56 protein-coding genes and 1 rRNA gene (1 of these 57 only partly in view) are annotated in these 56154 nt (G+C 74.2%); 33 read left to right on the forward strand and 24 right to left on the reverse strand.

Annotation, left to right across the window (positions count from 1 at the left end; translation table 11 throughout):
* From N555_RS0105760 to N555_RS0105770, 3 genes are all read right to left on the reverse strand, one after another.
* A 16S ribosomal RNA gene (locus tag N555_RS0105760) occupies nt 1–199 on the reverse strand; the annotation flags it as partial.
* 360 nt (nt 200–559) lie between these two features.
* Nucleotides 560–1189, reverse strand: a complete 630-nt coding sequence (locus N555_RS0105765; RefSeq protein WP_029430546.1) for an alpha-ketoglutarate-dependent dioxygenase AlkB — start codon at nt 1187–1189, stop codon at nt 560–562.
* A 55-nt stretch (nt 1190–1244) separates the two neighbouring features.
* The gene (locus tag N555_RS0105770) at nt 1245–3470 is read right to left on the reverse strand and encodes a RecQ family ATP-dependent DNA helicase (RefSeq protein ID WP_029430547.1); all 2226 of its coding nucleotides are present in this window, start codon (nt 3468–3470) and stop codon (nt 1245–1247) included.
* 72 nt (nt 3471–3542) lie between these two features.
* On the opposite strand from N555_RS0105770, the gene N555_RS0105775 reads away from it, so the two are divergent.
* From N555_RS0105775 to N555_RS0105785, 3 genes are all read left to right on the forward strand, one after another.
* Entirely contained in the window at nt 3543–4376 is an 834-nt protein-coding gene (locus N555_RS0105775) for a PHP domain-containing protein (RefSeq protein WP_029430548.1), read from the forward strand.
* 102 nt (nt 4377–4478) lie between these two features.
* On the forward strand, nt 4479–5444 hold the full coding sequence (locus N555_RS0105780) for a carbamate kinase (protein ID WP_029430549.1): 966 nt from the start codon (nt 4479–4481) through the stop codon (nt 5442–5444).
* Between the two features lie 13 nt (nt 5445–5457).
* Entirely contained in the window at nt 5458–6561 is a 1104-nt protein-coding gene (locus tag N555_RS0105785; RefSeq protein ID WP_029430550.1) for a barbiturase, read from the forward strand.
* Between the two features lie 88 nt (nt 6562–6649).
* On the opposite strand, the gene N555_RS0105790 is transcribed toward N555_RS0105785, so the two are convergent.
* Nucleotides 6650–7072, reverse strand: coding sequence for an organic hydroperoxide resistance protein (locus N555_RS0105790; RefSeq protein ID WP_029430551.1), 423 nt, complete (start codon nt 7070–7072; stop codon nt 6650–6652).
* Nucleotides 7073–7176: 104 nt separating this feature from the next.
* Here N555_RS0105790 and N555_RS0105795 point away from each other — a divergent pair, with 104 nt between their 5' ends.
* Nucleotides 7177–7743, forward strand: coding sequence for a TetR/AcrR family transcriptional regulator (locus N555_RS0105795; RefSeq protein WP_197028910.1), 567 nt, complete (start codon nt 7177–7179; stop codon nt 7741–7743).
* Nucleotides 7744–7815: 72 nt separating this feature from the next.
* Here N555_RS0105795 and rpsD read toward each other — a convergent pair whose 3' ends face one another.
* Complete coding sequence (gene rpsD / locus N555_RS0105800) at nt 7816–8418, reverse strand: 30S ribosomal protein S4 (protein ID WP_029430553.1); 603 nt, start codon at nt 8416–8418, stop codon at nt 7816–7818.
* Between the two features lie 58 nt (nt 8419–8476).
* Here rpsD and N555_RS27805 point away from each other — a divergent pair, with 58 nt between their 5' ends.
* Together N555_RS27805 and N555_RS0105810 are read left to right on the forward strand one after the other, a co-directional pair.
* Nucleotides 8477–9244 carry a hypothetical protein gene (locus tag N555_RS27805; protein ID WP_051683783.1) on the forward strand — a complete coding sequence of 256 codons (768 nt, stop codon included), beginning with the start codon at nt 8477–8479 and terminating at the stop codon, nt 9242–9244.
* Nucleotides 9245–9308: 64 nt separating this feature from the next.
* Nucleotides 9309–10391 (forward strand): PP2C family protein-serine/threonine phosphatase, encoded by a 1083-nt coding sequence (locus N555_RS0105810; protein WP_231502616.1) that lies wholly within the window; start codon nt 9309–9311, stop codon nt 10389–10391.
* Here N555_RS0105810 and N555_RS0105815 read toward each other — a convergent pair.
* Both N555_RS0105815 and N555_RS0105820 read right to left on the reverse strand, forming a co-directional pair.
* The gene (locus tag N555_RS0105815) at nt 10388–11782 is read right to left on the reverse strand and encodes a YlbE family protein (protein ID WP_029430556.1); all 1395 of its coding nucleotides are present in this window, start codon (nt 11780–11782) and stop codon (nt 10388–10390) included. The two genes, N555_RS0105810 and N555_RS0105815, sit on opposite strands and share 4 nt — an antisense overlap.
* Nucleotides 11779–13287: an FdrA family protein gene (locus N555_RS0105820; RefSeq protein ID WP_029430557.1), complete on the reverse strand. Its 1509-nt coding sequence runs from the start codon at nt 13285–13287 to the stop codon at nt 11779–11781. Before N555_RS0105820 ends, N555_RS0105815 begins: the two co-directional genes overlap by 4 nt.
* 142 nt (nt 13288–13429) lie before the next feature.
* On the opposite strand from N555_RS0105820, the gene N555_RS0105825 reads away from it, so the two are divergent.
* The 7 genes from N555_RS0105825 (at nt 13430) to N555_RS0105855 (ending at nt 21003) form a co-directional block, all read left to right on the forward strand.
* On the forward strand, nt 13430–14905 hold the full coding sequence (locus tag N555_RS0105825) for a uracil-xanthine permease family protein (RefSeq protein ID WP_051683784.1): 1476 nt from the start codon (nt 13430–13432) through the stop codon (nt 14903–14905).
* On the forward strand, nt 14902–15780 hold the full coding sequence (locus tag N555_RS0105830; RefSeq protein WP_029430559.1) for an FAD binding domain-containing protein: 879 nt from the start codon (nt 14902–14904) through the stop codon (nt 15778–15780). The genes N555_RS0105825 and N555_RS0105830 overlap by 4 nt, the downstream gene beginning before the upstream one ends.
* The gene (locus N555_RS0105835; protein ID WP_034509035.1) at nt 15777–16334 is read left to right on the forward strand and encodes a (2Fe-2S)-binding protein; all 558 of its coding nucleotides are present in this window, start codon (nt 15777–15779) and stop codon (nt 16332–16334) included. The genes N555_RS0105830 and N555_RS0105835 overlap by 4 nt, the downstream gene beginning before the upstream one ends.
* Nucleotides 16335–16422: 88 nt before the next feature.
* A complete protein-coding gene (gene cutA, locus N555_RS0105840; protein WP_029430561.1) occupies nt 16423–18840 on the forward strand; it encodes an aerobic carbon-monoxide dehydrogenase large subunit in 2418 nt (805 codons plus the stop codon).
* On the forward strand, nt 18837–19496 hold the full coding sequence (locus N555_RS0105845; RefSeq protein ID WP_029430562.1) for an SRPBCC family protein: 660 nt from the start codon (nt 18837–18839) through the stop codon (nt 19494–19496). The genes cutA and N555_RS0105845 overlap by 4 nt, the downstream gene beginning before the upstream one ends.
* A 130-nt stretch (nt 19497–19626) precedes the next feature.
* On the forward strand, nt 19627–20478 hold the full coding sequence (locus N555_RS0105850; protein WP_029430563.1) for an alpha/beta fold hydrolase: 852 nt from the start codon (nt 19627–19629) through the stop codon (nt 20476–20478).
* 54 nt (nt 20479–20532) lie between these two features.
* A complete protein-coding gene (locus N555_RS0105855) occupies nt 20533–21003 on the forward strand; it encodes a hypothetical protein (protein ID WP_029430564.1) in 471 nt (156 codons plus the stop codon).
* 57 nt (nt 21004–21060) lie between these two features.
* Here N555_RS0105855 and N555_RS0105860 read toward each other — a convergent pair whose 3' ends face one another.
* Both N555_RS0105860 and N555_RS0105865 read right to left on the reverse strand, forming a co-directional pair.
* Nucleotides 21061–21819, reverse strand: coding sequence for an ABC transporter permease (locus N555_RS0105860; protein ID WP_029430565.1), 759 nt, complete (start codon nt 21817–21819; stop codon nt 21061–21063).
* Nucleotides 21820–21846: 27 nt separating this feature from the next.
* A complete protein-coding gene (locus N555_RS0105865) occupies nt 21847–22719 on the reverse strand; it encodes an ABC transporter ATP-binding protein (RefSeq protein ID WP_029430566.1) in 873 nt (290 codons plus the stop codon).
* 184 nt (nt 22720–22903) lie between these two features.
* Here N555_RS0105865 and N555_RS0105870 point away from each other — a divergent pair, with 184 nt between their 5' ends.
* From N555_RS0105870 to N555_RS0105885, 4 genes are read left to right on the forward strand one after another with little or no spacing between them, the layout of a single operon-like run.
* A complete protein-coding gene (locus tag N555_RS0105870; protein ID WP_029430567.1) occupies nt 22904–24037 on the forward strand; it encodes a sensor histidine kinase in 1134 nt (377 codons plus the stop codon).
* Nucleotides 24034–24690 carry a response regulator transcription factor gene (locus tag N555_RS0105875; protein ID WP_029430568.1) on the forward strand — a complete coding sequence of 219 codons (657 nt, stop codon included), beginning with the start codon at nt 24034–24036 and terminating at the stop codon, nt 24688–24690. Before N555_RS0105870 ends, N555_RS0105875 begins: the two co-directional genes overlap by 4 nt.
* A gap of 39 nt (nt 24691–24729) precedes the next feature.
* Nucleotides 24730–25548, forward strand: coding sequence for an alpha/beta fold hydrolase (locus N555_RS0105880; protein WP_034509038.1), 819 nt, complete (start codon nt 24730–24732; stop codon nt 25546–25548).
* Nucleotides 25529–26107 carry a TetR/AcrR family transcriptional regulator gene (locus tag N555_RS0105885; protein ID WP_029430570.1) on the forward strand — a complete coding sequence of 193 codons (579 nt, stop codon included), beginning with the start codon at nt 25529–25531 and terminating at the stop codon, nt 26105–26107. Before N555_RS0105880 ends, N555_RS0105885 begins: the two co-directional genes overlap by 20 nt.
* Here the strand turns inward: N555_RS0105885 and N555_RS28585 are convergent.
* The 3 genes from N555_RS28585 to N555_RS0105900 form a co-directional block, all read right to left on the reverse strand.
* Nucleotides 26094–26300: a hypothetical protein gene (locus N555_RS28585; RefSeq protein ID WP_029430571.1), complete on the reverse strand. Its 207-nt coding sequence runs from the start codon at nt 26298–26300 to the stop codon at nt 26094–26096. The genes N555_RS0105885 and N555_RS28585 overlap by 14 nt on opposite strands.
* A 175-nt stretch (nt 26301–26475) precedes the next feature.
* Nucleotides 26476–26652, reverse strand: coding sequence for a hypothetical protein (locus N555_RS28590; protein WP_231502617.1), 177 nt, complete (start codon nt 26650–26652; stop codon nt 26476–26478).
* 85 nt (nt 26653–26737) lie between these two features.
* Nucleotides 26738–27865, reverse strand: a complete 1128-nt coding sequence (locus N555_RS0105900) for an EstA family serine hydrolase (RefSeq protein WP_029430572.1) — start codon at nt 27863–27865, stop codon at nt 26738–26740.
* A gap of 50 nt (nt 27866–27915) precedes the next feature.
* Between N555_RS0105900 and N555_RS0105905 the strand changes: the two genes are divergently transcribed.
* The 4 genes from N555_RS0105905 (at nt 27916) to N555_RS0105925 (ending at nt 31247) form a co-directional block, all read left to right on the forward strand.
* Complete coding sequence (locus N555_RS0105905; RefSeq protein ID WP_029430573.1) at nt 27916–28677, forward strand: SDR family NAD(P)-dependent oxidoreductase; 762 nt, start codon at nt 27916–27918, stop codon at nt 28675–28677.
* A gap of 75 nt (nt 28678–28752) precedes the next feature.
* Entirely contained in the window at nt 28753–29346 is a 594-nt protein-coding gene (locus N555_RS0105915; protein WP_051683785.1) for a M15 family metallopeptidase, read from the forward strand.
* A 54-nt stretch (nt 29347–29400) separates the two neighbouring features.
* A complete protein-coding gene (locus N555_RS0105920; protein ID WP_029430575.1) occupies nt 29401–30093 on the forward strand; it encodes a response regulator transcription factor in 693 nt (230 codons plus the stop codon).
* On the forward strand, nt 30090–31247 hold the full coding sequence (locus tag N555_RS0105925; RefSeq protein ID WP_034509097.1) for a sensor histidine kinase: 1158 nt from the start codon (nt 30090–30092) through the stop codon (nt 31245–31247). The genes N555_RS0105920 and N555_RS0105925 overlap by 4 nt, the downstream gene beginning before the upstream one ends.
* Here N555_RS0105925 and N555_RS26635 read toward each other — a convergent pair.
* Nucleotides 31183–31803: a TetR/AcrR family transcriptional regulator gene (locus N555_RS26635; RefSeq protein ID WP_051683786.1), complete on the reverse strand. Its 621-nt coding sequence runs from the start codon at nt 31801–31803 to the stop codon at nt 31183–31185. The genes N555_RS0105925 and N555_RS26635 overlap by 65 nt on opposite strands.
* Before the next feature lie 135 nt (nt 31804–31938).
* Here N555_RS26635 and N555_RS0105935 point away from each other — a divergent pair, with 135 nt between their 5' ends.
* From N555_RS0105935 to N555_RS0105950, 4 genes are all read left to right on the forward strand, one after another.
* Nucleotides 31939–34137: an MMPL family transporter gene (locus N555_RS0105935; protein WP_029430577.1), complete on the forward strand. Its 2199-nt coding sequence runs from the start codon at nt 31939–31941 to the stop codon at nt 34135–34137.
* A gap of 102 nt (nt 34138–34239) precedes the next feature.
* Nucleotides 34240–36918 (forward strand): hypothetical protein, encoded by a 2679-nt coding sequence (locus tag N555_RS0105940; RefSeq protein WP_029430578.1) that lies wholly within the window; start codon nt 34240–34242, stop codon nt 36916–36918.
* On the forward strand, nt 36908–37726 hold the full coding sequence (locus N555_RS25640; RefSeq protein ID WP_081866020.1) for an ABC transporter ATP-binding protein: 819 nt from the start codon (nt 36908–36910) through the stop codon (nt 37724–37726). The genes N555_RS0105940 and N555_RS25640 overlap by 11 nt, the downstream gene beginning before the upstream one ends.
* Entirely contained in the window at nt 37723–38361 is a 639-nt protein-coding gene (locus N555_RS0105950) for an ABC transporter ATP-binding protein (protein ID WP_029430580.1), read from the forward strand. Before N555_RS25640 ends, N555_RS0105950 begins: the two co-directional genes overlap by 4 nt.
* Here the strand turns inward: N555_RS0105950 and N555_RS0105955 are convergent, their stop codons facing one another.
* The 5 genes from N555_RS0105955 to N555_RS0105975 all read right to left on the reverse strand — a co-directional run bounded on the left by N555_RS0105955 (nt 38362) and on the right by N555_RS0105975 (nt 43454).
* A complete protein-coding gene (locus tag N555_RS0105955) occupies nt 38362–39438 on the reverse strand; it encodes an alkene reductase (protein ID WP_029430581.1) in 1077 nt (358 codons plus the stop codon).
* Between the two features lie 119 nt (nt 39439–39557).
* The gene (locus N555_RS0105960) at nt 39558–39896 is read right to left on the reverse strand and encodes a thioredoxin family protein (RefSeq protein WP_029430582.1); all 339 of its coding nucleotides are present in this window, start codon (nt 39894–39896) and stop codon (nt 39558–39560) included.
* Between the two features lie 29 nt (nt 39897–39925).
* The gene (locus N555_RS0105965) at nt 39926–40351 is read right to left on the reverse strand and encodes a winged helix-turn-helix transcriptional regulator (RefSeq protein ID WP_029430583.1); all 426 of its coding nucleotides are present in this window, start codon (nt 40349–40351) and stop codon (nt 39926–39928) included.
* 67 nt (nt 40352–40418) lie between these two features.
* Nucleotides 40419–41900 (reverse strand): MFS transporter, encoded by a 1482-nt coding sequence (locus N555_RS0105970; RefSeq protein WP_034509042.1) that lies wholly within the window; start codon nt 41898–41900, stop codon nt 40419–40421.
* Nucleotides 41901–42008: 108 nt separating this feature from the next.
* Nucleotides 42009–43454 carry an MFS transporter gene (locus tag N555_RS0105975; protein ID WP_029430585.1) on the reverse strand — a complete coding sequence of 482 codons (1446 nt, stop codon included), beginning with the start codon at nt 43452–43454 and terminating at the stop codon, nt 42009–42011.
* Between the two features lie 144 nt (nt 43455–43598).
* On the opposite strand from N555_RS0105975, the gene N555_RS0105980 reads away from it, so the two are divergent.
* The gene (locus tag N555_RS0105980) at nt 43599–44828 is read left to right on the forward strand and encodes an EAL domain-containing protein (protein WP_029430586.1); all 1230 of its coding nucleotides are present in this window, start codon (nt 43599–43601) and stop codon (nt 44826–44828) included.
* On the opposite strand, the gene N555_RS0105985 is transcribed toward N555_RS0105980, so the two are convergent.
* Nucleotides 44825–45373: a GNAT family N-acetyltransferase gene (locus tag N555_RS0105985; protein ID WP_029430587.1), complete on the reverse strand. Its 549-nt coding sequence runs from the start codon at nt 45371–45373 to the stop codon at nt 44825–44827. The genes N555_RS0105980 and N555_RS0105985 overlap by 4 nt on opposite strands.
* Nucleotides 45374–45438: 65 nt before the next feature.
* Here N555_RS0105985 and N555_RS0105990 point away from each other — a divergent pair, with 65 nt between their 5' ends.
* Complete coding sequence (locus N555_RS0105990) at nt 45439–46521, forward strand: winged helix DNA-binding domain-containing protein (protein WP_029430588.1); 1083 nt, start codon at nt 45439–45441, stop codon at nt 46519–46521.
* 23 nt (nt 46522–46544) lie between these two features.
* Here N555_RS0105990 and N555_RS0105995 read toward each other — a convergent pair whose 3' ends face one another.
* Nucleotides 46545–48389 (reverse strand): ABC transporter ATP-binding protein, encoded by a 1845-nt coding sequence (locus tag N555_RS0105995; RefSeq protein ID WP_304412906.1) that lies wholly within the window; start codon nt 48387–48389, stop codon nt 46545–46547.
* Nucleotides 48390–48460: 71 nt separating this feature from the next.
* Between N555_RS0105995 and N555_RS0106000 the strand changes: the two genes are divergently transcribed.
* The 4 genes from N555_RS0106000 to N555_RS28930 all read left to right on the forward strand — a co-directional run bounded on the left by N555_RS0106000 (nt 48461) and on the right by N555_RS28930 (nt 53179).
* Nucleotides 48461–48871, forward strand: a complete 411-nt coding sequence (locus N555_RS0106000; RefSeq protein WP_029430590.1) for a MarR family winged helix-turn-helix transcriptional regulator — start codon at nt 48461–48463, stop codon at nt 48869–48871.
* Between the two features lie 49 nt (nt 48872–48920).
* Nucleotides 48921–51005: a hydantoinase/oxoprolinase family protein gene (locus tag N555_RS0106005; RefSeq protein ID WP_029430591.1), complete on the forward strand. Its 2085-nt coding sequence runs from the start codon at nt 48921–48923 to the stop codon at nt 51003–51005.
* Entirely contained in the window at nt 51002–52897 is a 1896-nt protein-coding gene (locus N555_RS0106010) for a hydantoinase B/oxoprolinase family protein (protein WP_034509046.1), read from the forward strand. Before N555_RS0106005 ends, N555_RS0106010 begins: the two co-directional genes overlap by 4 nt.
* Nucleotides 52898–53044: 147 nt before the next feature.
* The gene (locus tag N555_RS28930; RefSeq protein ID WP_255347339.1) at nt 53045–53179 is read left to right on the forward strand and encodes a hypothetical protein; all 135 of its coding nucleotides are present in this window, start codon (nt 53045–53047) and stop codon (nt 53177–53179) included.
* Here the strand turns inward: N555_RS28930 and N555_RS0106020 are convergent.
* The gene (locus N555_RS0106020) at nt 53176–53952 is read right to left on the reverse strand and encodes a helix-turn-helix transcriptional regulator (protein WP_029430593.1); all 777 of its coding nucleotides are present in this window, start codon (nt 53950–53952) and stop codon (nt 53176–53178) included. The two genes, N555_RS28930 and N555_RS0106020, sit on opposite strands and share 4 nt — an antisense overlap.
* Before the next feature lie 118 nt (nt 53953–54070).
* Here N555_RS0106020 and N555_RS0106025 point away from each other — a divergent pair, with 118 nt between their 5' ends.
* Entirely contained in the window at nt 54071–54433 is a 363-nt protein-coding gene (locus tag N555_RS0106025) for a nuclear transport factor 2 family protein (RefSeq protein ID WP_029430594.1), read from the forward strand.
* A gap of 58 nt (nt 54434–54491) precedes the next feature.
* Here N555_RS0106025 and N555_RS28205 read toward each other — a convergent pair whose 3' ends face one another.
* Both N555_RS28205 and N555_RS0106035 read right to left on the reverse strand, forming a co-directional pair.
* Nucleotides 54492–54653 carry a hypothetical protein gene (locus tag N555_RS28205; RefSeq protein WP_197028911.1) on the reverse strand — a complete coding sequence of 54 codons (162 nt, stop codon included), beginning with the start codon at nt 54651–54653 and terminating at the stop codon, nt 54492–54494.
* 89 nt (nt 54654–54742) lie between these two features.
* Nucleotides 54743–55210 (reverse strand): DnaJ family domain-containing protein, encoded by a 468-nt coding sequence (locus N555_RS0106035; RefSeq protein ID WP_029430710.1) that lies wholly within the window; start codon nt 55208–55210, stop codon nt 54743–54745.
* 37 nt (nt 55211–55247) lie between these two features.
* On the opposite strand from N555_RS0106035, the gene N555_RS0106040 reads away from it, so the two are divergent.
* The gene (locus N555_RS0106040) at nt 55248–55793 is read left to right on the forward strand and encodes an NUDIX domain-containing protein (RefSeq protein WP_034509058.1); all 546 of its coding nucleotides are present in this window, start codon (nt 55248–55250) and stop codon (nt 55791–55793) included.
* Between the two features lie 22 nt (nt 55794–55815).
* On the opposite strand, the gene N555_RS0106045 is transcribed toward N555_RS0106040, so the two are convergent.
* A protein-coding gene (locus N555_RS0106045) for an NADPH-dependent FMN reductase (protein WP_029430596.1) crosses the window boundary here: on the reverse strand, nt 55816–56154 show its 3' portion. The gene runs 234 nt beyond the window's last position; only the last 339 of its 573 coding nucleotides appear in the window; its start codon lies off the right edge, out of view; it ends in the stop codon at nt 55816–55818.

Genomic DNA, 56154 nt, shown 5'->3' on the forward strand with positions numbered 1-56154 from the left:
CACCAGACCATGCGGTCAGCGGAAATATCCGGTATTAGCCCCAATTTCTTGGAGTTATCCCAGAGCTGAGGGCAGGTTGCCCACGTGTTACTCACCCGTTCGCCACTGATCCCCCACCGAAGCGGGTTCACCGTTCGACTTGCATGTGTTAAGCACGCCGCCAGCGTTCGTCCTGAGCCAGGATCAAACTCTCCGTAGATGATTTGATCACGGCTGAGAACCGCGAGCTGACACTCGCGGAATCAATCAACCAAAGGAATCCCAGCACCATCCAACCCAAAGGGACGAACAGTGCACGGGGTATTACTTGGCACTGACTTTCGGCACGCTGTTGAGTTCTCAAGGAACGGACGCGCTCGTACTCGGGCCTTTGCAGGCATTCGTTCGAGGCGGTGTTCTCAATGTACCCCACGCTCCGCAACAGTGGACCCTCGGGGGGCGCTTCCGGCGGTTGACCGGGCTGGAGGCCCGGTCCGTTCTCGCGTGGTGCAGGGAGAACCATACACGCCTCCGAGGGGGTCGTGCAGGGGGGTCCCCGGAGGGTGTCGGAGGACCCCGATCAGAGCACCCCGCGCGGCCGGAACTGGACGCTGACCCGCGGTCCGACGGGCTTCGACGTCTTGGGGATGCAGTGCTCCCACGTGCGCTGGCAGGAGCCGCCCATCACCACGAGGTCGCCGTGCCCGACCGGGAAGCGGAGGCTCTCGCCGCCACCGACGGGCCGGAGCATCAGCGGGCGCGGCGAGCCGAAGGACACGATCGCGACCATGGTGTCGGCCGACCGGGCACGGCCCAGGCGGTCCCCGTGCCACGCCACGCTGTCGCGGCCGTCGCGGTACAGGCACATGCCGGCGCTGACGAACGGCTCACCAAGTTCGGGGCCGTAGTGCTCGGTCAGGGCCGTGCGCGCCTCGGCGATCAGCGGGTGCGGGAGCGTCTCGTCGACCCCGTACCAGCGCAGCAGCCGCGGGACGGCGACCTCGCGTTCGTACATCTGCCGCCGGTCGGCCCGCCAGCCGATGTCCCCGAGCAGGACCTCGAGCACCGACTCCGACCCGGTGACCCATCCCGGCAGGTGGTCCACCCAGGCGCCGCGGCTCAGCGGATGGCGCTCCACCGCGCCGGCCAGCGGCGTGAGGGCGGCCTCCTCCGCCAGGTCCCACATCGACGGCTGGTGCGCGAGCGACATGGTGGAAGACTAGCCCGGGTTTCGCACAGCTGTTCGAAAACCTGTGGACAACCGATCAGGCGGCGAGCGCCAACGCGAAGGGCAGGACACGAGAGGCCCCGGCGAGACGGAGTTCGCGGCCGGCGACCGTCATGGTCCAGCGCGAGTCGGCCAGGTCGTCGACCAGCAGTACGGGGACCGGCCCCAGCTGGTCGAGTCGCTCCCGCAGCTCGGGCCCGACCACGATGCGCTGCCAGACCCCGGCCAGGCGGAAGGCGCTGTTGCCGCCCGCGCCTCCGCTGGGTCCGCCGGAGGCCAGGGAGAGCTCACCCAGGTACGGCAGCCGACCCAGCCGGGCGAGGCCCTCGGCCAGTCCGGTCACCAACCGGGGCCGGCGCCGGGAGGGGATCGCCACGACCGCGGCCGGCCGTTCCGCCCAGTCCCAGGCCCCCAGCACCCGCCCGCACGCGCGGAGCAGCTCGTCGTCCGGCGGGACGTCGCTGATCGACCGCTGGACGGGCACGTCGAAGGCGGCGTCCGGGTCCTCCTCGATGCCCGGCGCCTCCAGGTCCAGCACGACGGTTCCGCCCACGCCGTCGTCCCCCAGGAGCGTGCGCAGCCGCTGACCCCAGCCGAGGTCGGTGAGCCGGGCGACGGCCCGGCCCGGGTCGAGCTGCTCGGCCGGGCTGATCTTGCCCTTCACGGTCACGCCGAGCCGGTCGGCGCCGGTTGGCCACTGGGCCCTGGGCGGCAGCTCGACGCCGGGGCGGTCGAGCGCGGCGGAGGCCGCGTCCGCGGCACCGGAGGGGATGTCGGTGGGGTACCAGGGCCCGGCGCAGACGTCGCAGCGACCGCACGGCGCCGCGGTCGGGTCGTCGAGGGCCTCCTGCAGGAACGCCATCCGGCACTGCGCCTCGTCGACCGGCCGGGCGTAGGTGATCATCGACCGCTGCTCGGCCTCCCGGGTGCGCGCCACCCGGGCGTACCGGTCGGCGTCGTAGACCCACGGGACGCCGGTCGACCGCCATCCGCCCTGGACCCGCTCGACCGCGCCGTCGACGGCGAGCACCTTGAGCAGCAGCTCGAGCCGGGACCGGCGCACGTCGGCCACCGTCTCCAGCCGGGCCACGGACCAGGCCTTGCCGTCGGCCATCGCGGTGAGGACGGCGGCCGCGTGGTCCTCCCGCGGCATCGACGAGGTGGCGAACCACTGCCAGATGGCGAGGTCCTCCGGGCCGGGGAGCAGCAGCACGTCGGCGTGCTCGACGGCGCGGCCCGCGCGGCCCACCTGCTGGTAGTAGCTGACCGGCGACGAGGGCGCCCCGAGGTGGACGACGAACCCGAGGTCGGGCTTGTCGAAGCCCATGCCGAGCGCGGAGGTGGCGACCAGCGCCTTGACCCGGTTCTCCCGCAGGGCCTCCTCGGCGTCCTTGCGGTCGGCGTCGTCCAGCCGCCCGGTGTAGGACCGCACCTCGTGGCCGGCGTCGCGCAGCAGGGACGCCGTCTCCTCGGCCGCCGCCACGGTCAGCGTGTAGACGATGCCGCTGCCCGGCAGGTCGCCCAGGTGCGCGGCGAGCCAGGCCAGGCGGGCGCGGTCGGTCGGCAGCCGCAGCACGCCCAGGCGCAGCGAGTCGCGGGCCAGCGGGCCGCGGACGGTGGTGACCTCCACGCCACCGACACCCAGCTGCTCGGCGACGTCGGCCACCACCCGCTCGTTCGCCGTGGCGGTGGTGGCCAGCACCGGCGTGCCGGCGGGCAGCGTGCCCAGCAGGTCGCGGATGCGCCGGTAGTCGGGGCGGAAGTCGTGGCCCCAGTCGGAGACGCAGTGCGCCTCGTCGACGACGACCAGGCCGCAGCGGGCGACCAGGCCCGGCAGCTGCTCCTCGCGGAAGCGGGGGTTGGTGAGCCGCTCCGGGGAGACCAACAGGACGTCGACGTCGTCGGCGGCGAGCCGGGCGGCGATGTCGTCCCACTCCGTCACGTTCGAGCTGGAGATCTCCACGGCACGGATGCCGGCGCGGGAGGCGGCGGTGACCTGGTCGCGCATCAGCGCGAGCAGGGGGCTGACCAGCAGCGTGGGGCCGGCGCCGCGGCGGCGCAGGAGCGCGGTGGAGACGAAGTAGACCGCCGACTTCCCCCAGCCGGTGCGCTGCACGACCAGCGCGCGCTGGGACCGCTCGACGAGGGCGGTGACGGCGGTGTCCTGCCCGTCGCGGAACTCCGCGTCGGGGCGGCCGGTGAGCTCGCGGAGGATCTCGAGCGCCTCGGCGGCCACCTCGGACGTCGGCAGGGCGGTGGTCATGGGCCCGACAGTAGGCACCTCCGCCGACATCCCGCGGCCCCCTGTGGAGAGCGACGCGGGAGTATGGGGGCGATGCCACAGGACCAGTCACTCCCGCCGGACAACCACGTCCACACGCACTGGTCGTGGGACACCGCCTCCACCTCCACGATGGCGCGCGCCTGTGAGCGGGCGATCGCCCTCGGGCTGCCGGCGGTCGCGTTCACCGAGCACCTGGACTTCACCGTCTGGGACCCCGACGACCGCGCCACCGACGAGGGACTCGTCGAGCGGCACGCCTCCCGGCACGCAGAGATCGACGTCGAGGGCTACTTCGCCGAGCTCGCGGAGGTGCGCGCCCGCTTCCCGGAGCTGCGCATCCTGTCCGGGGTCGAGGCGGGCGAGCCGCACCTCTTCGGCGCCAGCATCGCCGCCCACCTGCGCAACGGGCCGGTCGACCGGGTGCTCGGCTCCCTGCACTCCCTGCCGGAGGGCGGGCGGCTCTACGGCGTCGGCCACCTGCTGTGGGAGGACTCCGACGGCACGATGCGCCGCTACCTCGCCGAGGTCGTCGACATGATCGAGAGCAGCGACGTCTTCCAGGTCCTCGCGCACGTGGACTTCCCGCGCCGGTACTGGCCCGGCGGCACGCACCGGTACGCGGAGAAGGACTACGAGGAGGAGTACCGGGCGGTCTTCCGGGCCCTGGCGCAGACCGGCCGCGCGCTCGAGGTGAACACCAGCAGCCCGCTGGCCTCGGTGGACCAGGTGCGCTGGTTCCACGAGGAGGGTGGCGAGGCGATCAGCTTCGGCAGCGACGGGCACCAGCCGGCCGCCGTCGGCCAGCGGTTCGACCTCGCCGTGGACGTCGTCGAGGCGGCGGGCTTCCGGCCCGGCCGGGACCCGTTCGACTTCTGGCGCCGCTGATGAAGGACCTCCCTGCCCCCCACCACTCGCAAGCTCGTGGCGGGCCCCTGCACGGTGGCCGAGTACTTCAGCGCTGAGGTATTCGGGGCTAGGGTCGCCGGGGTGACCCTCCCCCGCCGCGCCGTCGTCGCGCTCGGGGGCAACGCGATGACCGGCCCGGACGGCTCCGCCACCCCCGCCGCCCAGCAGGCTGCGCTGCGCGTCGCCGCTGGCCACGTCGCCGAGCTGGTCGCCGCCGGCGTCGAGGTCGTCGTCACCCACGGCAACGGCCCGCAGGTGGGCAACCTGCTGGTGAAGAACGAGCTGGCCGCACACGAGGTCCCGCCCGTCCCGCTGGACTGGAACGTCGCCCAGACGCAGGCGACCATCGGGTTCACGCTCGCCGACGAGCTGGACGCCGCCCTCGCGGCCCGCGGACTCCCCCAGCGGACCGCCGCCCTCGTCACCCGCACGCTCGTCGACCCCGCCGACCCGGGTCTCCGCACGCCGTCGAAGCCGGTCGGCCGCTTCCTCCCCCACGAGCACGCCCAGCGGCTCATCGCGCTCGGCCAGACCTGGGAGGACCGCGGGCCCCGCGGCTGGCGGCGGATCGTCGCCTCGCCCGAGCCGCGGGCGGTCGTGGACTACCCGGCGGTGCACGCGCTCGTCGCCGCCGGCTTCGTCGTCGTCTGCGCCGGCGGCGGCGGCATCCCGGTGGTGGCGGACGACGGCAACGACCCCACCCACCCGGCGCTGCGAGGCGTCGAGGCGGTCATCGACAAGGACCTGACCGCGGCGGTGCTCGCCCGTGACGTCGACGCGGACGTCCTGGTCCTCGCCACCGACGTCCCGAACGTCATGGTCGGCTTCGGCACGCCGTCCGCCCGTCCGCTCGGCCGCGTCACGCCCGCCGAGCTGCGCTCGCTCGCCGCGGCCGGCGAGTTCGCCGGCGGGAGCATGGGCCCCAAGGTCGAGGCGGCCCTGCGCTTCATCGGAGGAGGCGGCGGCCGCGCCGTCGTCACCACGCTCGAGTCCATCACCGACGCCGTCACCGGGGACGACGTCGGCACCGTCCTGACAGCTCACTGAGAAGAGGAACCCCGTGCCCGCACCGATCGAGGTCCGCAAGGTCCCGCTGCACAACGTCAGCGACGCCTCCGAGCTGGCGAAGCTCATCGACGAGGGCGTCATGGAGGCCGACCGGGTGGTCGCCGTCATCGGCAAGACCGAGGGCAACGGCGGCGTCAACGACTACACCCGGATCATCGCCGACCGCGCCTTCCGCGAGGTCCTGCTCGAGAAGGGCAGCCGGTCGAAGGAGGAGGTCGGGGAGATCCCGATCGTCTGGTCCGGCGGCACGGACGGCGTCATCAGCCCGCACGCGACGATCTTCGCCACCCTCCCCGAGGACGCGGTGGAGAAGACCGACGAGCCGCGGCTGACCGTCGGCTACGCGATGAGCGACGTGCTGCTGCCCGAGGACATCGGCCGCATCGCGATGGTGGAGAAGGTCGCCGCCGGCGTGCGCACGGCGATGGAGGCCGCGGGGATCACCGACCCGGCCGACGTCCACTACGTGCAGACCAAGACGCCGCTGCTGACGATCGAGACCATCCGCGAGGCGAAGTCCCGCGGTCAGGAGACGTACTACGACGAGCCGCACGGCTCGATGGACCTCTCCAACGGGACGACGGCGCTGGGCATCGCGGTCGCGCTCGGCGAGATCGAGATGCCGGAGCAGAAGCAGGTCATGCGCGACCTCTCGCTGTTCAGCGCGGTCGCCTCGTGCTCGTCGGGCGTGGAGCTGGACCGGGCGCAGATCGTCGTCGTCGGCAACGCCCGCGGGCACGGCGGCGCCTACCGGATCGGCCACTCGGTGATGACGGACGCCCTGGACCAGGACGGCATCTGGAACGCCATCCGCGAGGCCGGCCTCGACCTGCCCGAGCGGCCACGCACCAGCGACCTCGGCGACCGGCTGGTCAACGTCTTCCTCAAGTGCGAGGCCGACCCGACCGGCTACGTGCGCGGCCGGCGCAACGCGATGCTCGACGACTCCGACGTCTTCTGGCACCGGCAGATCAAGGCGACCGTCGGCGGGGTCGCGGCGTCGGTGACCGGCGACCCGGCGGTGTTCGTCTCGGTGGCCGCGGTGCACCAGGGCCCCTCGGGCGGCGGCCCGGTCGCCGCGATCGTCAAGGCCTGAGGCGGCGGCCAGCTGCCGCACGCACTGTGCGCTGAGTGCCCGTTCCCCGGCCGGACCGGGCACTCAGCGCACACTGCTCGTAGTGCGCTCAGGCGACGGTGGCCGTCAGCGTGACCGGGACGTTGCCCCGGGTGGCGTTGGAGTAGGGGCAGACCTGGTGGGCGGCCTCGACGAGCTCGTCGGCGGCGGCCTGGTCGATGCCGCCGAGCTCGACCTCGAGGGCGACGGCGAGCCCGAAGCCACCGGAGTCGTTCGCGCCGATGCCGACCTCGGCCGTGACGGCGGAGTCGGTGATCGGGAGCTTCTTCTGGCCGGCGACGAGCTTCAGCGCCGAGTGGAAGCAGGCGGCGTACCCGGCGGCGAACAGCTGCTCGGGGTTGGTCGCCCCGCCGGCGCCACCCATCTCCTTCGGGATGGCGAGGTCGACGTCGACGATCCCGTCGGAGCTGCGGGCGTGGCCGTTACGGCCGTCGCCCGAGGCGGTGGCGACGGCGGTGTAGATGGCGTCCATAAGGGCTCCTCGGCAGTAGGGAGAACGGTCGTTCTGCCTCCACTCGACCACAGGCACTGCCGCGATGCAAGACGGAACGTTCGTTCTCCCCTAGGATGGACGACGTGACCGCCCCTCCCCGCCCCTCGGCCGCCCGCGAGCGCCTGCTGCGCACGGCCGCCGAGCTCTTCTACGCGGAGGGGCTGCACACGGTCGGCGTCGACCGGATCGTCGGCGCCGCGGGGATCACGCGGGCGACCTTCTACCGGCACTTCCCCGGCAAGGAGGACCTCGTCGTCGCCTACCTGCGCGGGGTCGACGACGCCGTCCGCGAGTACGTCGGCGGCGCTCCGGACGACGCGGCGGCGGCCGTCGCCCAGCTGCGGCGGCTCACCGAGGCGATCGGCAACGAGCTGTGCCGGCCCGGCTTCCGCGGCTGCCCGTTCATCAACGCCGCCGCCGAGCACCCCGACCCGGCCGACCCGGTGCACCGCGCCGTCGCCGTCCACCGTGCGTGGCTCACCGAGACGGTCACCCGCGCCTACCGGACCGCCGGGCACGCCGACCCCGAGGAGGCGACCCGGCGGTTCGTGATGCTGCGCGACGGCGCGATGGTGGCCGGCTACCTCGGCGACGCCGAGGCGGCCCGGACCACCCTCACCGCCGGCGCCGAGGACCTGCTCCCGGCCTGATGCTGCGAGCGATGTGCGCTGGGTGACCACTCCCGCGGCGGAACGGTCCTCAGGCGCACAGCGCTCGGCACCTCACCGGGAGTAGTACTCCACGACCAGCTGCTCCTCGCAGATCACCGGGATCTCCTCGCGGGACGGCGTCCGCTCCACCCGGGCCACGAGGTCGGTGAGCCGGACCTCGAGGTAGGACGGCGGCTCGGCATGCGCACCCGACGCGGCGACGACGAACGGCTCCTTGGTCCGCGACCGCTCGGCGATCTGCAGGAAGTCCCCGGGCTTGAGCCGGTACGAGGGCCGGTCGACGCGGCGCCCGTTGACGAGGACGTGCTGGTGCGTGACGAACTGCCGCGCCTGGTAGATCGTGCGGGCGAAGCCGGCCCGCAGCACCGTGGCGTCCAGCCGCGACTCGAGGTCCTGGATCAGCGCCTCGCCGGTCTTGCCGCCGGTCCGCCTCGCCCGGTCGAAGGCCCGCCGCAGCTGCGTCTCGCTGACGTCGTACTGCGCGCGCAGCCGCTGCTTCTCCAGCAACCGGGTCGAGTAGTCGCTCGGCGTCTTCCGCTTGCGGCCGTGCTCGCCCGGCGGATACGGACGGCGCTCGAAGTAGGCCACGGCCTTCGGGGTCAGCGGCATCCCCAGCCGGCGGCTCAGCCGGATCTTGGGACGAGGTGTGTTCACGGAGCCTCCAGTTTGGTTAGGCTCACCTTACTACCGGACGACAGTCGCGAGGGCAGCCATGACCGCACGTCGATCGACCCGTACCTCCCCGCGGCTGGGCGCCGAGGCCCCGACCGACGCCGAGCGCGCCCGGACCGTCGCCACCTGCTCGGCGGCCTGGGTGCACACCCTCGGCCAGGGCACCGCGCCGCTGCTGGCCGCGACCACCACCGCGGCCGGCGACGTGCTGCTCGTCGTCCCGCGCTCCGGTGGCCTCGCCGCCGCCGTCCGCCGCTCGCCGCTCGGTGACCTGCCGGCCCGGCTGACCGTCACCCGCCGCACCGCCCTCCCGCTGCGCGACCCGGTGCGCGGTCAGCTGGAGCTGGTCGGCTGGCTGTCGCCGGTGCCCCCGGCCGAGGAAGCGCGGCTGGTGCTCGACTTCGCCGACGCGTGCTCCGCCGACGTCCTCCTCGACGTGGGCCTGACCGCCTGCCTGCTGCGACTGGAGGTGGCCGAGGTGCTGCTGGAGGAGGGTGGGACCTGCACCTCGATCGAGCCGGAGGAGTTCGCCGCGGCCCGCCCCGACCCGCTGGCGGCCGACGAGGTGGACCTCCTCGGCGAGCACGCCCACCCCCTGGCCGAGCTGTGCGCCCGCGTGCGGCTCTGGGCCGGGGAGGACGACGGCGTGCACCTGCTGGGCGTCGACCGGTTCGGCGTCCTCTTCCGCGTGGAGTGCCCCCGCTCCCACTACGACCTGCGCGTCCCGTTCCCGGCCGCGGCCGCCGACCGGACGGCGTTCGGGTCGGCGCTGGGCGAGCTGCTGGACTGCGCTCGCGCCCAGGCGTGAGTCCGCCGCCCGGCTAGGGTCGAGCGGGACAGGACCGCACGGTCGGCCGGACGAGGGGCGCCCAGTGAACCGACCTGCCGTGACGGCCCACGCGCTGCCCCTGGCGACGCTGGCCGCCGTGGTCGTGACGGACCTCCTCATCGGCCGCGAGCAGGTGCTGATCAGCCTGGTGGCCATCGCGCCGATGGTCGCGGCGACCGCGCTCGGCCGCCGGGCGACCGCCGGCTACGGCGTCGCCGCCGTGGTCACCGCGGCCGTGCTGGGCGTGTACGACCAGCAGTACACCGAGACCACCGTGGTGGCGCAGATCGCCCGCATCGTCGGCGTGACCGCTGGTGGGGTCGCGGCCGTCGCCGCCTGCACGCTCCGCCAGCGCCGCGAGGCGCAGACCAGGCGGCTCGTGGCGGAGCAGGCCGCCGACCGCGCCGTCCTGGAGCTGGCCGAGACGCTGCAGCGGAGCCTCCTCACCGAGCCGCCGACGCTGGAGCGGCTGACGACGGCGGTGCGCTACCGGCCGGCCACGGTCGGCGCGCACGTCGGCGGCGACTGGTACGACGCCTTCGCCGTTCCCGACGGGACGACGATGCTGGTCATCGGCGACGTCGAGGGTCACGACGCCCGCGCCGCGGCGACGATGGCGCAGGCCCGGGGGATGCTCCGCGGGCTGGCGCAGTCGGTGGTCGGATCGCCCGCCGCCGTGCTGTCGGCCCTGGACCGGGCGCTGCTCGACCTCGACGTCGAGGCGCTGGTGACGATCACCGTCGCCACGCTGGACGAGCGCGCCCCGGCCGGAGCCGTGGAGCTGCGCTGGTCCAACGCCGGCCACCCCCCACCGGTGCTGGTCGGTGCCGACGGCAGCGCCGGCCTGCTGGCCCGGCCGGTCGACCGGCTGTTGGGACTGGACGAGGCCGGGCCCCGGTACGACCACGAGCTGCTGCTCACGCCCGGCGACACCCTGCTTCTCTACACCGACGGCCTGGTCGAGCGCCGGGACGCACCCCTGGACGACGGTCTCGCGTCGCTCGTCGACCGCCTGCGCGGCTCGAGCGCCCGACCGCTGGAGGACGTCTGCGACTCCCTCGTCGCAGAGCTCGGCGGGCAGGCCGACGACGACGTCGCCGTGATGGCGCTGCGGGTACGGGTTTAGCGAACCTCGGCGGCGAGCGCGGTCAGTGCCTGCTCGAAGCACTCCCGCGGCGGCTGCACCAGCCCGGCGCCCACCTGGCCGGTGCCGGCGACCCGGCCCGCCATGCCGGTGTTGATCTGCGGCAGCCACCCGGTGCGCGCCACGGAGACGACGTCGATGCCGGTCGGCGACCCGCGGAAGCCGAGGATCGGGATCGCCATGGCCGGGTTCTCGGCGAGCGTGAGCTGGTACATCCGCTCGGTCGTGGCCAGGGCGTCGGGCACCGTGCCGCCGACGAACCGGACGATCGCCGGCGCCGCGGCCATGGAGAACCCGCCGACGCCGTAGGTCTCCATGATGGCGGAGTCGCCGATGTCGGGGTTCGCGTCGTCGGGCCCGTAGTCGCCGAGGTACAGCCCGACCGGGGTCTGCGCGGGGCCGGTGAACCAGCGGTCGCCGGTGCCGGCGGTCTGGATGCCGAACTCGGTGCCGTTGCGGGCCATGACCGTGACCATGGTCGAGCCGGGGACGTCGCGGGCGGCATCCATCGCCAGCTTCGCCGTCGGCATGCCGAGGTTGAGGAAGAAGTGCTCGTTGCCGCCGATGAAGCGCAGCACCGCGGCGATGTCGGACGACGCCGCGTCCACCTCCACGACCGCGGGCGAGAGCTCGCGCAGCGCCATCAGGGACCCGGCGCGGTTGCGGTTGTGCCCCTCGTCGCCCATCTGCAGCATCTGCGCGAGCACGGCCTTGACGTCGAGCGGGTCGCTCATCGACCGCACGGCCGCGGCGAGCACCGGCCCCAGCACCTCGCGCATCCAGGCCAGCCGGGTGAGCACCTCGTCGTTGAAAGCGCCCATCCGCAGCACCTTGCCCAGGCCCTCGTTGAGGTTGCAGTAGGCCTTCCCGCCCTGGACCGGGTCCTCGAGGCACCACATCCACATGGACGGCGACGTGACCCCGGCCATCGGGCCGACCGCGGAGTGGTGGTGGCACGGGTCGAGGGCGATCTCGCCGGCGGCCAGCAGCCGCTCGGCCTCCGCCACCGTGGACGCCCAGCCCTCGAACAGGGTGGCCCCGATCAGCCCGCCGCGGAGGGGGCCGCTGGCGTCGGCCCAGGTGATCGGCGGTCCGGCGTGCAGGATCGTGCGGTCGGTCAGTCCGAGGACCTCGCGCGCCGGGCGGACGTCGGTGAGCACCGAGCCCGCGGCCAGCACCCGCTCGACCGCCGTCCGGTTGGCCGTGCCCCGGCGCGGGTCCAGGACCAGCGCGGCGAGGTCGGCCGCGTCGCCGAAGCCCGGCGGCCGCCAGTCGACGTCGTGCACCTCGGCGCCCTGGGCGCGCAGCGCGTCGGAGAAGACGTCGACGCCGGCGGCGACGACGGCGGGCGGTCCGGAGAGCAGCGGGTTCACCGCGCGCCTCCCAGCAGGTCGAGGGCGAACCGGGTGGCCTGCGCGTTGGAGGCGAAGACGTGCGCGCCGGCCGCGGCGAGGGCATCGGCCTGGCGGCTCCAGCCCTGCGGATCGGCCTCGGTGCCGATCAGCGCGACGACCACCGGCAGCGGACCGGCCCGCCGGGCGGCGGTCAGCGTCGGCACGAGGGCGTGGGTCGGGTCCGGGTCGGCGCCGTACCCGAGGACGACGTCGAGCAGCAGGACGGCGGGCTCGCGACGGGCGGCGAGGTTGCTGATCGCCTCGAGCCGCAGGGTCGGGTCGATCATCGGGTGCGCGCGGCCGACGGTGAGCGCGTCGTCGCCGAAGTCCACGACCACGTGGCCAGAGGCGGCAAGGTTGGGGGCCGAACCAGAAGAGTCGAAACGGTCCGTCCCGAGGTCGAGGTCGGGGCGCAGTGGCGTGTTCGAGCGGACGTCGCCGAGCACCGGGGCGGCCAGGAGCATCGCCTCGTCGGCCAGCGTGCCGCCGGAGTAGAAGCCCTTGAGGACGGCGCCCGGGGCGGCCTGCACCTCGGACCCGCTCCGCGACGGCCACGCCGGCACCGCGACGCCGAGGTCGCCGAGCAGCGCCTCGACCGCGGCGGTGAGGTCGGGCGACTCGGCGCTCAGCGCGGCGGACCGGACCGGGGTGGAGAGGCCGGCCGCCACCTCGGCGACGCGCGCGGCGACCGAGGGCGCGGGGGGCTTGGACACCAGCAGCACCCGCTCGGTCGCCGGGTCGTCGTCCAGCATCGCCAGCGCGTCCAGGGTCGCGAGCCCGCCGACGGCCTCGGAGAGGTCCCGGCCACCGACGCCGAGGACGTGCGAGACGCCGACCCGGGCGATGTCGAGCAGACAGGAGACCTGCTGCGCGCCGGTGCCGCTCGCTGCGACCAGGCCCACCGGCCCCGGGCGGACGACGTTGGCGAAGCCGAGGGCGAGGCCCGAGACGATCGCCGTTCCGCAGTCGGGCCCCATGACGAGGACGCCGGCGTCGTGCGCGGCGCGCTTGAGCGCGACCTCGTGCTCGACGGGCACGCCGTCGGAGAAGACGAGCACGCTCTGGCCGGCGGCGATGGCGTCGGCTGCCTCGGCGACGGCGTACTGGCCGGGCACGCTGACGATGGCCAGGGCCGGGCCGTCGAGCGCGTCGAGGCCCGCGCCGACGGTGCGCACGGGCACGGTCTGTGCCGACGCCGTACTCCGCTGCCGCTCGGCCAGGGCGGTGTCGACGGCGGCGACCGCGGCGGCCAGCGCGTCGTCGTCGTCCGCCCGGATCGCGACGAGGAGCTGCTCCGGGGTGGCCGGCTCCTCGGGTGCCAGACCCATCCCCTGGGCCAGCTCCACGTTGAGCGGCGTGGCCATCGCGACGAGCACCGCGGTGACGCCGTCACGGGTGCCGATGTCGCGGCTGACCTGCATCAGCCGGACCGAGTCGGCATACACGCCGCTGCGTAGTGAGACGTGCCGGGACGGGGCGTTCACGGTTCCGGACGCTACCGCCGGAACTTCCTCAGCGGTGAGACATCCGGGGAATAACGATTTAGCGGTGAGGCACTTCCGCAGCCCCGCCATGCGGTGTCAGATGGGGCACCCCCATGGGATCGAGTGCCTCGAGGAGCCCCGCATGGCCTTCACCTGGAAGCTCTACGGAGACGGGAAAACGCCCCCGCTGGGCGAGGCGGTGGCACCCGACGAGCGCCTGACGTGGCCCCGCACGATCGGCATCGGCGCGCAGCACGTCGTCGCGATGTTCGGCGCCACGTTCGTCTTCCCGCTGATCATGGGGCTGGACGCCAACCTCGCGATCATGATGAGCGGGGTCGCGACGATCCTGTTCCTGCTCATCGTCCGGAACCGCGTCCCCAGCTATCTCGGCACCAGTGCGGCGTTCGTCGGCGGTGTCGCGGCGATCCGGACCAACGGCGGGGACTCGTCCGACGTGGTCGGGGCGATCCTGGTCGCCGGCGTCGTCCTCGCCCTGGTCGGCGTGCTGATCCACTTCGCCGGCCTCGGGGTGATCAACAAGGTCCTGCCACCGGCGGTCACCGGCGCGGTCGTCATGCTCATCGGCTTCAACCTCGCCCCGGTCGCGGCCAAGACCTACTGGCCGCAGGACCAGTGGGTGGCGCTGGCGACGATGACCTTCGTCATCGTCGCCTCCCTGGCGCTGCGCGGCTTCATCGCCCGCATCGCGATCCTGCTCGGCCTCGTGTTCGGCTACCTGCTCTCGGTGCTGCTGGACGCCACGGCCGGACAGATCACGTCGTTCGACCCGAACACCGGCGGGGACACCACCCGCGACCGGATCAACTTCGACAGCGTCGGCGACGCCGACTGGATCGGGACGCCGGACTTCACCGCGCCGCACTTCTCGGTGAAGTTCAGCCTCCTGGTGCTGCCCGCCGTCATCGCGCTGGTCGCGGAGAACGTCGGTCACGTGAAGGCCGTCGCGGAGATGACCAAGCGCGACCTCGACCCGATGATGGGCCGCGCCGTCGCCGCAGACGGGATCGCGACCGTCATCGCCTCCTCGGTCGGCGGCTCCCCCACGACGACCTACGCCGAGAACATCGGCGTCATGGCCGCGACGCGCGTCTACTCGACCGCGGCGTACTACGTGGCCGCGATCGTGGCGATCCTGCTCGGCCTGTGCCCGAAGTTCGGCGCGCTGATCAACATCGTCCCGGGTGGAGTGCTCGGCGGCATCACCGTCGTCCTCTACGGGATGATCGGCCTGCTGGGCGCCAAGATCTGGAAGGAGAACCGGGTCGACTTCGCCAACCCGATCAACCTCGTGCCGCTCGCGGCCGGGATCATCATCGGGATCGGTGACGTCACCCTGGAGTTCTCCGACGACTTCTCCCTGAGCGGGATCGCGCTCGGCTCGATCGTCGCCGTCGCCTTCTGGCACCTGGCCAAGGCGCTGGCACCCGCGGACATGCGGGAGGCGCTGACCCGGGAGGGCACGCACCCGGCCGCCGCCTCGACGCTCGGCCACGGCGCGGATCTCGGCGGGTCGGACCCGTCCTCGCTCGACGAGCTGGAGGCCGGGCGTGCGAGCACCCGGCGCGACGGCACGACGGGCACGCGCGAGAGGTGAAGCCCGCCCCCTTCCGGTACGCCGACCCCGGCTCCCTCGACGAGGCACTCGACGTCCTCGTCGCCGAGGGAGCGGGCGCCAAGGTGCTCGCCGGTGGCCAGTCGCTGATCCCGCTGCTCTCGATGCGGCTCGCGGCGCCGGCCACGCTGGTGGACATCAACCGGGTGCCCGACCTCGACACCGTCGAGGCCACCGGGGACGGCGTCCGGGTGGGGGCACTGGTCCGGCACGTGGGGCTCCTGCACGACGCCGCCGCCGCCCGGGTGCAGCCGCTGCTGGCCCGGGCGACGGCGAACGTCGCGCACCCCGCGATCCGGAACCGCGGGACGACGGTCGGCTCGATCGCGCACGCCGATCCGTCCGGCGAGATGACCGCGGTGCTGGCGCTGACCGGCGGCTCGGTGACGGTGGCGACGCCCTCCGGCCGCTCGACGGTGGGCTGGCGGGACCTCTTCGTGGGGCCGCTGGAGACCTCGGTGCACGGCCCGGCGATCGTGGTCGACGCCTTCTTCCCCGCGCTGCCGCCACGCTCGGGGACGGCGTTCGCGGAGATCTCGCGGCGCAAGGGCGACTATGCGGTCTGCGGCGCGGGCGTCGTCGTCACGCTGTCCGAGAACGGGACCGTCTCCGCCGTGCGCGCCTCCTACCTGTCCGTCGGGCTGGTGCCCGAGGTGTACGACCTGACCGACGCGGTGAACGGCCAGGCTGCCGACTCCGCGGACTGGGCCGCGGCCGGCGAGCTGGCCCGCACGCTCGTGGACCCGGACGGCGACCTGCACGCCAGCGCCGACTACCGGCGGCTGCTCGTCGGGGTGCTGACCGAGCGGACACTCGCAGAGGCCGCCGCCGAAGCCGTTCTGAGGAGTGCCGCATGACGTCGGTCGACACCGAGCGCTCGATCACCGTCACGGTCAACGGGGTTCCACGTGAAGCAACGCTGCCGGTGCGGCGGCTGCTGTCGGACGCGCTGCGGCACGACCTCGGGCTGACCGGCACCCACGTGGGCTGCGAGCACGGGGTCTGCGGGGCGTGCACGGTGCTGGTCGACGGGCAGCCGATGCGGTCGTGCCTCGTGCTCGCGGTCCAGGTCGACGGCGCCTCCGTCACCACGGTGGAGGGCCTCGCGCGCGACGACCACCAGGGCGGGCAGGTGCTGCACCCGGTCCAGGAGACGTTCCGCGAGTGCCACGCGCTGCAGTGCGGCTTCTGCACGCCGGGCTTCCTGGTCACGATCGCGGCCGGGCTCGAGGCGCGGGACAAGGCTGCGGAGATCACGGAGGAGGAGGTCGACGAGATCGTCGGCGGCAACCTCTGCCGGTGCACGGGCTACGCCAACATCAAGAAGGCCGTCCGGCACGCGGCCGCGGCGATGCGCCCCACGGGAGCCGACCACACCGGCCACTTCGGCGGCGGGGACGGCGCCTGGTGACCGCTCCCCTGCGCGGCATGGGATCCCATACCCCCGTATCCGCGCCTCTGACGTGGGCATGGGATCCGATGCCGCGGGAGTCCAGGCCATGACCACCAAGCTGTTCGGCGAGCCGGTCCGCCGGCGCGAGGACGCCCGGCTCATCGTCGGCAGGGGCCGCTACCTCGACGACATCGGCGCGCACGCCCTCGCCGCCGCCTTCGTGCGCAGCCCGCATGCGCACGCCCGGATCACCGACATCGACGTCGAGGGGGCGCTGGACGTCGATGGCCTGGTCGCGATCTACACCTACGAGGACCTCACCGGCCCGATGGCCGAGCCGCTGCCGGTGCTCATCCCCCATCCGCAACTGCACGCGCCGCGCACCGGCTACCCGCTGGCCAACGGCGAGGTGAACCACGTCGGCGAGCCGGTGGTCATGGTCGTGGCCACGGACCGCTACGTCGCCGAGGACGCCGCCGAGCGGATCGTCGTCCGCTACGAGGAGCTGCCGGTGGTCGTGGGGGTGGACGCCGCGCGCTCCGGCGAGCACGCCGTCCACGAGGAGATCCCGGACAACGTCGCCGCCCGGCACCACCAGGAGACCGGGGACGTCGAGGCGGCGCTCGCCGCCTCCGCCCGCACGCTCTCCTTCACGCAGTACATCGAGCGCAGCGCGTGCATGCCGCTGGAGGGCAAGGGCGTGCACGCGCGCTGGGACCCGGCCGATGCCTCGCTGCGGGTCTACTCGAGCACCCAGGCGTCGACGTCGGTGCGGGCGGCGATCGCGGCGAAGCTGGAGCTGTCGCTGGAGGACGTCGAGGTGATCGCGCCGGACGTCGGCGGCGGCTTCGGCGTGAAGATCGTGCACCCGTGGCCCGAGGAGCTGCTGGTGCCGATGGCCGCGATCAAGCTCGGCCAGGAGGTGAAGTGGGCCGAGGACCGGCGCGAGCACTTCATCGGCAGCGCCCACGAGCGCCAGCAGCGGCAGGAGATCACCGTCGGGTTCGACGACGACGGCCGGATCACCGCCCTCGACGTGCACGCCTGGCACGACAACGGCGCCTACACGCCCTACGGGATCATCGTGCCGATCGTGACGGCGACCCAGCTGGTCGGCCCGTACGCGATCCCCGTCTACCGGGTGGTCGTGGAGAGCGTCTACACGAACACGGTGATCGTGACGCCGTACCGCGGCGCCGGGCGGCCGCAGGGCTGCTACGCGATGGAACGGACGATGGACCGCATCGCCGACCTCCTCGACCTGGACCGCGCGGAGGTCCGGCGGCGGAACCTGATCCAGGCCGACCAGTTCCCCTACGACCACCACCTGACGTTCCAGGACGGCCGGCCGGTCATCTACGACTCCGGCGACTATCCGGGGCTGCTCGCCAAGCTCGAGGCGCTGGTCGACTGGCCGGGCATCGAGGCCCGGCGGGCCGAGGCGGCGTCGCGCGGGAAGCTGCTGGGCGCCGGGATGGCGATGTACGTCGAGGGCACCGGCCCCGGCCCGTACGAGGGCGGGCACGTGCAGGTGCTGGGCAGCGGCAAGGTGCTGGTCGCCACCGGCCTGACGTCGCAGGGACAGGGCCACGAGACGTCGTTCGCGCAGATCGTGGCGTCGGAGCTCGGCGTCCCGATCGAGGACGTCGAGGTGACCACCGGCGACACCCGCCGCTTCCCGTACGCGGTCGGCACGTTCGCCTCGCGGGCCGCGGTGATGAGCGGCAACGCCATCGCGCTGGCCGCCCGCGGGGTGCGGGAGAAGGCGCTCCGGATCGCGGCGGAGGTGCTGGAGGCCTCGCCCGACGACCTGGAGATCGAGGACGGCGTGATCGGTGTCCGCGGGACGCCGGGGGCTTCCATCCCGCTGCGCACGGTCGCCGTCCTGTCGAACCCGCTGCGGTACGCGTTCGACGAGGCGGCGAAGCAGGCGACGCAGTTCGCGCGGGGCTCGGACGACTCCAAGCCGCCGGTCACCCCCGGCGACGCGCCGGGGCTGGAGCACCGCGACTACTACTCGCCGATCCGGTCGACTTTCGCGTCCGGTGCCCACGCGGCGGTGGTGGAGATCGACCCTGCTACGTGGGAGATCGACGTGGTCTCGTACGCCGTGGTGCACGACTGCGGGAACGTGGTGAACCCGATGATCGTCGAGGGCCAGGTGCACGGCGGGGTCGCACAGGGTGTGGCCGGGGCGCTGTACGAGCGGATGGCCTACGACGCGGACGGGCAGCTGCAGAACGCCTCGTTCATGGACTTCCTGATGCCGTACGCGTCGGAGATCCCGGACGTCGTGATCGACCACCAGCAGACGCCGTCGCCGCTGAACCCGCTGGGCATCAAGGGCGCCGGCGAGGCCGGCGTCATCCCGGGGACGGCGGCGATCGCCTCGGCGATCGAGGACGCGACGGGGCGGCGGATCGCGGCGATGCCCATCTCGCCGACGGAGCTGTACGACGTGATGCGGTCCCCGGACCACGAGCGGACGGCGGCCGCGGGCCGCAGAGCGGGAGTTGGCGCGTGAACCTCGAGGGCTCGGCTGTTCTGCAGGGGACGCCGGAGCAGGTGTGGTCGGTGATCACCGACCCCGCGGTGCTGGCGCGGACGATCCCGGGCTGTGAGTCGCTGCGGCTGACCGGGCCGGACGAGTACGAGATGAACGTGTCGGTGGGCGTCGGCGCGATCCGCGGGACCTATGCGGGTGAGGTACGGCTGACCGACCAGCAGCGGCCGACGTCGTACGTGATGCACGCGTCCGGTGCCGGTGCGCCGGGGAACGCGCGGGCGAAGGTCCTGATCTCGCTTGCCTCCGACGGCGATGGGGCGACGACGCTGACCTACTCGGCGGACGCCGTGATCGGCGGTCCGGTGGCCGGTGTGGGTCAGCGGATGATCACCGGCGTCGCGAAGCGGATGGCCGGTCAGTTCTTCTCAGCGATCGACACCGAGCTGACGGGTGCGGGCGAGGCTCGGCCGACGGCTGCTGCTGTGAGTTCGACAACGGCGGACGTTCCCGCGGGAACGTCTCAGGCCCCGGCACCGCAGGTCTTCACCGGCAGGGCCGCGGCGTCGGCCGGCGCCCAGGTCGACCTGCGCTCCTTCATGCTCGGCGCCGCTTCCGGCGGCATCCTCACCGCCTGGGGCGTAGCCCTCGGCTACCTCCTCGGCCGCCGCCGCTGAGGACTCGGACGCCGCTGTGCAGTAGTCCACCTCATGCGTGGTCCATGAGGTGGACTACTGCACGATCGTGGTGGTGAGGGACCGCTGGGTTCAGTAGCTTCGCGGGACCGCCCACCCCGGAGGCCTCCCCGTGATCGACGCTGCCCACGGACACCACCGCACCATCGGCCGGCCGCTCCTCGCGGTACTGCTGGCCGCGCTCGCCTTCCTCACCGCCTGCTCGTCGGACTCGGACGACAGCGGTGACGCGTCGGAGGAGACCGTTGAGTCGAGCGCGCCGACGGGGACGGACAACCTCCCGCCGCTGCCGGACGACGTCGCGCTGCCGATCGTCTTCGTGCACGGGTTCGCGGGGTCGGCCCAGCAGATCGAGTCCAACGCCATGCGGTTCGCGGCCAACGGCTACCCCGAGGACCGGATCGTCGCCTACGACCACGACGGCGCCGGTCTGGAGATCGAGGCCTACGCCGCCGGCCTGAGCCAGGTCATCGACGACACCCTGGCCGAGTTCGACGTCGATCAGGTCTACGTCATCGGCCACTCCCGCGGGACCGCTGTCTCCAACCTCTATCTCAGCGACCCGGCACACGCCGCGCACGTCGCCAAGTACGTCGCCATCGACGGGCGTCCCTGCCCGGAGCCGGCCGTCGTCCCGTGCCTCGCCCCGACCCAGGCGCTGTTCCCCGGCCAGACGCACGTCGAGGTCGCCACCTCGAAGGAGTCCTTCGCCGCCCAGTACGAGTTCCTCGTCGGCGAGGCGCCCGAGGTGGTCGACATCGTCCCGCAGAACGACCCGGTCGAGATCGCGGGCCGGGCGGTCAACTTCCCCGCGAACACCGGCCGCGAGGCCACCCTCGACATCTGGGCCATCGACCCCGACACCGGCGCCCGCACCGGCGACGAGCCGCACGCCAGCGAGGTGCTCGGCCCCGACGGCGAGTTCGGCCCGATCGAGCTCGAGAACGGCGCGCACTACGAGTAGGCGCTGAGCAGCGACGCCTCCGAGATCGTCCATCACCTCTACCTGCAGCCCTACGTGCGCAGCAGCACCTTCGTCCGGCTGCTCTCCTCCGAGCCCGACGGCCCGGTGCGCAGCAACACCAACGTCGGCGACGACCACAGCGCGCTCGTCATCACCCGCATGCGCGAGTGGCACGCCGAGGGCGACGCCGACGTCCTCCAGCTCAGCGTCGACGGCGGCGAGCCCGTCGACGTCGTCACCGACTTCGTGGGCAACGGCGCCATCGGCCTCCACGTCCACGACGACGTCGCCACCCCCGGCGAGACCACTCTCGCGCCGCTGCCCTACTTCAGCGAGCAGCCCTTCCAGAGCGGCATCGACGTCTACCTGCCCGCCTCGCCCGACGCCGACGGCACCATCACCGCCACCAACCTGCCCCGCGGCGACACCAGCCGGCCGCAGACGCTCAACGTGCCCAACTGGCCGTCCAGCGGGCACACGGTGAGCCTCGTCTTCACCGACTGGCCGGTGGACGGCGCCGCCTGACGCACGCGGAACGGCCCCTCCCCGGGTGAGGGGAGGGGCCTTTCGCGCGATAAGTGCTCAGGAGACCTGGCGGCGGCGGGTCATCACCGTGCCGGCGATCAGGGCCACCCCGACCCACACGGTCAGGATCACGACCGACTGCACCTGCTGGTCACCCTGCGCCAACTCGAGGATCGCGTTGCCCGGGTCGATCTTGTCGGCCAGCTCCGGCTTCGTCGTCTGCAGGATGGGGAGCACGCCGAGGTTCAGCAGGTAGATCCCGGTCAGGGCGCCGGCGGTGTTGCCCACGGCCGCCCCGAAGCCGGCGCCGATCAGCGCGAACGCCGCACCGGCCACCGCCACCATGAGGATCGCCCGGCCCACGCCGTCCCACGGCCACGACGGCTGCACGGCCAGGAGCACCAGCACCGACAGCCCGCTCGCCACGACCGCGATCACGGCGCCCATCAGCGCCACGGCCGCGGCCTTCGCCGCCATCACCCGGCCACGCCTCGGCTCGAGCAGGAACGTCGTCTGGATCGAGCCGTGGGTCCACTCCCCCGCGGTCGACAGCGCCCCCAGGGAGAGGAGCACCAGCGCGCCGAGCAGCCCGGTGACGACCAGCGGGCCCAGCGCGTCGTCCAGGTCCTCGCTCGCGGTCCCGGCGGCGAGCGCCATGGCGGCCGGCCCGATGAGGAGGGCCGCGGCGGCGACGGCCATGCCCGACCGGGTGGAGAGCGACTTCCGGACCTCGAGCCAGACGGCCGACGGGAGGGACGGACCGGTCCGGCGTGCGGCGGGGCGGACGGCGACAGGAGTGGCAAGTGCAGTGGTCATGTCAGGAACCTCCAGAGGGGTCGCGGCTCAGGCCGCGGTGAGGGAGAAGAAGACGTCTTCCAGCCCGCGCTGCAGCGGCCGGAGTTCGGAGAGCACGTGACCACCGGCTGCCGCGACGGCGCCGACGTCCGAGGGAGAGGCGCCCGACACGACGAGCGCACCGTCGTCGCCAGGGGCGACGGCGAATCCGCGGGCCGTCAGGTCCGCGGCCAGCGACACGGGATCGGCCGAGGTGACCGAGACACCGTCGGAACTCAGCAGCGACGCCACGGGGCCGTCGGCGACGATCCGGCCGCCACCGATCACCAGCAGCCGGTCGACGGTGTGCTCGACCTCGCCGAGCAGGTGTGACGACAGCAGCACCGTGCCGCCGCGGGCCGCGTGGTCGCGCAGCAGCCCGCGCATCCAGCGGATGCCCTCCGGGTCCAGCCCGTTCGCCGGCTCGTCGAACATGATCACCGGCGGATCGGCGAGCAGCGCCCCGGCGATGCCCAGCCGCTGCCGCATGCCGAGCGAGTAGCCGCGGATCCGCCGTCCCGCGGCGTCGGAGAGCCCGACCAGCTCGAGCACCTCGTCCACCCGCGGGGCCGGCACGCCGATCGCGTCGGCCAGGAGCCGCAGGTGCATCCGCCCGGTCCGCCCCGGGTGCACGGCGGCGGCGTCGAGCAGCGTGCCCATCACCGAGCCCGGGTTCGGCAGCGCCGAGTAGGGCCGCCCGTCGACGAGCGCCGAGCCGGCCGACGCCGGCACCAGGCCGGTGATCATCCGCATCGTCGTCGTCTTGCCGGCGCCGTTCGGCCCGAGGAAGCCGGTCACCGTGCCGGGCTCCAGGGTGAAGGACACGTCGTCGACGACGGTCCGTGGGCCGTAGTGCTTGGTCAGTCCGCTGACCGTGATCATCGCGTCCTCCAGGGGGTCGTCTGCTGGCGACGACCAATCTGGCGACGACGAGCCCCTCCCCGCGTCGGCCGCAGGGTCAGACCCGGGGTCCCCGGACGGCGCTGCGCCGTCATCCGAAAGTCGACGCGGACGGCCCTCTTCCGGGCGACCCGGCGACGACGACCGGGCACCTACGCTCCGCTGCATGAGGCTTCGGGAGCGCGTCTGGCCCGGCCTCCGCACGCGCAGCATCTGGCTGGAGTTCACCCTCGCGCTGCTCAGCACGATCGCCATCAGCGCCGGCGGGGCGACCGGCGACCGCGGCCCGGTGTCGGTGGCGGTGTTCGCCGTCCTGACCGCGGCGACCTTCGTCCTGATCCTCACCACGCGCCGTCGCGCGCCGCTCATCCCCTTCCTGCTCAGCGCCCTGGTGTCGGTGCTGTCGCCGGCCATCAACGGCGCGCTGATCGTGCTCGGCTACGCGGTAGGCCGGTACGACGGCCGGTGGCCCGCCCGGATCGCCGCCGCGGCCACCGGGGTCCTCGTGGTGGCCGAGCCGTGGAGTGGCGGCCCGGCCGGCGAGCAGGTCAGCCGCTGGCTCGGCGGCGCCGTCCTGGTGCTCTTCCCCGGCGGGATCGGTGTCTACGTGCGCACCCGCGCGCAGCTGCTGGCCGCGCTGCGCGAGCGGGCCGAGCGCGCGGAGGCCGAGCAGGAGCTCCTGGCCCGCGACGCCGTCGTCACCGAGCGGACCCGCATCGCGCGCGAGATGCACGACGCGGTGGGCCACCGGGTCAGCCTCATGGTGCTGCAGGCCGGCGCCATCGAGATGGCGGCCCGGGACCCGGAGCGGGTCGAGCAGCTGGCCGGCCACGTGCAGACCGCGGGGCGCCAGGCGCTCGACGAGCTCCGCCAGATGGTCGGCGTCCTCCGGGCCGGCGAGACCGAGGACGCGCCGCTGGCCCCGCAGCCCGGCCTCTCCGCGCTGCGGCAGCTGGTCGAGGAGTCGCGGGAGGCCGGCATGGACGTCGACCTCGGCGACGTCCCGGTCGCGCCGATCGCCCCGGCCACCAGCCGTGCGGCGTACCGCATCGTGCAGGAGGCACTGACCAACGCGGGCAAGCACGCTCCCGGGGCGCACGTCGAGGTGACGCTGCACCGGAGCACCGACGAGCTGGCCGTCCGGGTGGTCAACGGGCCGGGACGCGCGGCCGCACCGGTCCCCGGCGGCGGCTACGGGCTCGTGGGGTTGGGTGAGCGGGTGCGCACCCTCGGCGGCCGGCTGACCGCCCAGCCCCGGCTGGACGGCGGCTTCTGCGTCGAGGCGGTGCTGCCCGCGTGATCCGGGTCCTGCTGGTGGACGACGAGGAGCTCGTCCGGTTCGGGCTGCGGACCGTGCTCGAGTCGGCGGGCGACTTCACCGTCATCGGGGAGGCCGGCACCGGGGCGGACGGCGTCGCGGCGGCCCGCGAGCTGAAGCCGGACGTCGTCCTCATGGACATCCGCATGCCGGTCATGGACGGCCTCACCGCGACCCAGCAGATCCTCGCGTTGCCGGACCCCCCGCAGGTCGCCGTCCTCACGACCTTCCACGTCGACGAGTACGTGTACGCGGCACTGGCTGCCGGCGCCGCCGGCTTCCTGCTCAAGGACACCCCGCCCCGCGAGATCGCCGCCGCCGTCCGGGCGGTCGCCGACGGCACGGCGTCGCTGTCCCCGGCGGTGACGGCGACCCTCATCGAGTCCTACGTCGACCGGAAGGCCGTTCCGCGCCGGGTGGCGGCGCTGCGCCGGATCGACGGTCTGTCGGACCGCGAGCGCGAGGTGCTCGTCCTGCTCGGCAGCGGCGAGTCCAACGCCGATCTCGCCAAGCGGCTGTTCGTCAGCGAGGCGACGGTGAAGACCTACGTCTCGCGGCTGCTGACCAAGCTCGACCTGACGAATCGAACCCAGGCCGCGATCCTCGCCCACGAGGCCGGCCTGCTCGACGGTTGATCCTTGACATCGTCGGCTAAGGGTCTTAGCTTTTTGGCTATGGACATTAGCTACTTGACCGTCGACGGCTCCCGCATCGCCGCCGAGATCCGCGGCTCCGGGCCGCTCGTCGTCTGCTCGCCCGCCATGGGCGACACCCGCGACGCGTACGGACCGCTCGCCGACCGGCTCGTCGCCGCCGGCTTCCGCGTCGCCCTCCTCGACCTCCGGGGCCACGGCGACAGCGACGCCGGCTTCGACCGGTACGGCGACGAGGCGACCGCCGGCGACCTGCTCGCCGCGATCGACGCGTTCGGCGACGGCGGCCCCGCCTACCTGGCCGGCGCCTCCATGAGCGCAGCCGCCGCCGTCATCGCCGCCGGCCGCCGGCCCGACGCCGTGGCCGGCCTCCTCCTCTTCGGCCCCTTCCTGCGCAACGGCGCCGGGGGCGCGGCCGCCCGCATCGGCCTGCGCGCGCTGCTGCTCCGCCCCTGGGGCCCGCTGGCCTGGCGGATGTACGCGACGAAGCTCTGGCCGGGGCTCGGCGACGGGGCCCGCACCCGCGCGGCGTCGACGACGAAGCTGCTCACCCGTCCCGGACGGTGGAAGGCCTTCCAGGCCACGACCCGGCTGAACCACGACGTCGTCGCCCCGTGGATCCCGAAGGTCACCGCGCCGTCCCTGGTGGTCATGGGCGAGGCCGACCCGGACTGGAAGGACCCGCGCGCCGAGGCCGACTGGATCCGCCAGCAGCTCGGCAGCGAGGTGCTCACGGTGCCCGGCGTCGGGCACGCGCCGATGCTCGAGGCCCCCGACGTCGTAGCGCCCCGGGTCCTCGCGTTCCTGGAGGAGGCGACCGATGCCCCGCGCCGGTCTTGATCCCGACGTCGTCGTGCGGCGGGCGAGCGCGCTGATCGACGAGCACGGCCTCGACGCCCTCACCCTCGCCCGCGTCGCCGGCGAGCTCGGGGTCGCGACGCCCAGCCTCTACAAGCACGTCGGCGGGCTCGACGACCTGATCGGCCGGGTGGCCGTCGCCGTCACGGCGGAGTTCGCCGCCCGGCTCGGCGCCGCCTCCCGCGGCCGCTCCGGCCGGGATGCCCTGGAGGCGATCGCCGACGCGTACCGGCGCTTCGCCCGCGAGCACCCGGGGACGTATCCGCTGACCCAGCGTGCCCGGGACACCGACGCGTGGACGGCGGCCGCGGCCGACGGCGTCTCGGCGGTCGTGGCCGCCCTGTCGGGATACGGCGTCGGGGAGGGCGACGTGCACCAGATCCGGTTCGCCCGCTCGGCGCTGCACGGGTTCGTCGACCTCGAGCTCCGCGGCGGGTTCGGCCTGCCCGAGTCGGTCGACGAGAGCTTCGCCGTCCTCGTCGACGCGCTCGACACGAGCCTGCGCGCGGTCGGCGGCCAGGAAGCCGTCAGCCGACGGTGAGCGCGACGCCGGTCTCGCGCTCGGAGACCGCCCACAGCTCGTCGATCCGCCGCTGCAGGTCCCAGCGGCGCAGCACCGGGTGCCGCACCGGCGGGCCGTTGGAGACGAACCGCGGCGCGTACAGCCCGCCACCCCGCGCCCGCGGGTCCGTCGCCGCCCGCAGCTGAGGTCGTGCGCCCTCCAGGGGCGTCATCCCCGACCGCGCCGTGATCGCCTCGAAGAAGGCCCCCGCCCAGCCCGCGCCGCCCTCGCCTTGTAGCGCCGCTCCATGTGCGGGTCCTCGGAGTCCAGCGGCCGGCCCAGTGCCCGAGGTTCGACGCCGAGCTGGGTCTCGAACCCGTCGACCGTGCGCCCCCGCGGCATCGCCATCACGCCGGCGTTGTCCACCAGCAGGTCGACGACGGGATGACCGGCCAGGACGGCGTCCGCGGCGGCCCGCACGCCCGCCAGGTCCCCGAGGTCTGGAAGCCGAGCCCGCCGTTGGCGCCGGTCACCACCGCCGTCCGGCCGCTGAGGTCGGGGATGTCCTTCTCGGTCCAGGCCACGCAGTCCCTCTCGAGGAGCGTCGTGCTCTGCCCAGCCCCACGGGGCAGAGCACGAGCAACCGGGGAGTACCTCTGCCGCCGCCCGTCAGAGCGCGGCGTAGACCGACCGGACGTAGGCCTCGGCCCGGTCGGAGCCGAGGATCCCCGGCGCCATGCGGTTCATCATGTAGCTGATCGTCAGCCGGCGGTCGAGGTCCATCACGACCAGCGAGCCGCCCCAGCCACCCCAGTAGAAGGTCCGGCCGGCCGGCACGTACGGCACGACGGGTGAGCCCAGGCAGTAGCCGATGCCGAACCGGAACGGCGCCTCCAGCACCAGGTCCAGGCCGTCGGACTGCTGCCGGAACACCAGCTCGATCGTCTCCGGCGACAGCAGCGTCACGCCGCCCGCGGTCCCGCCCAGCGACAGCACCCGCATCACGTCCAGCACACCGCGGGCGTTCGAGTGCCCGTTGAGCGCGCCGAGGTCGGCCGCCTGCCACTCGGGCGAGGTGGTCGCCTTCACCGACATCGTCGGCGCGGTGAACGTGCGGACGGCGATCGAGTCCGGGTCGATCTCCCCGGTCACCTCACCTCGCGGCGGCGCCACCAGCGGCGCGATCCGGTCCCGGTCCCACTCCTTCGCGCCCACCTGGAAGTCCGCGCCCAGCGGCCCGGCGATCTCCACCCGCACGAAGCGCCGGAAGGTCTCGTTGGTGATCCGCCGGATCACCTCGCCGACGAGGAAGCCCTGGTTGGCCGCGTGATAGCCCGAGGCCGTCCCCGGCTCCCACCACGGCCGCTGCGCCGCCAGCCGCTCGGTCGCCGTCGGCCAGTCGTACATGTCCTTGACGGAGAACGGCTGCTCCCAGCCCGAGACGCCCGAGGTGTGCGACATCAGGTGCCGGACCAGCACGTCCTTCTTGCCGTTGGCGCAGAACTCGGGCCAGTAGTCACCGACCGGCGCGTCGACGTCGAGCTCGCCGCGGTCCACCAGCATCAGCGCCGCCAGGTTGAGCACGCACTTCGTCGTCGACCAGACGTTGACGATGGTGTCCCGGGTCCACGGCGTCGTCCGCTCCTCGTCGCGGTACCCGCCCCAGAGGTCGACGACGGTCTCGCCGTCCAGGTCGACCGCGACCGACGCCCCCAGCTCGTCGCCGTCCAGTTGCCGCTCGAGCGCCTCGCGCACCCCGGAGAACCTGTCGTCGCACGTGCCCTGCACCTCAGCCATCTCCGCTCCCTACCCGGATCGCGCCGCTCAACCGTCACTAGCCTGCTCGGATGCCCACTGCTCTGATCACCGGCGCCAGCTCCGGCATCGGTCTCGCCTTTGCCGAGCGGCTCGCCGCCGACGGTTCCGACGTCGTCCTCGTCGCCCGCGACCGCGAGCGGCTCGAGGACCTCGCCGCGCGGCTGCGCACCGGGCACGGGGTGCAGGCCGACGTCCTCGTCGCCGACCTGGCCGACCCCGGGCAGCGCCGCCGGGTCGAGGAGCGGCTCCACGAGGGGGTCGACCTGCTGGTCAACAACGCCGGCTACGCGACGCCCGGCGAGTTCGCCGACACCCCGCCCGAGGTGCTCGCCGCCAACCTCGAGGTCAACGTGGGCGCCGTCCTGGCGCTGAGCCGCGCGGCGCTCCCGGTCATGCAGGCGCGGGGCAGCGGCGCGATCGTCAACGTGTCGAGCATCGCCGGCTTCCTGCCCGGCCGGGGCTCGGTCTACGGCGCGGGCAAGGCGTACGTCACCACCCTGTCCGAGAGCCTGGCGCTGTCCGCCGCGCCGCACGGGGTGCGCGTCATGGCCCTGTGCCCCGGCTACACGAAGACGGAGTTCCACCAGCGGATCGGGCAGGAGCGCTCGGGTCCCGCGTTCCTCTGGATGGACGCCGACCGCGTCGTGGACGACGCCCTCGCCGACCTCGCCCGCGGACGGGTGGTGTCGATCCCGGGTGCGGTCTACAAGGCCGTCTACCTCGCCACCCGGATCGTGCCCCCGAGCCTGGTGCGTCGGCTCGCCGCACGGTCGGCCGCCGGCCGCGGCTGACGTCCCTCCCGCATATCGGCGGGATAAGCGGAATCGCGAACGCTCTCGCAACGGGCCGCTGGCTGGACTGCCCGCATGCCGATCCGCTCCCGCGCCGCCCTGCTCCTCGTCCCGCTGCTGCTCGGCGGCCTGACCGCCTGTGCCGACGCCGCCGGGGGCACCGCCCTCGACCGGGCCCAGAACGGCTTCGCCTCCTCCACGACGGTCGGCACGACCGACGACGGCCTCCTGACCGCCGCGGACGGCTACCTGCCGGACGGCGCCGGCGTCTCCGCCACCGACGACGTCCCCGCCGTCACCGACCTCGACCCGGAGTTGCGGGCCGCCGTGCAGGAGGCCGCCCGCGCCGCCGCGGCCGACGGCGTCGTCCTGCGGATCACCAGCGGCTGGCGCAGCGCGGAGCTCCAGCAGGCGCTCTTCGACGCCGCGGTCGCCGAGCACGGCAGCGTCGACGCGGCCCGGGCCTACGTCCTGCAGCCGGACGAGTCCGAGCACGTCACGGGCGACGCCGTCGACGTCGGCCCGACCGAGGCCATGTACTGGCTGGCCCGGCACGGCTCCGACTGGGGCCTCTGCCAGACCTACGGCAACGAGGCCTGGCACTACGAGCTGGCCACCGAGCCCGGTACGGCGTGCCCGCCGCCGCTCACCGACGCTCGCGCCGGCTGATCGGCACCCGCGCTGCATACGCCGAGCACATCCCCGTCTCCCTACCCTGGGCCCGTGCGGGTGCTGATCGCGGAGGACGAGCCCTACCTGGCCGACGCCGTCCGCGACGGGCTGCGGCTGGAGGCGATCGCGTCCGACGTGGTCCACGACGGGGACAGCGCCCTCGAGAACCTGGCCGTGAACACCTACGACGTCGTCGTCCTCGACCGCGACCTGCCGGGCACCTCCGGCGACGAGGTCGCCCGCCGGATCGTCGCCGACGGCCTGACCTGCCGGATCCTCATGCTCACCGCGGCCGACCGGCTGGAGGAGAAGGTGGCCGGCTTCGAGCTCGGCGCCGACGACTACCTCACCAAGCCCTTCGCGATGCGGGAGCTCGTGGTGCGACTGCGCGCCCTGGCCCGCCGGCCGGCCGACGGCACCCCGCCGGTCGTCGAGTTCGCCGGCCTCAGCCTCGACCCGTTCCGCCGCGAGGTCTTCCGCGACGGGCGGTACGTCGGTCTCACCCGCAAGCAGTTCGCCGTCCTCGAGGTCCTGCTCGCCGCCCGCGGCGGGGTCGTCAGCGCCGAGTCGCTGCTGGAACGGGCGTGGGACGAGAACGCCGACCCCTTCACCAACGCCGTCCGCATCACGATCTCCTCGCTGCGCAAGCGGCTGGGCGAGCCGTGGCTGATCGCCACCGTGCCCGGCTCGGGCTACCGGATCGCCCGGCCCGAGGACGCCGCGGCCGGCACGGCCCCGCGGTGAGCGCACGGCTGCGGCTGACCCTCAGCTACGCCGCCTTCCTCTTCCTCGCCGGCGTCGCCTTCCTCGCCCTGCTCCTCTACGTCCTCCACTTCATCCCCTCCGGCGAGCTGGGGTTCGCGCCGGGCAACGGCTCGCCGCCCGGCTTCGTCCCGGACCGCGACGACCTGGTCGAGGCGCTGTGGCCCAAGGCCTGGACCGTGCTGGCCGGTCTCTCGGTGATCGGCCTCGTCGGCGGGTGGCTGCTCGCCGGCCACATGCTGCGGCCACTGCGTCGGATCCACCGCGTCACCCAGCAGGTCGCCGCCGGGTCATTGGACCACCGGGTGCGCATGACCGGGCCGCGCGACGAGTTCCGCGAGCTCGCCGACACCCTCGACACGATGCTCGACCGCCTGCAGGCCTCCCTCGACGAGCACCGCCGCTTCGCCGCCAACGCCTCCCACGAGCTGCGCACCCCCTACGCCGTCGAGCGCTCGATGCTCGACGTCGCCCTCGCCGATCCCGCCGGTGTCGACGTGCCGCAGCTGCTGCACCGGCTCGACCGCACCAACCGGCGCGGGACCGAGACCGTCGAGGCCCTGCTCGCGCTGGCCGCCCTCGACCAGGGCCGCCCCCCGGCGCGCACCCCGGTCGACCTGGCCGAGGTCACCGCCGCCGTGGTCGCCGACCTGGCACCCGTCGCCGTCGAGGCGGGGGTGCACCTCCGCACCGAGCTGGGCGAGGGCGACCTCGACGGCGCGGAGCCGCTGGTCCGGCAGCTGGTCACGAACCTCGTGCTCAACGGGATCCGGCACAACACCGGGCCCGGCGGGGACGTCTGCGTCACCACCGGGACGACGGACGACGGCCGGGCGCACCTGCGGGTGACCAACACCGGCCCGGTCGTCCCGCCGCACCTGGTCGGCACGCTGACCGAGCCGTTCGTCCGCGGTGTCGGGCGGGTGTCGGCCGGAGCGGAGCCGACCGGCAGCGGGCTGGGCCTGGCCATCGTCTCCCGGGTCTGCCGCGACGCCGGTGCCGACCTGCACCTCTCCGCCCCCCCGGCCGGCGGCCTCGACGTGCGGGTCGTCTTCGCACCCCCGGGGGCACTCACGCCTCCCGCCGCCGGACCGCCTTCCGGTAGCCGGCCAGCAGGTGGGCCCCGAGCTCGGTGAGCTCCTCGCGCAGCCACTCGTCCGACGCGTCGGCCGGAGCGGCCAGCAGCGCCCCGGGGAGTGCCTGCATCAGCGCCGATCCCCAGACCGCGCCCAGGGCGTCGGTGTGCCGGCCGACCAGCATCGCCTCGGTCCGCTCGCGCACCTGGGTCGCCTGCTCCAGCACCGCCGCCCGCGTCATCGCCGTGGCGTCGCGGGTCAGCCACGCGGTGACCCGGCGGTGGCGCAGCAGCACCTCGACGTAGCCGCCGAGGTCGACCGTCCGGCCGGCCCGCGAGCCCGCCTGCCGGTTCTCCGCCTCGGCCACCAGGGCGAGGAAGTCGTCGAAGGCCGGCTGGATCAGCGCCAGCAGCAGCTCGTCCTTGGTGTGGAAGTGGTAGTAGACGGCGGCCTTGGTGACGCCGAGCCGGTCGGCGATGTCCTGCAGGCTCGTGCCCTCGAAGCCGTGCTCGCTGAACAGGTCGAGCGTCGCGTCGAGCACCCGCTGCGCGCCCGCCGAACGCCCGCCGGACGACGGCGGCGCGGCGGCGGAGAGCGCGGGAGGCGAGCTGGTCACCGGCGCAGCGTAGACGCATCCGGACGTGATGCGAGTCATCCGATCCCTAGCCGTTCGGCTAGTAGAGTCCTTGCCGATCGGCTAGGCGCCGTCGCTGTCGCCTCCCACGACTTCCCGAGCACCTGGAGCACTCCCGTGGCCGTCTTCCTGCACCGTCTCGGCCGCTGGGCCTTTCACCGCCGCAGGACCGTCCTCTTGGCCTGGGTCCTCGCCCTCGTCGCGCTCGGCGGCCTGGCCGGAGCGTTCGGCCGCGACGCCGACGCCCAGCTGAGCATCCCCGGCGTCGAGTCGGTCACCGCCCTCGAGACGCTCGACCAGCGCTTCCCGGAGAGCGGCGCGGCCGGCGCCTCGGCCCGCATCGTCTTCGCCGCACCCGAGGGCAGCGCGGTCACCGACCCGCCGTACGCGGCCGCGATCACCGACGCGCTGGCCCGGGCGGCCGACGCCGACCAGGTCGCCGCCGTCAGCGACCCCTTCCAGCGGCAGGGCGTCTCGCCCGACGGCTCGATTGCCTACGCCACCGTCAGCTACCACGCTCAGGTCGACGAGATCACCGACGACGCCCGCGCCCAGCTCCTCGCGGTCGCCGACGACGCCGAGGACGCCGGCCTGCAGGTGGAGTTCGGCGGCGAGGCCACCCAGGCCGTCGCGGCACAGGGAGCGGCCGAGGCCATCGGCGTCCTCGTCGCGCTGGTCGTCCTCGCGATCACCTTCGGCTCGCTGCTCGCCGCCGGACTCCCCCTGCTGACCGCGCTCATGGGCGTCGCCGCCGGCATGGCGGGCGTCACCGCGCTCTCGGCCGTCGTCGACCTGACCAGCACCGCGCCCACGCTCGGGCTGATGATCGGGCTGGCCGTCGGCATCGACTACGCCCTCTTCATCACCGTCCGGCACAAGGAGCAGCTGCGCGCCGGCATGGACCCCCGGGAGTCCGCCGGGCGCGCGGTCGGCACCGCCGGCAGCGCGGTGGTCTTCGCCGGGCTGACGGTCATGATCGCGCTGGCCGGGCTCACCGTCGTCGGCATCCCGTTCCTGACCACCATGGGCCTGGTCGCCGCCGGGATGGTCGGCGTCGCCGTGCTGGTCGCGCTCACGCTCGTCCCGGCCATGCTCGGCTTCGCCGGGAACCGGTTCGACCGGTGGAAGGTCCCCGGACTCCGCCGCCGCCAGGCCGCGCTGGCCAGCGGGGACTCGGCCGGCACCCGCTGGGCCCGCTGGGTGACCCGCCGTCCGGTCGCCGTACTGGTCGCCGGCGTGGTCGGCCTGGGCGTCATCGCCCTGCCCGCGCTCGACCTGCGCCTGGGCCTGCCCACCGAGGGCGACCTCGGCGCGGAGACCACCCAGCGGCAGGCCTACGACCTCCTCGCCGGCGCCTTCGGCCCCGGGTTCAACGGGCCGCTGACCGTCCTCGTCGACGCCACCGACGCCCCCGACCCGCAGGCCGCCTTCGCCGCCACCGCCACCGCCATCGGGGAGCTGGACGGCGTCGCGACCGTCGCCCCGCCGCAGCCCAACGAGGCCGGCGACACCGCGATCGTCTCCGTCATCCCGGCGGACGGTCCCGCGGCGGCCGGCACCGAGTCCCTCGTGCACGACATCCGCGATCTGCGCCAGGGCCTGACCGGGGACACCGGCTCCGAGCTCGCCGTCACCGGCAACACCGCGCTCGGCATCGACATCTCCGAGAAGCTCGGCGCCGCGCTGCCGGTGTTCCTCGTCGTCGTCGTCGGCCTGGCGTTCCTGCTGCTGATGCTCGCCTTCCGGTCGATCCTCGTGCCGATCAAGGCGACCCTCGGCTTCCTGCTCAGCCTCGCCGCCACCTTCGGCGCGCTGGTCGCCGTCTTCCAGTGGGGCTGGCTGGCCGACCTGCTCGGGGTCGAGTCCACCGGGCCGGTGCTGAGCTTCCTGCCGATCCTGCTCATCGGGCTGCTCTTCGGCCTGGCGATGGACTACGAGGTGTTCCTCGTCAGCCGGATGCGCGAGGAGCACGTGCACGGCGCGGCGCCCACGGAGGCGGTGGTCGGCGGTTTCCGCTCCGGCGCCCGGGTGGTGACGGCGGCGGCGCTGATCATGGGCTCGGTGTTCGGCGGGTTCATCCTCGGCCACGACGCGACCGTCAAGAGCATCGGCTTCGCGCTGGCGTTCGGTGTGCTGGTCGACGCCTTCGTCGTGCGGATGGCGATCGTGCCGGCGGTCATGACGCTGCTCGGCGACCGCGCCTGGTGGCTCCCGCGCTGGCTGGACCGCGCCCTGCCCGACGTCGACATCGAGGGTGCGGCCCTCGAGCGGCGCGACGCCGATGCCGAGCGCGAGCTCGCCACCGCGCACAGCTGACCGGCGGACGCTCCGGCAGTGCCCCTCCCCAGGGGGCACTGCCGGAGCGTCCGAGACCTGTTCGTGCTGGATCCCGCGGACCGGCCCGGCTAGGTTCCGCGGATGCGCGCCTCCGGCTCTCGGCCGCGGCGCGCCCTGCGCCGGCTGCGGATCGCGCTCGTCCCCCACCGCGACCAGGCACTCGCCCTCGCCGTGCTGGCCGCCGTGCTCGCCGCCGTCGCCGTCTCCGTCCCGCTGCTCACCGGCACCGCCGAGGAGGGCAGCTGGGAGCGCGAGCGGGCCCGGACCGCGGCGGTCGACGTGGGCACCACGTACGCGACGACGACGATCACCGATCCCACCGACCCCGAGCCGCCCTCGGCCACCCGCGCCGCGCTCGTCGACGACGCGGTCACCGCGACCGTCGTCGAGCTCGGCCTGGACGCGCCGCGTGCGCTGCTCCGCGTCCGCGACACCTTCTTCGTGCCGACGCCGGAGGGGGCCAACCGGGTCCTGCTGTTCTCCCGCACCGACGCGGAGGACAACGTCGACCTGGTCGCGGGCGAGGCCCGCGCCGACGCCGTCCTGGTCCCGCAGCGCTTCGCCGAGCTCACCGGACTGGGCCCCGGCGACGTCCTGGTCACCGAGATCCCCGGCGGGGCACCGCTGGAGCTGCCGATCGGGGGCGTGTACGCCGAGCTCCCGGCGGAGCTGCCGGACTACTGGACCGGGCAGGACGCGCTCCTGACCCAGCCCCGCTACCGCGGCCTCGACGACCCCGTCTACCCGACCGTCGCGGTGATCGCCCCCCGGTCCCTCGTCCTCGAGGCCGCCGACCAGCTCGAGAGCAGCGTGTTCCTCGAGTGGTTCCTGCCGCTGCCCGACGGCCTGGACGTCGACGAGGCCCGCGCCGCCACCGCCCAGCTCGACCGGCTCCGGTCGCGGCTGGCCTCCGCGTCAGGAACGGTCGGCCGGCTCGCCGCGGCCGCCGGCATCGGGCCGCCCGCGCCACGGTCCCGGCTGCCCGAGGCCCTGCAGACCGCCGAGCGCACCGTCGAGCTGCTCGTCCCGCCCGTGACCGCCGTCGGCGCCGGCGGGTCGCTGGCGGCCCTGGTCCTGGTCGGCGCCTGGGCCGGGCAGCGCGTCCGCCGGCGCGAGGGCGAGCTGCGGGCGCTGCTCGTGCGCGGGCTCTCCCCCACCCGTGCGGCCGGCTCCGCCCTGCGCGAGGCGGTGCTGCCGGTGGTCGTCGGCACGGCCGCCGGCGGCGCGGCGGGGTGGCTCCTGGTCCGCGCGTTCGGCCCCTCCCCGCACCTCCCGGACGGCGTCGCGGTACGGGCCGTCGCCGTGCTGGCCGGCGGCGCGCTGCTCGCGGTCGCCACCGTCGGCGTCGTCACCGCCGCGGCCGTCGGCCGGATGGACGTCGTCGGCCGCCGGCCCCGCCGCGCCGTGCCGTGGGTGGCGGTCAGCGCGGGCATCACCGTCGCCGTCACCGCGCTGGTGCTGACCGGGGACACCGACGGCGACGGCGACCTGCACCTGCTCCCGCTGGTCCTCCCGCTCCTGGCCACCGTGGTCGCGGCCGGCGCGCTCACCGCCCTGCTGCCCCGGCTGGGCCGCCGCGGCCGCGCCCGCCTGGGCCGGCTGACCCCCGCCCCCTTCCTGGCGCTCTCCCGCGTCGCGGCCGGCCGCGGCGCCGTCCGGCTCGTCGTCGTCACCACGGCCCTGGCGCTCGGGCTCGTCGTCCAGGCCGGCACCCTCGCCGACTCCGCGGCCCGCACCGTCGACGCGAAGGCCGCGGTCGCCGCGGCCAGCGACGTCGTCGTGCCGTTGCTGCGCCGGGTCCCCGAGGCGGGACCGGCGCCGGAGGGGACGACGGTCGTGGAGCGCACGACCGGACCCCTCACCCTGGTGCCGGGCGGGCGCGAGGTCGACGTGCTGGCCGTGCGGCCCGACGACCTGACCGGTGTGGTCCGCTGGGACCCGCAGCTGGCCGACCGCTCGCTGGAGGAGCTCGCCGCCGCGCTGGGCGACTTCCGGGGCGACCGGGTACCGGTCCTGCTCGCCGGGCCGTTCCCCGAGGACCTCGGCGACGAGCTCGTGGCCGAGTTCGCCCGTGTCTACGCCGTGCCGGTCGAGGTGGTGGGTCGGGTGTCGGCCTTCCCGGGGCAGACCGACGGCCCGCTCCTCGTCGCCGACCAGGACGGTTTCGCGGCCGCCATCCGCGCCACCGGCCGCGACCCGGAGACCTTCCTGGACCAGGAGCTGTGGGCCCGCGGGGAGGCCGCTCCGCTGCTCGGCGCGCTCACCGCCGCCGGCTGGGCGTTCGACCCCGACCAGGTCGTCACCGCCGGGGACTTCGCCGTCCGGCCCGAGCTCAGCGCCCGCGCGTGGTCCTTCGGTCACCTCCGCGCGGTCGCGGCCCTCGCCGGGCTGCTCGGCCTCACCGGCCTGGCGCTGCAGGCAGCCGCCCAGCAGCGCCGCCGGGCCGCCGCCTCCGTGCTGCTCACCCGGATGGGCGTCGGGACGGCGTCCCAGCGCACCGCAGCGGCGCTGGAGACCGGTCTGCTCGCCGGCCTCGGCGCGCTCCTCGCGATCGCCGTGGCCCTGCCGGTCTCGGTGCTGCTGGTGGACCTGCTCGACCCGGTGCCCGACGTGCTGCCCGGTCCCGTGGTCGCGGTGCCCTGGGGGAGCCTGGTCGCCGTCGTCGCGGGCGCCGTCCTCGCCACCGTCGCGGGGGCGCTCCTGACCGGCCGCGCCGCGCGGCAGGCCGACGGCGGGCGGGTGATGCGCGATGCCACATGAGGCCCCGGCGGCCGTCTGTGAGGGACTGGTCCGCATCTACTCCTCGCCCAGCGGTGAGGTGCACGCGCTCAAGGGCGTGGACGTCGTCGTCCCGGCCGGCCGGGTCACCGCGATCACCGGCCCGTCCGGCTCGGGGAAGAGCTCCCTGCTGCGCATCCTGGCCGCGCAGGACCGGCCGACCGCGGGCCTCGCCGAGGTCGCCGGGCAGTCGCTCACCGGCCTGTCCACCCGCCGCCTGCGGGCGCTGCGCCGCCGGTCGATCGGCTACGTCTTCGCCCGCCCGGCGCAGAACCTGGCCCCGCACCTGACCGCCCGGGAGCACCTGGCCGCCGCCGCACGGCTGCGCGGCACGAACGGGGACGACGCCGCCGAGCTGCTGGAGCGCCTCGGCCTCGCCGACCGCGCCGACCACCTGCCCGCGCAGCTCTCCGGCGGGGAGCAGCAGCGGCTGGCGTTCGCCCAGGCGGTGACCGGCCGGCCCGCGCTCCTGGTCGCCGACGAGCCGACCAGCGAGCTGGACAGCCGGACGACCACCGACCTGATGGCGGCCGTGCGCGGCCTGGCCGACGCCGGGACGACGGTCGTGCTGGCCACCCACGACGCGCTCGCCGCCGCCGCGGCCGACCGGGTGGTGCACCTGCGCTCGGGGACGGTCGCGCACGAGGAGGTGGCCGGCCGCCGGCTGGCGGTGATCGACGGCGACGGCCGGGTGCAGCTGCCGGCGGACGCGCTCGCCCTCTTCCCCGAGCGGCGCGCGCTGCTGGAGATCACCGAGGACGGCGTCGTGCTGCGGGAGCCCGGGTCGTGAGCGCACTGCAGGGCGTGGGCCTGGTGAAGTCCTACCGCCGTGGCCGCGAGGACGTGCACGCCCTGCGCGGGGTGTCGCTCGAGGTGGCGCCGGGCGAGCTGGTGGCGCTGCTGGGCCGCTCGGGATCCGGCAAGTCGACGCTGCTCAACTGCCTGCTCGGCTGGGAGCGGCCCGACGCCGGCACCGTCGACGTGCCCGGGGTGCTCGTTCCGCAGGACGCGCCGTGGACGACCGTCGCCGTCGTCCCCCAGCAGTTCGGCCTGCTGGAGGAGCTGACCGTCGAGGGCAACGTGGTCCTGCCCGCCCGGCTGGCCGGCCACGAGGACCCGGCCGCGGCCGCGACGGCCGTCCTCGAGGCGCTCCGGCTGGACTCCCTCGCCGACCGGCTGCCCGCCGAGGTGTCGCTCGGCGAGCAGCAGCGGACGGCGCTGGCCCGCGCCCTCGTCGTCCGCCCGGCCTTCGTGCTGGCCGACGAGCCGACCGGCCACCTCGACGAGGAGCTCACCGGCACGGTGCTCGGCGTGCTCCGGTCCGCCTGCGCGGCCGGCACCGGGGTGCTCGTGGCCAGCCACGACCCGGCGGTGGTGGCGTCGGCCGACCGGGTGCTGCGGCTCGAGGACGGCCTGCTGAGCTGATCAGCCGGCCTGCAGCGTCGGGTAGTCGGTGTAGCCCTCGGCGCCGTCGGCGTAGTAGAGGTGCGGCCGCTGCTCGTTCTCCGGGTGCTGCCCGGCCCAGCGCTCGACGAGGTCGGGGTTGGCGATCACGGCCCGCCCGACGGCGACGACGTCGGCGTGGGCGCTGTCGACGAGCGCCGTCGCCTCCTCGCGCGTGGTGATCGACCCGAAGCCGCTGTTGGCCATGAGCGGTCCGTCGAAGCGACGGCGCAGCTCCTGCACCAGGTCGCCGGCCGGCTCGCGGTGCAGCACCGAGAGGTAGGCCAGGCCCAGCGGGCGCAGCTGGTCCATCAGGTACCCGTAGGTGGCGAGGACGTCGTCGCGGTCGGGCTCGAGCGCGTCCTGGATGCCGTGCTCCGGGGAGATCCGCAGGCCCACCCGGCCCGCGCCGACCGCCTCGGCGACGGCGGTCGCGACCTCGACGACGAAGCGCGCCCGGTTCTCCGGGGAGCCCCCGTACTCGTCCTCGCGCCGATTCGAGGCCGGGGAGAGGAACTCGTGCAGCAGGTAGCCGTTGGCACCGTGCAGCTCGACGCCGTCCAGGCCGGCCTCGATCGCGCGGCGGGAGGCGTCGACGAAGGTCTGCACCCGCTCGCGCACCTCGGCGGTGGTGAGGGCGTGCGGCACCGGGTAGGCGTGCTTGCCGGCGGCGGTCCGCGCCTCGCCGTCGATGGCGATCGCGCTCGGCGCCTCGACCCGGCGGCCGCCGTTGATCTCGGGGTGGGTGACCCGCCCGCCGTGCATGACCTGCAGGACGATGCGGCCGCCGCGGGCGTGCACGGCGTCGGCGACGCGGCGCCAGCCGGCGACCTGCTCGTCGGTGACGATCCCCGGCTGGCCGACGAAGGCCTGCGACTCGTGCACCGGGTAGGTCCCCTCGGTGACGATCAGGCCCAGGCCGGCGCGCTGGGCGTAGTGCTCGACGACGACGTCGCCGGGGATGCCGAGCGGGCCGGAACGCATCCGGGTCAGCGGGGCCATCGCCACGCGGTTCGTCAGCTCGAGGTCGCCCAGGGTCACGGGGGAGAAGAGGTCCACGCCTGGTTCCGACGCACCCACCGGCTCCGGCATTCCGGGAGGCGACGGGAGTCACTCCGGCGATGCTCGTGCTCTGCCCAGCATGCTGGGCAGAGCACAAGCGTCCGGAGGTGGGGACCTCAGGCCGCGGTGGCGGCCAGGTACGGCTCGAGTGCCTGCATGATCATCGCCTGCGGCCGGGCGCCGACGACGGTCGTGACCAGCTCGCCGCCGACGAACAGGCCCAGGGTCGGCATCCCCATCACGCCGTAGCGGCGGGTGGTCTCGGGGTTCTCGTCGACGTCGAGGGCGAGCACGCCCATCCGGCCGGCCTGCTCCTCCGCGATGCGCCCCAGCACCGGCGCGATCATCCGGCAGGGCCCGCACCAGGCCGCGGTGAACTCGACGAGCACCGGCGTGGTGCTGGCGAGCACGTCGGCGGCGAAGGTGGCGTCGGTGGTGGTGGCCAGGTCGGCCATGGCGATCTCCCTGTTCGACGAGGGCCCGGTCAGCGGTTGACCTGGGCGACGAGCCGTTCCCGCGGGGCGATCTGCGCCCCGCACTCGCAGGTCAGCCGGGCCGTGACCCGCCCGCCGCAGCCGCCGTGCCGGTAGACGACGTCGGCCTGCGTGGTGGCGCCCAGGTGCCGTTCGCCCCAGTCCGACATCGCCGCGAGCAGCGGCAGCAGGTCGTACCCGGCGTCGGTGAGCACGTACTCCGACCGCACCCGGCTGCCGGGCAGCTGGTACGGCCGCGTGGCGAGCACCCCGGCCTCGGTGAGCCGGCGGAGGCGGTCGGAGAGCACCGTGCGCGAGGCCCCGGTGGCCGCCTCGAGCTCGTCGAAGCGCCGCAGCCCGAGGGACACCTCGCGCACGACGAGCAGCGCCCAGCGCTCTCCAACCAGCATCAGCACCTCGGCCACTCTCTCGCGCACAGTGCTGAGTCTGGATCCAGCATCCAGCTACGTCAAGCAGTACGGGCCCTGGGCGAGCCGCCGGGCGCTACTCCCGGCCGTCGCCCACCAGGGTCGCCCCGGCGACGACCGCGGCCTGGGGGTGCCGCTCGGGGACCGCGGGCTCCTCGTGGGTGACCGGGTCCCTCCGGACCGCCGGGATGAGCAGGCCGGCGACCGCGGCGAGCAGGAGCCCGCCGGAGGCCAGCAGGAACGCAGCCTGGTAACCGGACTCCTGCGGGAGCCCGGACGCGGTGGCGCCGGCGGTGACGACCCCGGCGAGGACCGCCGTCCCGATCGACCCGCCGATGGTCCGGATGTTGGTGTTCATGCCGCTGGCCACGCCGGTCTGGGTCGGCGGCACGGCCGCCACCACGAGGTTGGCCATGGCCGAGAAGGCCAGGCCGAACCCGATGCCCATGAGGACGCAGATGAGGCTGACCTCCCAGAGCGAGTCGTTGACGAACGCGATCAGCGCGAAGCCGACCGCGGTCGACAGCGCGCCGGCCATGAGCAGGTTCTTCGAGCCGAAGCGCCGCGCCAGCCGGCCCGACGCGAGGCCCGTGGAGAAGGACGCGGCGGACTGCGGCAGGAGCACCAGCCCGGACACGGTGATGGACGCGCCGAGCCCGTAGCCGCTGATCACCGGGGTCTGGAGGAACTGCGGGATGAAGGCGAACCCGGAGTACATGGCCGCCCCGAACAGGAACCCGACCACGTTCGCCGTCCAGACGCCCCGGACCCGCATCATCCGCATGTCGACCAGCGGCTGCCGGGCCCGCGACTCGACCGTCACCCAGAGGGCCAGCAGGACGACGGCGGCGACCAGCAACCCGACCACCGTGGGCGAACTCCACCCCCACTTCGGGGCCTGGCTGATCGCCAGCAGCAGGCAGACCAGCCACGCGGAGAGGAGCACCGCCGCCAGGGGGTTCAGGGTGCCACCGGGCCGCGACCGGGACTCCGGGATCACGAAGTGCGCGGCCACGGCGGCGATCACCACGAGGACCAGGGGGACCCAGAACAGCCCGTGGTAGCCCAGGGTGTCGACGATCGGGCCGGCGAGGACGACGCCCAGCGCGCTGCCGACCGCCATCAGGGACGAGATGGTGCCCACCGCCCCGGGCACGCGGTGCGACGGGAACTCGTCGCGGATCATGCCGAAGGCCAGCGGCAGCACACCGCCGCCGCAGCCCTGCAGCAAGCGTGCCGCGATCATCAGCGGCAGTGCCGTCGCCAGCGCCGCGAGCAGGCTGCCGAGCGCGACCAGACCCAGCGCGAGGACGAAGATGCGCTTCTTGCCGACCATGTCCCCGAGCCGGCCGAGGATCGGCGTGGCCACCGCGGTGGCCAGGAAGTTGGCGGTCAACACCCACGCGATGTCGGCCTGCGTGGTGCCGAGCTCCCGCTGGAGCGTGGACAGCACCGGCGCCACCAGGCCCTGCTGGAGGACGAAGGCGACCACGCCGAGGGCCAGGACCGCGTAGGTCACCTGGTAACGAGCGCGCGGCGGCGCGAGATCGGCGGTCACGATGCTGGCAGCCCTCCGTTCTCGTTGCTGAACGCAACCGAAGATACGGGACGCCTTTCGATACGGCGCACTGCCGACGGTGTGACGTACGCCCGTGCGGCGCGGTCCCTAGGAGTCGGACGGCAGCGGGGCCAACGGCGTCGCGGCACCCGCCACGGCGGCCCGGCGGGCGGCCCGCCGGGGGTCGGGCATGACCCGGGTGGCCAGGGTGGCCCCGACCATGGCGACGGTGAGCAGCAGGAAGCCGGTGGTGTACCCGGCCTCCGTCGGCAGGCCGCCGGGCGGCGCGGTCGAGGTGACGACGGTGGCCATGACGGCCGAGCCGATGGAGCCGCCGATGGTGCGGATGTTGGCGTTCATCCCGCTCGCCGCGCCGGTCTGCTCGCGGGGCACGGAGGTCACGACCACGTTGGCCAGCGCCGCCTGGGTCGTGCCGGTGCCGAAGCCCAGCAGCACGAAGGCGATCGCCAGCTGCCAGTGCTCGTCGTGCGCCACGGTGACCACCGCGTAGGCCAGGGCGGTCAGCAGCGTGCCGGCGGTGACGATGTTGCGGGAGCTGAACCGGCGTCCCAGCCGGCCGGCGGCCAGGCCCGCGCAGAAGCCGGCCGCGGTCTGCGGCAGCAGCGCGAGCCCGACCTGGCTGATCGTCGAGCCGAAGCCGTAGCCGGCCGAGGGCGGCGTCTGCATGAACTGGGGGATGAACGCGAACGCGGCGAAGATCGTCAGCCCGACGAGGAAGGCGATGAGGTTCGCCGTCCAGACCGCGCGCAGCCGCATCATCCGCATGTCGATGAGCGGCTGCGCCGACCGGGTCTCCACGGCGATCCAGCCGCCGAGCATCAGCGCTCCGGCCGCCAGGAGGCCCAGCACCCGCGGCGACCCCCACCCCCACGCGGTGGCCCGGCTCACCCCGAGCAGCACGCAGACCAGCCAGCCCGACAGCAGCAGCGCGGCCGGGACGTTGACCCGGCCCGGGGTGCGCACCCGCGACTCGGGGATGACCCGGTGGGCGATGGTCGCCGCGACCACGCCAACGCCCATGGGCAGCCAGAACAGCCAGTCCAGGCCGAGCGCGGAGTCGATGGGGCCGGCGATCACCAGGCCGGAGCCCGAGCCGACCGCGATGAGGGACGACAGCGCACCGATGGCGGTGGCCACGCTCGCGTCGGGGAACTCGTCGCGCAGGATGCTGTAGCCGAGCGGGATGACACCACCGCCGATCCCCTGCAGCGCGCGGCCGACGATCATCAGGGGCATCGCGCCGGCCAGCGCGGACAGCAGGCAGCCGAGGCTCAGCACCAGGAGCACGGTGACGAACAGCCGGCGCTTGCCGAACATGTCGCCGAGCCGCCCCACGATGGGCGTGGCCACGGCGGCGGCCAGCAGGTTGGCCGTCAGCACCCAGGTGACGTCGGCCTGGGTCGTGTTCAGCTCGGCCTGGATCGCCGGCAGCACCGGGATCACCATCGACTGCAGCAGCGAGTAGGTGCACAGCCCCGCCGCCAGGACGAGGAAGGTCACCCGGTGCGACGTGCGACCGTCCCGCTCGTCCACGCTGCTCACCCCGCCCGACTGGTTGCTGCCGCCAACTGAGCACTGTGACAGGCGGCCGCCGGGGTGGCCCATCCGGGTGAGCACCGCTCAGTAGCCGGCCGGGGGCTGCCGATGGAGGGGGACCACCTCCGGAAGGGACACCCCGTGCGTCGTCAGCGTTCGGCCGCAGACCAGCAGATCGCCGAGCTGCTCGGCACGGCCCGCAGCGCGCTCGGCATGAGCGTCGCCTTCCTCAGCCGGTTGGACGGGACCACCCAGCACCTGGAGGTCGTGGAGGCTTCCCGCCCGGCGTCGGTGCTCGTCCACGAGGGCGCCCGCGTGGTCCAGGAGACCTCGTTCTGCCAGGCGATCCTCGACGGCCGGCTGCCCGCGGTGATCCCGGACGTGAAGGACTCCCCGCTGGCGATGTCGCTGCCCTCGGCGCGCATCCCCCGCATCCGCAGCTACGTCTCCGCTCCCGTCCGGCTCAGCGACGGCAGCCTGTACGGCACCTTCTGCGCGTTCGGCTTCACGTCCGACCCCGAGCTCGGCAAGCGCGACCGCGCGCTCATGGACGTCCTCGCCGGGGCCGCGGCCGTGATCGTCGAGCCCGAGCTGCGCGACCAGGAGCGGCGCAGCGAGATCGACGCCCGCCTCGACCCGATCGTGGCCGACGGCGGGCCGACCGTCGTCCTGCAGCCGATCGTCGACCTCGCCACCGGCGCCCGCGTCGGCGCCGAGGCCCTCAGCCGCTTCCCCGCCCAGTGGGAGAAGGCCCCCGACGTCGTCTTCGCCGAGGCGCACAGCGTCGGCCGCGGCCACGAGCTGGAGATCCTGGCGCTGCAGGGCGCCGCGGCGCACCTGGACCGGGTCGGCGGCTACGTCGCCATGAACGTCTCCCCCGCCACCCTGCTGACCCGGCCGTTCGCCGACCTGCTGGCGACCCTGCCGCTGTCGCGCGTGCTGCTCGAGCTCTCCGAGCACGACCAGGTGGAGAGCTACGACGACCTGACGTCGGCCCTGCTGCCGTTCCGGGCCGCGGGCCTGCGGCTGGCGATCGACGACGTCGGCGCCGGGTTCTCGTCCCTGCGGCACATCGTCCTGACCTCCCCCGACGTGCTGAAGCTCGACCGGAGCATCGTCGCCGGCGTGGGCACCGACCCCGTGCTGCGCACCCTCGTCTCGTCGCTGGTCACCTTCGGCCACGGGTGCGGCGCGACGCTCGTCGCCGAGGGGATCGAGACCGCGGACGACGCCGGCACGCTGCTCGCCCTCGGGGTGGACCTCGGACAGGGCTGGCACTTCGGCCGTCCCGGCCCGGTGGAGGCCCTGGCGCCGGCCGGGGTGTCCACCCCCGGGCTGTTCTCGCCCGTCGGTTCGCCCGCCTCCGTCTAGGCCGGCCGGCCGATGCGGTAGACGACGTGGTCGGGCGGGTCGACCGGGTTGTCCGGCGTCAGAGGCCCCTCGGCGAGACGGGTGAAGCCGGCCCGTTCCAGGGCCCGCCACGAGGCGACGTTGCCCAGCGCCACGGGGACGACGACGTCGGCCGCGGCCGGGTACCGCGCCCAGCCCTCCGCCACGAACGCCGCGATCGCCGCGGCACCGGCACCCCGGCCGCGCATCGAGGGCTCACCGATCAGGTAGTCGATGCTCAGCGCCCCCTCGGGCACCCCGAACACCGGCGCGAGCTCCACCCCGTACTCCGGGTTGTCCGCGAAGGTGTAGCGCTGCAGCAGGCCGAAGGGCCGCCCGCCGGCGCAGGCCAGCTCGATCTCGGTGGGATCGGCGCCATCCAGCACCGGCCCGAAGTCGGCCTCCACCGCCTCGGGCGAGGGGTCGTGGGCCCACCACCGCGCGACCAGCGGCTCGGCCAGCCACCGGCCCAGCAGCGGCAGGTCGGCACGCTCCAGCGGGCGGAACGCGATCCGGAGCTCCGGCACCCGGCTGAGGGTAGGGGCCCGAACCCGGCCACGACCTGACACCGTTCCCCCCTACCGTCTCCGGCATGACGCTCTCCGCGACCGCCGGCCAGGTCCTCGGCGCCCGCGTCCGCGCCCAGCAGCTGGACCGGGACGCCGGGACGGCCGGCGACACCGCCGTCCTCGACATCGGCGTCCAGGACACCGGCACCGACGGCGGGCTGTGGGCGCTCGCCCTGCGCGGGGTGCACCCGGAGCCCGGTGAGCTGGCGACCGTCTGGACGGTCCGCGGCGCCCCGCACCTCTACCGGCGGGCCGACCTTCCGGCGGTGGCCGCCGCGACGGCGCCCCTGTCGGAGGCCGACGCCGCCAAGCGGGTGTTCGACGCGGCCAAGCAGCTCAAGGCCGCGGGCATCCCGGTGCTGACCGGTCTGGACACGGTGGCCGCGGCGATGCGCTCGATCGTCGACGGGCCGATGGTCAAGGGCGAGATGTCCGGCCGCCTCCGCGAGGTGCTCCCGGAGCCCTACCTGCGCTACTGCCGGCCCTGCGACGCGATCCACGCCTACGAGCAGACCTTCCGGCTGGCGGCGCTGCGGGCCGGGCTGGAGCTGCAGCCGGGCACCTCCCCGCCGGTGCTCCAGCCGGTGCCCGGTCTGGTCCCGGCCGCGGAGGTCCCCGAGCGGTTCGACGTCGTCCGCGCCTACCTGCGGCTCCTCGGCCCGGCGACGCCGCAGCACGTCGCCGGCTACCTCGACGGACCGGTCAAGGAGGTCAAGGCGCACTGGCCCACCGACGCCGTCGAGGTGGACGTCGACGGCGAGCGCCGCTGGACGCTCGCCCCGGACACCCTGGACGGCGGACCGCCCGCGGTCACCCGCCTGCTCGGGCCGTTCGACCTCCTCCTCCAGGGCCGCGACCGCGAGCTGATCGCCCCCGACCCGGAGCACCGGAAGGCGCTGTTCCCGGTGCTGGGCCGGCCCGGGGCGGTGCTGTCCGGCGGTGCGATCGCCGGGGTGTGGCGCCCGCGCAAGGCCGGGTCGTCGCTGACCGTCGCGGTCGAGCTGTGGATACCTGCGACGGCGTCCCTGCGCAGCGCCGTCGAGGAGCAGGCCGAACGCCTGGCCGCCTTCCGCGGCGTCCGGCTGAAGGCCGTCGAGCTGACCTAGGGGCGTTTCGCGCGCGAAAGTCCTCAGGCCGCCAGCACCGCCTCGCGCTCGCCGACGGCGACGAGGTCGGCGTACCTCCCGCCACGGGCGACCAGTTCGGCGTGCGTGCCGGTCTCGGCCACCCGCCCGCCGTCGAGGACGACGATCCGGTCGGCGTCCCGCACGGTGGACAGGCGGTGGGCGATGGTGATCGTCGTCCGGCCGCGGCGGGCCTCGTCGAGCGCCACCTGCACCGCGCGCTCCGTCCGGGTGTCGAGCGCGCTCGTGGCCTCGTCGAGCACCAGCACCCGCGGGTCCCGGAGCAGGGTGCGGGCGATGGCGAGCCGCTGCTTCTCCCCGCCGGAGAACCGGTACCCGCGGGCACCGACCACGGTGTCGTAGCCGGCCGGGAGCGCGGCGATCACGTCGTGCACCTGGGCCCGCCGGGCCGCGGTCTCGATCTCGGCGTCGGTGGCCTCCGGCTTCGCGTGCCGCAGGTTCTCGCGGACGGTCGTGTGCAGCAGGTAGGTCTCCTGAGCCACGACGCCCACCACCTCGGCGAGGGTGGCCAGCCGCAGGTCGCGCAGGTCGACGCCGTCGAGGGTCACCCGGCCGCTGGTCGGGTCGGCCAGCCGGGCGACCAGGGAGGCCAGGGTGCTCTTGCCGGAGCCGGTCTCGCCCACCAGTGCGAGGGTGCTGCCGGCCGGCACGGTCAGGTCGACGTCGTCGAGGGCCGGCCGGGCGCCGTCGGGGTAGGTGAAGCCGACGTGCTCGAAGCGCAGCTCCCCACGGACGACGGCGGGGTCGAGCTCGACGGGCCGCGCCGGGTCGTCGATCTCCACGGGCAGGTCCAGGTACTCGAAGACGCGACTGAACAGCGCCATCGAACTGGTCACCGACACCCCGACGTCGAGCAGCTGCATCAGCGGGCGGAACAGCGCGCCCTGCAGGGTGGTGAAGGCGACCAGGGTGCCGATCGTCATCCCGCCCGAGGTCGCCGGGAGGCCGGCGAACAGGTAGATCAGCGCCGGGATGCCGGCGAAGACGATGCTCATCGTCGCCATCCGCCAGCGGCCGGCCAGCTGGGAGCGGACCTCCAACGCGACGAGGTCCTCCGACGTGGTGGCGAACCGCCGCGACTGGGCCGGGCCCGCGCCGAGCGTCTTGCCCAGCAGCACGCCGCTGACCGACAGCCCCTCCTCCACCTGCCCGTGCAGGTCGGCCAGCGACCGCTGCCGCTGCGCCGTGACGGCGCGCCGCATGCGGGCGACCCGGCGGGTCAGCACGATCGCCGGCGGGAGGACGACGAGGGAGAGCAGCGACAGCCGCCAGGACAGCGCCACCATCGCGACGACGGTGCCGACGACGGTCGTGGCGTTCGACGCCAGCGAGGTCGCCGTCGACGTCACGACCGACTGCATGCCGCCGATGTCGTTCATCAGCCGCGACTGGACCTCGCCGCCGCGCGTGCGGGTGAAGAACCCGAGCGACTGGCGCTGCAGGTGGCCGAAGACCGCCGTCCGCAGGCCGTGCATGACGCGCTGGCCGACGGTGGTCGACAGCCAGGTCTGGACGACGCCGAGGACGGCGGTGAGCACGGTGACCGAGACCATGCCGGCGACGGCCCAGGCCAGCAGCCGGACGTCCTGGTCGGGGAGCGCCTCGTCGATCACCAGCCGGACGAGGAACGGTGTCGCCAGGGCCACGGTGGACGAGGCGACGATCAGCGCCACCACCGTCGCGACCTGCGCGCGGTAGGGGCGGAACAGCGCCGTCACGCGGCGCAGCGGGACCGGGGAGCGTTCGAGCTGCGCCCGGTCGGCGGGATCCCGGGTGCGACCTCCGCGGCCGCCCCCTCCCTGCATCTGGATGTCGTCGACGACGACCACCTCCTGGAACCGAAGAATGCTGAGGCTACCTCACGTTCCGGTAACCGCTGCGTTCTCGCTACCATTCCCCGGTGTCCGACTCCGCCGCCCTGGGCGAGCTCCTCATGCGGGCCGCGCGCGCCCAGCGCCGGCGCTGGCGGGAGTCGCTGGCCCCCTGGGACCTGTCGCCGCACCACGCACGGGCGCTGCGGGTGGTCGGCGGCCGTGAGGGCATCCGGCTGTCGGAGCTCGCCGAGGAGCTGCACATCGCGCCCCGGTCGGCGACCGAGGTGGCCGACGCGCTGCAGGCACGGGGACTGGTCGAACGGACCGCCGACCCCGCCGACCGCCGCGCCGTCGTCCTCCGGGTGACCGAGCAGGGCCGGTCGGTGCAGCGGGAGGTGGCCGCCGCGCGCGACGCCGACAACCGCGAGCTCTTCGGCCGGCTCTCGGAGTCCGACCGCGCGGAGCTGGCCCGCCTGCTGACCGCGCTGGGCGACTGAGGCTCGGCGACAGCTTCCCGGCGCGATTCCTCAGCCCTAAGGTTTCGGCATGAGCGTCCCGACCGCCGCGCGGCGGATCCGCATCGGCATCGACACGGGGGGCACCTTCACCGACGTCGTCGCGGTGGACGAGGAGACCGGGCGGACGGCGACCACCAAGACGCCGTCGACGCCGGCCGACCCCGCCGAGGGCTTCCTGGCCGGCGTCCGCAAGGTGCTCGACCTGATGGACCTCACCGGGGAGTCGGTGACCGCGGTCAGCCACGGGACGACGGTCGCGACCAACCAGCTCCTCGAGGGCAAGCTCGACCGGATCGGGTTCATCACCACCGAGGGCTACGAGTCGGTGCTGGAGATCGCCCGCCAGTCGGTGCCCGACGGCTACGGCAACAGCTACTTCTGGGTCAAGCCGCCGCGGATCGTGCCGGCCGACCTGGTCCGCACCGTGGGCGGCCGGCTCGCGGTGACCGGCGAGGAGGTGCGCCCCTTCGACCGGGACGACGCCGTGGCCGCCGCCCGCTTCTTCCGCGACGCCGGCATCACCACCCTCGGCGTCTGCTTCCTGCACTCCTACGCCGACGACGCGCACGAGCGGGCGATGCTGGCGGTGCTCCGGGAGGAGCTGCCCGGCGCGGTGGTGTCGCTGTCGAGCGAGGTGCTGCGCGAGTACCGCGAGTACGAGCGGTCGGTGACCACGCTGGTCGATGCCGCGGTCAAGCCCCGGGTCGGCGCCTACGTGACCAACATCCGCACCCGGCTCGACGAGATCGCGCCCGGCGTGCCGTTCTACGTGATGAAGAGCAACGGCGGCGTGCTCTCGGCCGAGGAGGTCGTGCACCAGCCGATCACCACGATGCTGTCCGGTCCCGCTGCCGGGGCGCTCGGCGCGGCGCTGATCGCCGGAGCAGCCGGGTTCGACCGGGTGCTGACCTGTGACGGCGGGGGCACCTCCACCGACGTGACGGTGGTCGTGGACGGGGAACCGACCCTGACCACCGAGGGCTCGGTCGGCGCCTATCCCTCGAAGATCCCGATGATCGACGTCGTCACCGTGGGCGCCGGAGGGGGCTCGATCGCCTGGCTCTCCCCGGAGGGCACGCTCAAGGTGGGACCGCAGTCGGCCGGCGCGGACCCCGGCCCGATCTGCTACCCCTCCGGCGGCGATCGGCCCACCGTCACCGACGCGCACGTGGTGCTCGGCCGGATCCCGCCACACCTGCTGGGCGGGGAGATCCCGCTGTCGGTGGACGCGGCGCGGGCCGGGCTGCAGCGCCTCGGCGAGTCGCTGGACATGGACCTGGAGCGCACCGCCACCGGCATCCTCGAGATCTCCGCGTGGAACCAGGCCAACGCGCTGCGCCAGGTGACCGTCGCCCGCGGCCTCGACGTCCGGGACTTCACCCTCACCACGTTCGGCGGCTCGGGCTCGCTGCTGGCCTGCCGGCTGATGGACGTGCTCGGCCTCCCGCGCACCCTCGTCCCGCCGAACCCGGGCAACGTGAGCGCCTTCGGGCTGCTCACCGTCGACGTCCGCAACGACTACGTGCAGACCGTGGTCAGCAAGCACGCCGACCTGGACCTCTCCCGGGTGCGGTCGGTCTACGCCGGGCTGGAGGACCGCGCCCGCGGGGCGCTGGACGGCGAGGGCTTCGCCCGCGACGAGCAGCGCATGCAGCGGACGGCGGACCTGCGCTACGTCGGCCAGGCCTTCGAGGTCCGGGTGCCCGTGGCGGACGGCGACCTCGACACGGCCGCCGCCGACGACGTCGCCCAGGCCTTCCACGCCGCACACCGCCAGCTGTACGGCTACGACTTCGCGACCGATCCCCGCCAGGCCGTCGAGTGGGTCAACCTCCGGGTGAGCGGGATCGGGCCGATCCGCCGTCCCGACCTGGTCGAGCTGCCACCGGCCGCGGGTGGGGCGGACCGGGCCGTCACGGGCTCGCGCCGGGTGTTCTTCGACGACTGGGTCGACACGCCGACCTACGACCGGATCCGGCTCGCACCGGGCGACGTGGTGGCCGGACCGGCCATCATCGAGGAGTTCGGGTCGACCGTGCCGGTGCACCCCGGCTTCGCGGCGACCGTCGACGCCCACGGGAACCTGCTGCTCACGAGGGAGTCCGACCGATGAGCACGTCGCGCGGGAAAGTCCCCTCCGAGACCAAGGTGGACGCCGACCCCGTCCTCGTCGAGATCGTCGCCGGGACCCTCGCGGCGATCGAGCGCGAGGTCGAGACGGCGATCGGGCGCACCTCGCGGTCGCCGATGATCCGGGACGCGCACGACTTCCGGGCCGGCATCCACGACCGGCAGCTGCGCAAGCTCACCGGCCGCTCGTACTCGGCGCTGGTGCACCCGGTGGTGCGCGACTACCCGATCGAGACGATGAACGTCGGTGACGTCTTCTTCCACAACGACGTCTACCTCTCCGAGGGCGGGATCGGCCACCTGCCCGACCTCTGCGTGACGGTGCCGGTCTTCGCGGGGAACGCGGAGACGGGGGAACCCGAGGTCGTCGCCTTCGTGCAGGCCTTCGGGCACCACGACGACATCGGCGGCGCGGTGCCGGGGTCCATGCCCTCGGCGGCCACCTCGGTGTTCGAGGAGGGCCTGATGGTCCCGCCGATCAAGCTGTGGGACCGCGGCGTGCCCAACGAGAGCGCGCTGAAGATCATGACGCGCAACTCGCGGATGCCCGACTCGCTGGCCGCCGACCTCGACGCCGAGTGCTCGGCCTGCCTGGCCGGCGCGCGGCGGCTGGGTGAGCTGTTCGACCGGTACGGCGTCGCCGCGGTGCAGGCCTGCTTCGAGGCGATCCTCGCCAACTCCACCGAGGTCTACCGGCGGGAGATCCTGAGCCAGATCCCCGACGGCACCTACGTGTGGGAGGACTACGCCGAGCACGACGGCGTCGAGGAGCCCCAGCTCCACCGCCAGCGGATCACGCTCACGATGGACTCGACGGCACCGGTGCCCCTGGTCATCGACTTCACCGGCACCGGCCCGCAGGCCAAGGGACCGATCAACCACTGCGGGGACTACGCCGACGGCAACTTCCTCAAGAAGTGGCTGGCCCCGATCCTGCGCAACCTCGCCGCGACGCCCGAGCGGATGGCGCAGCTCGACGTCAACGAGGGCGTCGTCCCGCTGATCGAGATGCGCTTCCCGGAGAAGGGCACGCTGCTGACGCCGGTCTTCCCGGCGCCGACCAACGCCCGGACCTTCGTGATCCTGCGACTGCTCGGCGTGCTGGCCGGCGTGCTCGCCAAGGCCACCGGCGGCCGGATGCCCGCCGACCAGGAGACGATCCGCTACACCGGCGTCTACGGCACCGACGCCGACGGCCAGCCCTACCTCATGCGCGAGGTGCTCGGCGGCGGCTCGGGCGGGCGGTACTACGCCGACGGCGAGGACACCATCCACGTCGTCCCGGACTCGCGGAACCTGCCGACCGAGTTCACCGAGTCGCGGTTCCCGCTGCGGGTCGAGCGGCTCGGGCTGGCCGTCGACTCGGGCGGGCCGGGCCGGTACCGCGGCGGCTGCGGGTACGAGAAGGACATCCGGGTGCTGCGGGACGCGCACTTCATGTCGATCGCCGACCGCTCGATCCTCGCCTGCTGGGGCGTGAAGGGCGGCAAGGCGGGACGGCCGTTCTCGATCACCGTCGACCCCGGCGGACCCGGCGAGCACGAGGTCGACGCGCTCGCCGACGCCGAGCCGCTGCCCGCGGGCACCGTCGTCCGGATCCGGACCACGGGCGGCGGCGGCTGGGGCGACCCGCTGGACCGGCCGGTCGCCGACGTCCTGCGCGACATCGCCTGGCGCAAGGTCTCGGTGGCCGGCGCGCGGGCGGACTACGGCGTCGTGGTGCTCGACTCCGGAGAGGCCGACGAGGTGGCGACGGCGGCGCTGCGCGACGAGCTCCGGGCGGCCCGGACCGGCGAGGAGCCGTTCTTCGACCGCGGACCCGGCTACGCGACGCTGTCCGGCGGGGCCGCGTTCAACGAGTTCGACGTCCTCTGACACCTCCTCCCCGCACGGTCGTGCTCTGCCCCGCCCCCATGGGCAGGGCACGGTGATTCCCCGTGCTCTGCCCACGGAGGGTGGGCAGAGCACGAGCGAGCCGGAGGACACCCGGCGGGCGCGTCCCGGAGAGGGCAGGCTGGGCGCATGAGCGAGCCGCGCGAGGAGAACGAGACCGGCGGCAACAACCTGCGCCCCGGCCAGCACGACGAGGGTGGGCACGGCGGCATGGCCACCCGTGAGCTGGAGGCGGAGCAGGCCGAGGAGGACGGCGAGGACTAACCCGCCCGACGCAGCGCCTCGGCCGTCGCGGTGTCGGCCGGCAGGAACGCCTCGACGCTGAGCTCGGCGGCGGTGACGTCGACGGCGGTGCCGAACGTCGTCACCGTGCTGACGAACGAGAGCAGCCCCCGGTCGGTGCGCAGCCGCAGCGGGACGACGATGCCGTCGGGCGTCGTCCGGTCCGTTCCGCCCGGCATCGCGGCGAGCTCGCGGTGCAACGCGGCCAGCGCCGGGTCGCCGGTGAGGTGGGCCTCGCGGTCGAGCCGGTGCAGCACGTGCCCCCGCCACTGGGGCAGGTTGGCGATCCGGGGCGCCAGGCCGTCCGGGTGCAGGCTCAGCCGCAGCACGTTGACCGGCGGCTCCAGCAGGTGGGCGGCGGCGCCCTCGGTCAGCAGAGCGACCGTCCGGTTCGCCGTCACCAGCTCCCACGAGCGGTCGACCACGAGCGCGGGATAGGGCTCGTAGGCGGTCAGCACGAGGTCCAGGGCCCGGCTGACCGCGGCCATGTCGGGGTGGTCCAACCCGCGGGAGCCGTAGGCCGGCGCGAAACCGGCGGCCAGCAGGAGCACGTTCCGCTCCCGCAGCGGCACCTCGAGCCGGTCGGCGAGGTGCAGCACCATCTCCCGGCTGGGCCGCGCCCGCCCGGTCTCGACGAAGCTCAGGTGCCGCGTCGAGACACCCGCCTCGCTGGCCAGGTCGAGCTGGGACAGCCGGCGGCGCCGGCGCCAGTCGCGCAGCAGGTCCCCGACGGGTGGGCGGACGGCGGTGGTCACGCCGCGGACGCTAGCGACGACCCGGCGTCGCGTCGCTTACCCGCGAGGTAATCGACACCGTTCCCCCGGGCGGCAACCGTCGTCCTCGGCAGGACCACCCCGACGAACGGAGAACGACATGACCGCCACCCCCGACCACGCCGAGCGCTACCTCGCCGCCTGGAACGCGACCGACCCCGCGGCCCGCCGCGCGGCCGTGGCCGAGGTGTTCGCCGCCGACGCCCGCTACACCGACCCGCTGGCCGACGCCCAGGGCCGGGAGGCCATCGAGGCGACCATCGCCGCCGTCCAGGCGCAGTTCCCCGGCTTCGTCTTCACGCTCGCCGGGCCGGCCGACGCCCACCACGACCAGATGCGCTTCACATGGCACCTCGGCCCGGCCGGGCAGGAGGCGCCCATCGTCGGGTCCGACGTCGCGGTCGTCGACGCCGACGGGCGGATCCGCACCGTCCTGGGCTTCCTGGACCGGGTCCCGACTTGAACGGCACAGCCCGAGGAACGCCCGGCTGGTCCTCCGCGGAGGGCCGGCCGGGTCCCGCTCAGCCGAGGGGCTCGGTGGGACCGGGCGTGGGCTTGGCCTCGTCGCCCGTCGTGCCCTCGCCCGCGTCGGGAGCGTCCTCGACGTCCTCCGGCGCGGTCGGCGTCTGCTCCTTGACGTTCTCCCGGGCCTGGTCGCGGTCGGTGCCTGGTACCTCGGACATGACGGTCCTCTCGTCGGTGACGGACCCTCAGGACCTACCCCGCCCGGCGACGACGACCCCGGCGTTCGCCCGCGGCGCAACGGCAGCTGTCAGCCGCGGCGCCACCACCGGCGACGCCGCGGCTCGGGCGGTGGCTCGGCGGCCGGGGGCGGGGGCCGGGTCGCCGTCCAGTGGCCGACGAGCGCCTCGACGTCGGCCAGGCCCGGGACCGGCGCCCAGCGGCTCTCCTGCGGCCGCCGCCAGAAGGCCTCCACCCGCGCGTTGTAGTCCTCCGCGAGCGCGCGGACGGCGTCCTCGCTCGCCAGGCGCAGCACCCGCTCCGGCAGCTCGTCGCGCTCGCGGCGCAGCCGCAGCCCCGGCGGCAGCATGTCCGCCGTCTGCACGCCCTCGCGGCGGGCCTTGGCCAGCGCCCAGTCGTAGGCGGTCTGCTCGGGGTCGATCTGCAGCGGCTTCCCCGAGCTCGGCAGGCCCGAGAACGCGCCGCGCTCCTGGGCCTGCCTGATCTGCTGCTCCACCCAGGTCTCGAAGGAGACCCCGGTGGGTTTCCGGTCGGTCATCGCTCCCCATGGTCCCCGGTCTGAGAGGGTCGGGCACGTGCGGACGACCAGCAGCCGGGAGGTGTACCGCAACCCGTGGATCCGGGTGCGGGAGGACGCGATCGAACTCGCCGACGGCTCCAGCAGCGTCTACGGCGTCGTCGAGAAGCCGGACTTCGCCCTCGTGCTGCCCGCGGAACGCGACGGGTTCTGGCTGGTCGAGCAGTTCCGGTACCCCATCGGCCGTCGGGCGTGGGAGTTCCCGCAGGGCGGCTGGCCGCACGGCGCCGGCGGGACAGCGGAGGAGCTGGCCCGCGCCGAGCTCGCCGAGGAGACCGGCTTCCGCGCCGGCGCGCTGCGCCACCTCGGCCACCTGGACCTCTCCTCCGGGCTGTCCACCCAGGAGTTCGACGTCTGGCTGGCGACCGACCTGACGCCGGGGCCCACCGCGCGGGAGGCGAGCGAGGCGGACATGCAGCAGGCGTTCGTGACCGAGGCCGAGCTGCGCGAGATGGTGCGCACCGGCCGGTTCACCGACGCCCCGTCGCTCGCGGCGTACTCGCTGCTCCTCCTCGATCGCACCGGAGGAGATCCGTCGGCGTGACGCCGACGGATCTCCTCCGCGGTCAGGCGGCGCGGAGGGTGCTCAGGGCGCCGGTCACCCGCAGCAGCTCGTCCAGCATCGCCTTGCCACCGGCCTCGAGCTCGGCGTTGGCGACGAAGACCTCGTCCTCGTCGAGGAACTGGGGGAAGAACGGGATCGAGACCGCCTCGGGCACCGTGTGCAGCCGGAGCGCCGCAAGGACGGGCTTGAGCGCGGTCGCGGCGCGCAGACCCGCGGAGACACCGCCGTAGGAGACCAGGCCCGCGGCCTTGTCGGCCCACTCGCCGTGCAGGTGGTCCAGCGCGTTCTTCAGCGAGGCCGGGAAGGAGTGGTTGTACTCCGGCGTCACGAACACGAACGC

This window comes from Blastococcus sp. URHD0036, from assembly GCF_000701365.1.
GTDB lineage: Bacteria > Actinomycetota > Actinomycetes > Mycobacteriales > Geodermatophilaceae > Trujillonella.

Excerpts from the sequence above, each read along its gene's own strand:
- N555_RS28930 (WP_255347339.1), top strand. The coding sequence starts at position 53,045 with ATGAGCGAGCCGCGCGAGGAGAACGAGACCGGCGGCAACAACCTGCGC.
- N555_RS28585 (WP_029430571.1), bottom strand. The coding sequence starts at position 26,300 with ATGACGCCCCTGGAGGGCGCACGACCTCAGCTGCGGGCGGCGACGGAC.
- N555_RS0105770 (WP_029430547.1), bottom strand. The coding sequence starts at position 3,470 with ATGACCACCGCCCTGCCGACGTCCGAGGTGGCCGCCGAGGCGCTCGAG.
- N555_RS0105900 (WP_029430572.1), bottom strand. The coding sequence starts at position 27,865 with ATGGCTGAGGTGCAGGGCACGTGCGACGACAGGTTCTCCGGGGTGCGC.
- N555_RS0105915 (WP_051683785.1), top strand. The coding sequence starts at position 28,753 with ATGCCGATCCGCTCCCGCGCCGCCCTGCTCCTCGTCCCGCTGCTGCTC.
- N555_RS0106025 (WP_029430594.1), top strand. The coding sequence starts at position 54,071 with ATGACCGCCACCCCCGACCACGCCGAGCGCTACCTCGCCGCCTGGAAC.
- N555_RS0105860 (WP_029430565.1), bottom strand. The coding sequence starts at position 21,819 with ATGACCACTGCACTTGCCACTCCTGTCGCCGTCCGCCCCGCCGCACGC.
- N555_RS0105905 (WP_029430573.1), top strand. The coding sequence starts at position 27,916 with ATGCCCACTGCTCTGATCACCGGCGCCAGCTCCGGCATCGGTCTCGCC.
- N555_RS0106005 (WP_029430591.1), top strand. The coding sequence starts at position 48,921 with ATGAGCGTCCCGACCGCCGCGCGGCGGATCCGCATCGGCATCGACACG.
- N555_RS25640 (WP_081866020.1), top strand. The coding sequence starts at position 36,908 with ATGCCACATGAGGCCCCGGCGGCCGTCTGTGAGGGACTGGTCCGCATC.
- N555_RS0105775 (WP_029430548.1), top strand. The coding sequence starts at position 3,543 with ATGCCACAGGACCAGTCACTCCCGCCGGACAACCACGTCCACACGCAC.
- N555_RS0106010 (WP_034509046.1), top strand. The coding sequence starts at position 51,002 with ATGAGCACGTCGCGCGGGAAAGTCCCCTCCGAGACCAAGGTGGACGCC.
- N555_RS0105870 (WP_029430567.1), top strand. The coding sequence starts at position 22,904 with ATGAGGCTTCGGGAGCGCGTCTGGCCCGGCCTCCGCACGCGCAGCATC.
- N555_RS0106035 (WP_029430710.1), bottom strand. The coding sequence starts at position 55,210 with ATGACCGACCGGAAACCCACCGGGGTCTCCTTCGAGACCTGGGTGGAG.
- N555_RS0105940 (WP_029430578.1), top strand. The coding sequence starts at position 34,240 with ATGCGCGCCTCCGGCTCTCGGCCGCGGCGCGCCCTGCGCCGGCTGCGG.
- N555_RS0105990 (WP_029430588.1), top strand. The coding sequence starts at position 45,439 with ATGACGCTCTCCGCGACCGCCGGCCAGGTCCTCGGCGCCCGCGTCCGC.
- N555_RS27805 (WP_051683783.1), top strand. The coding sequence starts at position 8,477 with ATGACCGCACGTCGATCGACCCGTACCTCCCCGCGGCTGGGCGCCGAG.
- N555_RS0105880 (WP_034509038.1), top strand. The coding sequence starts at position 24,730 with ATGGACATTAGCTACTTGACCGTCGACGGCTCCCGCATCGCCGCCGAG.
- N555_RS28205 (WP_197028911.1), bottom strand. The coding sequence starts at position 54,653 with ATGTCCGAGGTACCAGGCACCGACCGCGACCAGGCCCGGGAGAACGTC.
- N555_RS0105865 (WP_029430566.1), bottom strand. The coding sequence starts at position 22,719 with ATGATCACGGTCAGCGGACTGACCAAGCACTACGGCCCACGGACCGTC.
- N555_RS0105790 (WP_029430551.1), bottom strand. The coding sequence starts at position 7,072 with ATGGACGCCATCTACACCGCCGTCGCCACCGCCTCGGGCGACGGCCGT.
- N555_RS0105825 (WP_051683784.1), top strand. The coding sequence starts at position 13,430 with ATGGCCTTCACCTGGAAGCTCTACGGAGACGGGAAAACGCCCCCGCTG.
- N555_RS0105885 (WP_029430570.1), top strand. The coding sequence starts at position 25,529 with ATGCCCCGCGCCGGTCTTGATCCCGACGTCGTCGTGCGGCGGGCGAGC.
- N555_RS0105835 (WP_034509035.1), top strand. The coding sequence starts at position 15,777 with ATGACGTCGGTCGACACCGAGCGCTCGATCACCGTCACGGTCAACGGG.
- N555_RS0105765 (WP_029430546.1), bottom strand. The coding sequence starts at position 1,189 with ATGTCGCTCGCGCACCAGCCGTCGATGTGGGACCTGGCGGAGGAGGCC.
- N555_RS0105960 (WP_029430582.1), bottom strand. The coding sequence starts at position 39,896 with ATGGCCGACCTGGCCACCACCACCGACGCCACCTTCGCCGCCGACGTG.
- cutA (WP_029430561.1), top strand. The coding sequence starts at position 16,423 with ATGACCACCAAGCTGTTCGGCGAGCCGGTCCGCCGGCGCGAGGACGCC.